The organism is Plantibacter auratus, from assembly GCF_050587365.1.
Taxonomy (GTDB): domain Bacteria; phylum Actinomycetota; class Actinomycetes; order Actinomycetales; family Microbacteriaceae; genus Plantibacter; species Plantibacter auratus.
Genome location: NZ_JBOBFV010000005.1, coordinates 172,842 through 229,474 on the forward strand (window position 1 = coordinate 172,842; position 56,633 = coordinate 229,474).

Here is a 56,633-nt window from a genome sequence, read left to right on the forward strand (position 1 = left end):
CCAGCAGCACGGCATGGTCGCGCTCGACGTCGACGGACGCGTCATCCGTCCGGCACTCCTCTGGAACGACACCCGGAGCGCGCAGGCCGCGTCTGACCTCATCACGGAGTTCGGCGCTGCGGAACTCGCCCAGCGGACCGGGTGCGTCCCCGTCGCCTCCTTCACGATCACGAAGCTGCGCTGGCTGCGCGACGCCGAACCCGGGAACGCCGCCGAGGTCGCCGCCGTCGCACTCCCCCACGACTGGCTGACGTGGCGTCTGCGCGGCTTCGGTCCGGCCGACGAGAGCCCGCTCGGCGCGGACCTCGCCGAGCTGACGACCGACCGCTCCGACGCCTCCGGCACCGGGTACTGGTCCCCCACCGACGGCGAGTACGACCGCGAGCTGCTCGTCGCAGCGCTCGGCCACGATGCGATCCTGCCGCGCGTGCTCGCGCCGGAGGAGTCCACAGGGACCGGTGTCGACGGCGGCCTCATCGGGCCGGACACCGTCATCGGGGCGGGCGCCGGCGACAACGCGGGAGCCGCCCTCGGGCTCGGCGCGACGGCCGGTGACGTCGTCGTGTCGATCGGCACGAGCGGGACGGTGTTCGCCGTGACGCCGGCCGTGGTCCGCGACAGCTCGGGCACCGTCGCCGGGTTCGCCTCGGCCGACGGCGCGTTCCTGCCGCTCATCGCGACACTCAACGCCGCCCGGATCCTCGACGCGGTGGCCGCGCTGCTGGGCGTCGACCACACGGAACTCGGTCGACTCGCGCTCGAGGCCCCGGCCGGGGCACGTGGACTCGTGCTCCAGCCGTACTTCGAGGGCGAGCGCACCCCGAATCGGCCGGACGCGACGGCGACCCTCTTCGGCATGACCCTGGAGTCGACGACGCGCGAGGGCCTCGCCCGAGCGGCGATCGAGGGGCTGCTCTGCGGACTCGCCGACGGCCTCGACGCGGTGCTCGCGCAGGGCGTCACGGCGGAGCGCGTGCTCCTCATCGGTGGTGCGGCGCAGAACCCGGCGGTGCAGGCGATCGCTCGCGAGGTCTTCGGCGTGCCGGTCGTCGTGCCGGCACCCGGGGAGTATGTGGCGGACGGCGCAGCCGTCCAGGCGGCCTGGGCGCTCAGCGGCACTCGCCCGGCGTGGGCTGCGGTGGGGGCCGGCGACGGCACCGACCATGCGGACGCTCTCGCTGCGGACGCGTCCGGGATCGCGCGGGAGCAGTACGCCGCCCGAGCCTGAGGCGGCACCGGTCGCCGGTCACTGAGCCTGTCGAAGTGCCACACACCGGAGCCTCCCGAGACGCAACGTCACCCCGGGGGCCCTTCGACAAGCTCAGGGAACGGGTATCCCCTCCCCGGTCACCGAGCACCACCCGGTCACTGAGCGAACATCCCCCGGTCACTGAGCCGAACCTCTCCCGGTCACTGAGCCTGTCGAAGTGCCACACGCAGAAGCCTCCCGAGACGCAACGTCACCCCGGGGGCCCTTCGACAAGCTCAGGGAACGGGTATCCCCTCCCCCGGTCACCGAGTAATCCTCCCCCGGTCACTGAGCGAACCCCTCCCGGTCACTGAGCCTGTCGAAGTGCCACCGCGGAATCTTCCGCGCGGCGGAGACGTTGGCCCCGGTATGCGATCGATCGTCTACTCCACCAACGGTGACCCGTCCGTCCTCCACCTCGTCGAGCGCGAGCTCCCCGAGCCCGGCCCCGGCGAGGTCCGCATCAAGCTCGCGTTCTCCGGCGTCAACCCGACCGACTGGAAGACCAGGCGCGGCGGCGGCCCCTCGGGTGGCATGCCCTTCCCCGAGGTCGTCCCGAACCTCGACGGCGCCGGCGTGATCGACGCGGTCGGCCCGGCCGCCGGCGACGCGGTGTCCACAACCACCTTCGCCGTCGGCGACCGCGTCTGGGTGTACCTCGCGGCGCACGAGAGCCCGCTGGGCACGGCCCAGGAGTTCACGGTGCAGCCCGTCTCCCGTGTGGTCCCCCTGCCCGACGCCGCGTCGTTCGAACTCGGTGCCAGCCTCGGTGTCCCCGCGATGACCGCGCACCGCGCCCTCACCGTCGCGCAGGACGGCCCGGCCCGGCTCTCCCCCGGTGCCCTCGACGGCCGGACGGTCCTCGTCCAGGGTGGTGCCGGCGCCGTCGGCAACGCCGCGATCCAGCTCGCCCGCTGGGCCGGCGCGACGGTCATCACCACCATCAGCAGCGACGAGAAGGCCCGCCTCGCGACTGCCGCGGGAGCACACCACGTCGTGAACTACCGCGAGGGCGACGCCGCCGCGGCGATCCGCGAGGTGGCACCCGACGGCGTCGACCTCGTCGTGGAGGTCGCGATCGCGCAGAACCTCCCCCTCGACCAGGCGGTCCTCGCCCCGCGCGGCACGGTCGTCAGCTACGCCAACAACGGCGGTGACCAGGTCACGCTCGACATCCGTCCGCACATGGGGCTCAACACGCGGCTCCAGTTCATGCTGCTCTACACGGTCGGCGACGCCGCGCTCCACGCCGCCGCTGAGGACATCACCACCGCGATCGAGGACGGCGCGCTCGCCGTCGGCGAAGACCACGGTCTGGCGCTGACGGTGTTCCCGCTCGCTGAGACGGCTGCGGCCCACGCCGCCGTCGAGGACGACACGGTCGGGAAGGTCCTCATCGACGTCACGGCATGACCGCCGGCGCGTCGACGTGACCTGATCAGGGGCGGTACCGGGTGGCCAGTGCCGCCCCTGCCGCACGCAGGTGGACGAGCGGTTCGGCCATCGCCGCCTCGACACCGCCGGCCAGCGCCGTGAGCGATGCCGCCGCGAGGAAGATCCCCTCGGTGGGCGCCTGGATCGCCCCGGCGACGAGCATGGTCCGGTCCGCCGCGAGCCCGGCGACCCAGGAGGCGACCTTGCCGTCGGCCGTCTGGTCGTCGAAGCGGCCCTCGCCCGTGATCACGATCGACGCCGTCGCGGCCGCTTCCGGGAGGGCGATCGCCTCGCCGACACCGCGCGCGCCCGAAGTGGCGGTGGCGCCCCACAGCAGGAGGCCGTAGCCCGCACCGCCCGCGGCACCGGCACCGGGTTCGGCCGCGGCGCGTTCCGCACGGTCCGTCCCGAAAACCTCCGCAGCGCGGCTCACGAACCGGGCCAGGTTGGTGTCGAGGACCGCGACGTCGGCGGTGGTCGCGCCCTTCTGCGGGCCGAAGACCGCAGCGGCACCGCGGTCGCCGAGCAGCGGGTTGGTCACGTCGCTGAGGATGACCGCGCCGTCCGGCGGCAGCGCGCGGAGTCCGGCGGTGTCGATGTCGCGGAGCGTCGCGAGTCCGGCGTTGCCGGGCGCCACCGGTCCACCGTCGGCGTCCACCAGCCGCGCTCCGAGCGCGGTGAGCAGCCCGGCTCCACCGTCCGTGCTGGAGCTTCCACCGATCGCGAGCAGGAGGCGTCGCGCACCGTGGTCCAGGGCGGCCGCGATGGCCTCACCGAAGCCGACGGTGTGCGCCGCGAACGGCTGCAGGGGGTCGAGCAGGGTCAGCCCGCTCGTCTGGGCGAGCTCCACGACCGCCGAACCGTCGGGCAGCTCGAGCCACTCGGCGTCCACCGGGTCGCCGACCGGGCCGGTGACTGTGATCGGGTGCCGACGCGCCCCGGGCACGGCGGCCGCGAAGGCGTCGAGCGTGCCCTCGCCGCCGTCGGCCATGGGGAGCGAGTGCAGGAGATCGTCGGGCCGAATGGTCCGCCACCCGTCGGCGATCGCCTCGGCGACCTCCGCGGCGGTCGCCGTGCCCTTGAACGAGTCCGGTGCGATCACGATGTGCCGGGTCATGTCTTCAGCCTCCCACGGTGGACGGGGTCGGGTGGGTCGAGGCCGTGCTCGTCGTCAGCACCTCGACACCGCCCGGCGTGACCACGACGGTGTCCTCGACCTTCACGCCGGGGGCGGTCGGGTTCCAGGCGAAGGCTTGCCAGAGCTGGACGACGTCGGTCGCCTCAGGCGTGGCGCGCGGATCGCGTCCCGCGTAGCCGGCCGCACCGCCCTGATGGTGCCTCGTCCACTCGTCGGCGTCGAAGCCCTGCTCGGCGTACGCCGCACTCCCCGTGCGGAGGATGTCGGCGAGCGAAGCACCTGGCACGGTGGCGTCGAGATAGGCGCGTTCGACGGCGCGGATGCGCTGCATGTCCGTGGCGAACGGCTCCGCCGGGGTGCCGCCCTCGTCGAACCACCGCGTGAGGTTCACGATGAGCCCGTCGCGGCGGCCGCAGGCGACGAGCATCGCCCGGGAACCGAGTCGCCCCTCGGTCGGCAGCGGGTGCCGGTGGGCGAGTCTGCCCTCCCCGGCGACGAGGAGGACGAGCGGGTCGATACCGGCTGCGACGAGGCGCCCGGCGAGGTCCGCAGCGACCGCGCGTTCCGTCCGGGCGGGGTCGAGCTCGTCGACGAGCGTCTCGAGCGCCGACGTCGTCTCCCGCCCGAGCGAACGGAAGCGCGCGAGTTCGGCCGGGAGGAGCGACGCACGTGCGGCGCGCAGCTCGGCGGCGACGTCCGCCTCCTGCAGCACCCCGTCCCCACTCGGCAGCACCGCGTCGATCGGCGTGTGCCACGGCACCGTCCGAACCCGGATGTCGGGCAGCTCCTCGGCCTGCAGCCGCTCCATCTCGTTGGAGGTCGCGACGAGCCATGCGTCGCCCGGCGAGACCACGACCGCGACGATCGGGTCGGCCGCGAGGCTCACGTGGACGCGCGAGCCGTCGAGGTACCAGCTGACCGCTGCGGCGGACCGCAGTACGATCGTGCCTGCTCCGCGGGCCTCCAGGAGCGACACGAGTCGGGCGTGCTTGCGACGGCGGTCGTCCTCGTCCGGCCCGGGCCGCTCGTGGTTCATCGCCGGGCCCAATCGGTCCCGAGCTCGGCGAAGGTGCTGCCGGTGGCGGCCGCTTCCGCGACGAGCTCCTCGATCCTCGGGATGACCGGGCGGCGCTCGTCGCCCGTCCCGTTCCACTCGACGAGATCAGCGGGGATGCGGTGCGGCGCTGGGGCCGACCGGACCGCGTCGAGGACGGCGGTGAAGGCGGACGCGTCGGCCAGGGAGCTGACGAGTGCGGCATCCTCACCAGCCCGGACCGCCTCGCGCGCGCGGAGGAGGTCGGGGAGCAGGTCGGTCCGGCCCGTCGTCCAGCGTCGCAGGGTGACGCCGTCGACGACCAGCTCGACCTCGTCGCGTGTGTAGTGGAACCGGATCGAGCCGAGCTCCCCGTGGACGGTGACCACCGGGTCGGTCGTCTCCGCTGCGCACAGGGTGAGCGCCGCGGTCATGATCGGGCCGCGCTGTGGGGTGATGCGGACGACGGAGGTGTCGTCGGCCTCGATGTCGTTCGCCCGGTACTGGTCGAGGTCGATGGTGGCGATCGCTGCGCGGTCGGTCGTGCCGCCGAGTCGGAGCATGGTCTGGACCGCGTGCGCGAAGGGGTTGGTGACGACGCCGTCCACGACGGGTGTGCCGTCGAGCGTGCGCCTGCCAGACCACGCGGCACGCGTCCAGTAGCCGACGGTGCGGACCCAGGTGCCTCTCGCCTCGAGTGCTGTCACGGCCCCGATCTCCCCGCCGGCGACGACGTCCGCGATCTCGCCGATCGCGTGCGATCCGAGGCTCTGGAACCCGACCTGCACGAGCCCGCCGGTCCGGGCGGCGGTGGCCTGCAGCCGATCGAGTTCGTCGTTCGAGGTCACCGGGGGCTTCTCGAGCAGGACGTCGGCGCCGTGCTCGAGCGCGGCGACGGCGAGGTCCAGGTGCGTGTGGATCGGGGTCGAGAGGATGACCACGTCCACCCGGCCGTCGGCGAAGCACTCCTCCAGCGAGTCGCGGAGCGGTGCATCCCCGGCTGCGCGGTCCTCCTCGGTGAAGGTCCGGTCGACGAGGCCGACGAGGCGGATCGCGCCGGTCGCCGCGAGCGCCCTGGCTGCCGCCACGTGACTGGCGCCATGGCCGTGGATCCCGACGACCACGACGGTCGGGGCGGTGGTGGCGGTGGCGTGGTCGGTGCTGGTCATGCGTCACTCCCTGTGCTGCGCGGTTCAGTACTGCGCGGTTCGGTGCTGCGTTCCTCGGCGGTGAGGAGCGCGCGGTGGATGGCGTCCGCCTGCTGCGCGTCCAGAGCGCCGTCGACGACGACCGCCTCCAGACCGGTGACGAGCGGGGTGTCGGCGGTGATGGTGGTGCGGCTGGTCGCGGCGAGCGAGACCCCGATACCCGGGTACTCGGCCGCGCGGACGAACCAGGGGAAGGCGTTCGCTGCGGGCTGTCGGAACAGGACCGTGGTGGGGCGTCGAGGCGGCGTCGGGGCGGGCCCGGTGGTGTCGCCAGTCTGTGTGTCAGCGCTCCCGTCGGCGTCGAGGACGAAGGCGACCCAGACCGCACGCGAGCCGTGCGCGGTCGACTCCCCCGGTCCGTCAGCGCTGAGGACGGACCGGTGGGCGTCCGCGGGCAACCGCCAGAACCATCCGCCGTACCCGGCACCTTCGCGGCCGTTGGTGGCCGGCGATCCGATCGTCACCGTCGATCCCGTCGTCCGGAAGACACTGGAGACGGCGACGCGGAGCGCCGACCTCCCGCTCCCGACGCCAGGCACGGCGAACTCCTCGACGACCGTGCGGCGCGACTCCCTCAGCTGCGTCGTCCCGTCGCGTCCGATCCAGTCGAGCCACTGACGCAGCACACCGGCGTCCACCTCGGTCTCGGTGACGCGCTGGACACCGTGGTTGTCGAGCATCGTCGACCCCTGCCCGGCGACGTAGGTGCGACCGCCCCAGTAGGAGACGCCGTCGACGTCGGCGACGGCCATCGAGAGTCCGACATGGTGGGGGTGGTCCTCGGGAGCGGATTCCGTGACGACGGTCCCGCCGAGCGACGTGACGGGGTGTGCGAACGGTCGCGGGGCGTCTGTCGGTTCGAGGCCGCTGCCGTCGTGGAGGACGAGGACCTCGCGGTCGCCGAGCCGGGCGGTCGGCTCCGGTGAAATGGGGTGGTCGGTTCCACGCCAGACGGGCGGACTCGCGGCCGGGCGGGCGGCGGCGCTCTCCCGGGCGACGAACCGGGGCCGGAAGACGAGCGGGTGTCCACCCTCCGCACCGCCGATCGTGTCGCGCAGTCTGGTCCACGCCTCGGCGCCGAGCTCGCGTCGCGGGACGGACACCGTGCTGAGCGCCGGCACCGCGAACGCCGCGAACGGGATGTCGTCGAAGCCGACCACACTGAGCGCCGAGGGGACGGACACACCGGCACCGCGGAGCGCCGAGACGAGCCCGAGGGCGACGAGGTCGTTGAAGGCGACCACGGCGGTCGCGTCGTGCTGCACCACCGTGTCGACGACCGTCGCGCCGTCCACCAGCGCTGATCCGGCCGTCACGATGTCGACGGAGAGGTCGTCGTGGTCCGAGCACGCGCGGGCGATGCCGACCCGTCGGAGGCGATCGCCCTGACTCGCGGTGGGACCCGCGAGGTACAGGATGCGCCGGTGCCCGAGAGCGTGCAGCTCGGCGAGCACCTGCTCCATGCCGCTGGCGTAGTCGATGGACACCGACGGCACGGGCGAGTGGGCGAGCTCGCGGTTGACGAGCACGACCGGGTGGAGTTCGGCGAGCAGCGCTCGAAGCTCCGGCTCGGCCAGACGGGGTGAGCAGAGGACGATCGCGTCGCAGCGACGACGGGCTTCGCGGGCCGCCGCCGCCTCGTCGGTCGGGTCCTCCTCGGTGTCGGTCACGAGGACGCGGTAGCCGTCGGCCGCCGCGGCCCGGGTGACCCCACGCAGGATCTCCTGGAACATCGGGTTCTCGAGGTCGGGCACGACGACCCCGACGGTGTTCGTGCGGCCGAGCGACAGGCCTCGGGCCAGCATGCTCGGGCGGTAGCCGAGGGCGTCCACCGCGGCGAGGACGCGGTCGGCGATCGCCGCGTCGACGGTCGCCTTCCCATTGAGCACCCGCGACACGGTGGCCTTCGAGACGCCCGCCTCCACGGCGACGTCCGAGATCGTCGGCGTCGGGCCAGCACTGGGGAACCGGTTGCTCATACGTCCTCGTTCAACTCGTCACGGGTGGTGCCGTTCTCAATCATCCTATAGGCTCGCTCCAAGAAACCGGTTTCCCGGTTTGCGTGGTCGACCCGGTCGACCCGGACGTGGTCAGAGAGGACACCGATGCGCATCATCGTCACCGGCGGTGCAGGACGACTCGGGCGGAGCGTCGCGAGCGCCCTCGCCCAAGCAGGCCACGAGGTCGTCTCCGTCGATCGGGCCGACCCCGGACTCCCCGGTGTCGAGGGCCGGACCGCAGACCTCCTCGACCACGATGCGACCCACGAGCTCTTCGCCACCCTGCGGCCCGAAGCCGTGGTGCACCTGGCGGCGATCGCCGTGCCGTTCAGCGCGCCGGAGCACGTCATCCTGGCGACCAACCAGACGCTCGCCTTCACCGCCCTCACCGCCGGGATCGCCGCCGGGGCGACCAGGCTGCTGGCCGCGAGCAGCCCGACCGTCATCGGCTACGGCGCCCCGCACGGGTGGACGCCCGAGGCGCTCCCCATCACCGAGGAGCACCGGGTCGCCCCGTGGAACGCCTACGCACTGTCGAAGGTCGCGATCGAGTCGACGGTCGCGATGCTCGCCCGAGCCCACGGCGACGCCGTCGTCACCGGTGCGTTCCGGCCGTGCTTCGTCGTCTCCCCGGAGGAGTGGGAGGGGGCACCGACGCAGCAGGGGCACACCATCGTCGACCGGCTCGCCGATCCCGCACTCGCGGCCGTCTCCCTCTACAACTACGTGGACGCGCGTGACGCCGGCCGGTTCGTCGCCGCCTGGATCGATCGTGCCGAAGCCCGACACTCCGGTGAGGTGTACTTCGTCGGCGCCGACGACGCCCTGGCCCTCGCACCCCTGTCCACCCTGCTGCCCGCGCAGGTCCCGAGCACCGCCGGATTCGCCGACGGACTCGTCGACCGAGCCGCCGCCTTCAGCAGCGCGAAGGCCACCGCCCACCTCGGGTGGCGCCCGGAGCACGACTGGCGATCCGCACTCAGCCCCGCCGAGGCTGCCCGGCTCACCGATCTGCTCGCCGCCGACACCGGCCAGCCGGCCACCACTCCTGTTCCAGCCCCAGCCCCACGATGACGAGGACCTCCACCATGCCAGCACCGCTCGCCTTCGACGGCGTCCTGTACTTCCCGATCACCCCGTTCGACGCCGCGGGCGAGGTCGACCTTGGGCTCCTCGGCACCCACCTCGAGTCGCGACTCGAACACCGGCCCGGTGGGGTGTTCCCCGCCTGCGGCACCGGCGAGCTGCACGCGATGTCGCCGTCGGAGGCCGCCCGCGTCGTCCGACGGACCGTCGAGGTCGTCGACGGCGCCGTCCCGGTCATCGGTGGCGCCGGAGGAGGCGTGGCGACCGCCAAGGAACTCGCGGTGGCCGCCGAAGAGGCGGGAGCCGACGCGATCCTGCTCATGCCGCCGTACCTCGTCTCCGGGCCGGCGGCCGGTCTGGAGGCGTACGTCGAGGACGTCCTCTCGGCGACGAGCCTCCCGGCGGTCGTCTACCACCGGAACAACGCCCGGTACACGACGGCGACGATGCGCCACCTCGCCCGCAACCCGCAGGTCGTCGGTTTCAAGGACGGCGTCGGCGACGTCGCGGCCGCCCAGGACATCGTGCTGGCGGTGCACGAGGAGGGACGCGATGACTTCGCCTTCTTCAACGGCCTCCTCACCGCCGAGCTCACGCAGGCCGCCTATCGCGGCATCGGCATCCCGCTCTACTCCTCGGCCGTCTTCGCCATGCTGCCGGAGCTCGCGACGTTGTTCTACCGCGCGTACACCGAGCACGACGAACCGCTCCGCGAACGCCTGCTGCGCGAGTTCTACCGTCCCCTGGTGGCCCTCCGCGACGAGACCCCCGGCTTCGCCGTGTCGCTCATCAAGGCCGGGGTGCGGCTCGGCGGTCTGCCAGTCGGTTCCGTGCGGTCGCCCTTCGTCGACCCGACGCCCGAGCAGACCGACCGCCTGGAGGCACTCCTCGCGACCGGCGCCGACCTCGTCGCCGAGCACGCGACGCTGGCCGCAAGGCGCTGACGATGCCCGGGATCGCCTCCATCACCACCTCGCTCGGCCGGTTCGCCATGCCGCGCCCGTGGGTGCCCGAAGCCCCGTGGCTGCATCTCATCCGCGTGGACGTCGTCGACGACGAGGGGGCGACCGGGTCGGGCTTCACGTGGACGCCGACCATCGGAGCCACGGCCGTCCGGGCGTTGCTCGACGACGACATCTCCGCCGCCGCCGTCGGATCGACGACCGACCCCGAAGCGCTGTGGCCCCGGTTGTGGGCGCATCTGCACGAGGCCGGTGGCGGCGGGATCACGACGATCGCGCTCGCCGGGCTCGACACCGCACTCTGGGACCTCCGTGGACGACGGGCCGGTCTCGGGCTCGCCGACCTCCTCGGCCGTCGACGCGACACGGTCCGAGCGTACGGCAGCGGGGTGAACCTCCACCTCGACGCCGCCTCGCTCGCCGCGCAGGTCGAGCGGTGGATCGCGGCGGGCTACGACGCCGTCAAGATCAAGGTCGGCAAGCCCGACCTCGCCGAGGACGTCGACCGCGTGACGATGGTGCGCGAACTGCTCGGACCGGACCGCCGGCTCATGATCGACGCGAACCAGCGCTGGGACGTCGACCAAGCGGTCTCCTCCCTGGAACGGCTCGGTGTCGTCGCCCCGGCCTGGATCGAGGAGCCGCTGCGCTCGGACGACACCGCGGGGTACGAACGGCTGCGTCAGGCGACCGACATCCCGATCGCTCTGGGCGAGAACGTGCACACGATCCACCGGTTCCGCGACCTCGTCGACCGTGGCGTCGCCGGCGTCCTGCAACCGAACGTGGTCCGCGTCGGTGGCATCACCCCCTTCCTCGCGATCGCCGCGCTCGTCGACGACGCCGGGCTGACGCTCGCGCCGCACCTGCTCCCCGACCTCTCCGGACAGCTCGCCCTCGCCCTCCCGCAGCGCACCGAGGTCGAGGACGTCGAGGACGCGGGCTTCGTCGCGATCGGCGCCATCGACCCGCCCGGGCCGGTCACCATCGCCGAGGGCCGGGTGCAGGTCGAGCAGCGATCCGGCCTCGGCTTCGTCATCCGCGACCGGGCCGCGGAGACCACTGCCGTCGCGCACTGACCCCGTCCGCCGCCCGGCCCGCCGGCCGACCAGACGCCCAAATCATCACCTGTCGCATCCGCATCCTCGAGGAGCCATCACCATGCACGACACCGACCACAGCACCGGCACGATCGACCACACCACCCCCGCCAGGGCGCGCACCGACGACCCGAACGGCGTCGGCGGCCGTATCGACGACACCGACGGCAACGACGGCAACGACGGCAACGACGGCAACGACAACGGTACCGACGGCCGCGGCAACGGCAACGGCAACGGAAGCAGCAGCAGCAGCAGCAGCAGCAGCAGCGTGGGGCCCGGCGGCGGCACCGTCACGCCCGCAGGTCACGCTGGCGACGCCGCGTCCGGCGCGGGACGTGCCGCCGTTCCGACCGTCGACGACGTCGGCGCGGCAGCAGCCGCGGCCTCCTCCGAGCTCGCATCCACGGTGCCCTCGACCCGGGCCGCCTGGCTCGAGGCCGTCGCCGACGCCCTCGACGCCCGGGTCGACGAGCTCGTCGCACTCGCCGACGAGGAGTCCCACCTCGGAACCACGCGCCTCACTGGCGAGGTCGCGCGGACGACGGGCCAGCTGCGACTGTTCGCAGCCGTCCTCCGCGACGGGGCCTTCCTCGAGGTCGTCATCGACCACGCTGACGCCTCCGCCACCCCGCCCAAGCCGGAGCTGCGACGGATGCTCCGGCCGACGGGACCGGTGGCGGTCTTCAGCGCGTCGAACTTCCCGTTCGCGTTCTCGGTCGCCGGCGGCGACACGGCGTCGGCGCTGGCGGCCGGATGTCCGGTCATCGTCAAAGCGCACTCCGCCCACCCGCGACTCTCCCGGCTGACCGCGGCGATCGTGGTCGAGGCGTTGCGCTCGGCCGGCGCCCCGGACGGCACGTTCGCGCTCGTCGAGGGTCGCGAGCAGGGCACCGCCCTCGTGCAGCACCCGGCGATCACCGCGGTCGGGTTCACCGGCTCACTCGCCGGCGGGCGCGCACTGTTCGATCTGGCGTCGCGGCGGCCGGCCCCGATCCCCTTCTACGGCGAGCTCGGCAGCACGAACCCGGTCGTCATCACCGCGGCCGCGCTGCAGGGCGAGGCGGCGGCGGAACTCGCGCGTGGGCTGGCGGCGTCGTTCACCCTCGGCGTGGGGCAGTTCTGCACGAACCCCGGCCTCGTCCTCGTACCGAGCGGCAGCGGGTTCGCCGAGCTCGTCGCGCAGGCCGCGGCGGACACCGTCGCCGGGCGCATGCTCACGCCGGGCATCGCCGAGGCGTATGCCGCGGGCACCGCTCGCGCCGCCGGCCATCCCGGGGTGCGGACGCTCCTCGGCGGCGAGACGGCGGCTGCGGATTCCGGCGTTCCGACCGTCCTCGCGACCACCGCCGCGACGGTGCTCGACGCGCCAGAAGTCCTGCTCGAGGAGATCTTCGGGCCGGCGACGCTCGTCATCGAGGTCGCCGACGATGCCGAGCTGCACGCGGTCCTGGCCGAGGTCGGTGGCGCGCTCACGGCGACCGTGCACGCGGCGCCCGGTGAGGACATCACTGGTCTCGTCTCACGGCTCGAGCCGATCGCCGGCCGGGTGCTCTTCGGTGGCTGGCCGACGGGTGTCGCGGTGGGCTGGGCGCAGCACCACGGCGGACCGTGGCCGGCGACGACCTCGCTCCACACCTCGGTGGGCGCGTCGGCGGTGCGCCGCTTCCAACGTCCGATCGTCTACCAGGACGCACCCGAGCGTGTGCTCCCCGAGGCCCTGCACGAGGCGAACCCACTCCGTCTCCCCCGCCGCGTCGACGGCGTCCTCGAACTCCCCGCCGCAGCCCGCGCCTGACCTCCGCCCTGTCCGTCCCCAACTCAGGACTCCCCCGGCGCGCCGCCGCAACCCAGCCCCGACACACCGGACATCTCCTGAATTGGGGACACTCCACCGCCCACGTTCACAACTCAGGACGCACCCGGCGCGCCACCCACCCAGCCCCGTCCCACACCCCAACACGCCGCAACAATCCTGAATTGCGAACACCGCGACCACCGTCCCCAACTCAGGACTCCCCCGGCGTGCCGCGCCAGCCCAGCATCGACACACCGGATGTCTCCTGAATTGGGGACACTCCACCGCCTACGTTCACAACTCAGGACGCACCCGGCGCGCCGTGCGCCACAGCACCCGCCCCGGGCCTGACACGCCACAACCGTCCTGAATTGCGAACACCGTGACCACAGTCCCCAACTCAGGACTTCCCCGGCATGCCGCCCCAGCCCAGCCCCGACACACCGGACATCTCCTGAGTTGGGGACGGGACCAGGGCGAGTCAGGCGAGGGCGGCGGCGAGCCAGGCACGCAGCTCGGCCTGCATCGGTGCCGACCAACTGTGCGGTTCGTCGTGGAACGTGCCCGTGTAGGCCGAGCGCTCGCCACCGGACCGGTACCGCTCCGTGAGGATCGTGTGCGCATCACGCATGCCGGCCGGTTCGAAGAGCTCGTCGTGCTCGGCGTACTGGACGAGGAGCGGCAAGCGGGGGCGCAGGGATGCGAGCTCCGGCCAGTCACCGACCCGCGACAGCCCCGGTGAGAGGAACGACCAAGAGTGCTGATCGGCGTGCCCGTCGAGCACACCTTCGAACGTCGACATCATCGCGACCACGCCGGCAGCGCGGATCCGGTCGTCCATGGCTGCGAGCAGAACGGCCCGGGCACCACCACCGGAGAGACCGAAGCACGCGACGGCTCCGGAACGGACCCCGGGCGCGGCCACCAGCTGGTCGAGCGCGATGAGGTCGTCGCGGAGGACGAGACCAGCGAGCGAGGTGCCCAGGACGCCCAGTTCCTTCGCGAGCTGCGGCTCGTTGGCCGCCGCGAGGAGCTCGGACCGCTGCCCGAGCGACACCGCCGCGACCTCCATCCCGCGTCGGATCGACTCAGCCCGACGGCCGGCGAGCTGCAGGTCGACGGTCCGATGGAAACGTTCGGCGACGGCCTCGTCCGGGATCCGCCGGGATCCCCACCCGAACGCATCGTGGACGAGCACGGTGAACCCGTCGCGCGCGAGGTCGGACGCGACGGCGCGGCCTCCGTAGTAGCGGTCGCGGAACGCCTGCAACTCCTCGCGCGTGACGGCCGAGGTGGCAGGGACACCATCGGGTCCGTCAGCGAGTTTCTCCCGCCCGACGCGTGTGAACCCACCGTGGTCGTGCAGCGCCACCGCACCCGGGAGCACGCCCGTCTCGCCGGCCGGCCGTAGGAGCCACGCCGACGTCGACGCGCCGAACCCGGTCGACCAGCGGAGTTCGACCCCGTCGACGCCGTCGCGGGTCCAGCTGCCGAGCTCCTCGGGCGGCTCGGTCTGCGCCGGTCGCGGGAGGACACCGAGGACCTCGGCGAGGCGCGTGCGCATGGCGCCGAGCGACCGGTCTGCGGTACTGACGCCCCGGATCGACTCGCGGAACCGGGCGGCGAGCGCCCGCAGATCGGGGTCGCGCGCAGGTGAAGGTGTGACCGGTCGGGACCGCACCCCGACGGGCTCGGTGACCGGGACATGGTCCACGACCGGGACGTGGCTAGCGACCGGGACGCCGACCGGTACGGGACCGTCCCGCAAGGCAGCATCGAGGGCCGGAACTGACCCTGTCCGGGACCGCACCTCGACAGGCTCGGTGACCGGAACAGGCTCGGCGACCGGGACGGGCTCAGCGACCGGAACAGTCTCACCGGCCGGGACGGACTCGGTGATCTGGGCGGGCTCGGTCACCGGCTCAGCGGCCGGGGTCGACCCGACGTCCGAGTCAGCGCCGGTGCCGGCCTCCGGACCGCTGCTCACGGCGCGATCGTCGCGACCGGACGCCCGGTCAGCAGCGACTCGTTCCCCGCGATGCCGACCGAGATCGCCCGGACGCCGTCGTCGTAGCCGGCAGGCCGTCCCAGTTCGTCCTCGGTGACGCGGTCGAACAGGTGCCGCAGCAGGAACGCGTCGCCGCCGCCGTGTCCGCCGACGCCCTCGGGGATCTCGATCTCGCGGGCCTCCTCCCAGTGGCGTTGTAGCACGAGGCGTTCCCCGCGCGAGCGCACCGGCGCGACGGACGCAGCGCCGTCCGCGGTCTCGCCGTCGCCGCTCAGGCTCGGGTCGAGGACGACGCGCCCGTCGGCCCCCACGAGCACGGCGGCGCGCTCCACGACCTCGAGCTCGACCCTGCCCTCCGTCCCGTTGATGGCGACGCGATACCCCTCCCACGGCGCGTGGGCGTTCAGGGAGTAGCTGAGCGAGGCGCCACCGTCGTACTCGACGAGGACGGACAGGTTGTCCTCGATGTCGATCCCGGGCGAGAAGACGTCGCGGTCGCGTAGGTACCCGTCGTGCTGCTCGGCCCGCAGGTAGAGCGACTCGAGCCGCGGGTCGTCACGGAGGTCGAGGGCGAACGGGTCGTTCGAGCGCCCGCGAGCCGCCGCCTCGGCGTCGTCCGGCACCGATCCACGCCCGGGACGCCCCGCGAGCCCGCGCTCGGCCGCGTTGGCGTCACCGTAGAAGCGGAGTCCTCCGGTGGCGTAGACGGAGGCCGGCCGAGCCCCGATCCACCAGTTGACGAGGTCGAAGTGATGCGACGCCTTGTGGATGAGGAGCCCGCCGGAGTGCTCCTTCTCGCGGTGCCAGCGACGGAAGTAGTCGGCGCCGTGCACGGTGTCGAGCACCCACTCGAAGTGCACGCTCGTCACCCGTCCGATCCCACCGTCCTGCACGATGCGGCGCAGCTCCGAGTTCCGCGGGCTGTAGCGGTAGTTGAAGGTCGTCACGACGTTCCGGCCGCTCTCGGCGACGGCCGCTGCAATGCGCTCGACGCCCTCACGGTCGATGGTGAGCGGCTTCTCGACGACGACGTCGGCACCGGCGAGGAGCGCGCGTGAGACGATCTCGGCGTGCGTGAAGTCGGGGGTCGTCACGATCACCCGGTCGACGCGTTGCTCGGCGATGAGCCGCTCGACGTCGTCCGGGCCGTATCGAGCCGGCAGCGCGACACCCTGCTCGGCGAGGACCGCCTCGTAGTGGTCGAGCCGGCCGGGGTTGCTGTCGCTCCAGGCGACGAGCTCGGCGACGTCGGCGTGCGGGCCGACGATGGCGTCGAGGTACATCTGCGAGCGGTGTCCGGTGCCGATGAGGGCGTAGCGTTCGCGGGTCGTGGTCATGCGTGTGGGTCCTTCCGGGTCGGTGCGGCGGGCGCTGTGGTCGGCGCGCTGTCGTGGTGATCGCGGCCCGAATGCGACCGTTCGAGCGCGTCTCGACCTGATGCGGCGAGCGCCGCGGCCCGGCCGTCACCGGCTGCACCGTCGGCTATGACGACGGCGTAGCGGAACGCGAGGGTCTCGTCGGCTCCGAAGGACAGTTCCTCGCTGAAGAACGGGGCCGGACAGAGGCCGGCGAACTCCTCGGTGCGCGCGAACCACTGCGGTGGGTGCGCGGGGTTCCGCTCGTCGTCGACGATGACGATGCTCGACGCCGCGGCCGTTCCGTCGTGGAGGCCGGTGAACCCCATCCACGCGTGGCGGGTGCCGCGGAGCTCCTCACCGCCGCTCCCGTCGGGGGTGTGCAGGGTGCCGCCGGTGAAGGATCGCGGGCCGCGCCAGAAGAGCCCTCCGTAGCCGGCGTTCTCCCGCCCCTTCGTCGTGGGCGATCCGATCGACAGGTCCCGGCCGGAGACGTTGCGCATCCGGGTCTCGAAGGTCAGCGTCCAGTCGCCGGCGGCCGGTCGCACGGTGAGCGCGCGCTCCTCGTCGACGAGGTGCCGACCGTCCTCCGTGATCCACCTGAGCGTGTGCGCGAACCGCACCTCGCCCGGGTCGGCACGGGCGTCCGTGACCGCGACGTGCTCGGAGCGACCGTTGTTCGCGAGTTGTTCGTAGGCGGTCCCGGTGAAGGTCGGGCCGCCCCAGAAGTTGTCGTCGCCGACGTGCGGGAGGGCCCAGGCGATCCCGGTGTGCCAGACGTGGTCGTGCGGTCTGGCCAGGGTGACGAGTGCTCCGCCGGCGGTCCGCACCGGGTGGAGATACGGCTTCGGCGACTCGCGCTGGACCGTGTCCGGACGGTAGGTGTACCGCAGGATGTCGATCCCGTCGAGGTGCACGGTGATGGCCGAACCGACCTCGTGCGTCAGCGCGAGACCGGTCGGACGGGGGCGGTGGTCGGTGGTCACGGGATCCCCTCGGATGAAGCGGTGGTGGAGCTGCCGATCGACAGGCTCAGGGACCGAAGCGGTTCCCTGAGCCTGTCGAAGGGCTGTGGCCGGATCAGCCGGCTGCGACGGCGGCCTTGAGGTCCTTGATGAACCCCTCGGCGGCCTGGTCGGGCGTGTTCTTCCCGAAGAGGACCTGCTCGGTGTACTGCTTGACGAGCGCCTCGATCGCGCTGCCACCGGCAGGCGTGACGGTCGGCGGCTCACCGATGTCGTCGGCGAGCCCGTCGAGGAACTCGACGACCGCCTGGTCGGTCTCGGCCAGCTTCGGCGTGATGTATTCGCGGATCTTCGTGTTGGCCGGGACGCCGCGCTCGGTGAGGAGCGAGTCGGCCGCGGTCTCGCTGTTGGCGAGGAAGTCGATGAACAGCGCCGCCTCGGCGGGGTGCTCGGTCCGGGCGGACGCCGACCAGTACATCGACGGCTTGTAGTAGGCGGAACCATCGGCGCCGCCGTCCACCGTCGGCACCCGCAGGAGCTCGAGCGGCGACCCGCTCGCCTCGGTCAGGGCCGTCAGCTGGCTGTTCCACCAGGGGGCGAACGCGGCCGAGTTGGTCGCGGTGAAGGACTCGGCGAGCCCACCGGCCTGCTTCTCGATGATCGCGGAGGGCGACGGCGTCGCTCCCGCGTTCACGAGGTCGAGGAGGTAGGTCCACCAGGAGGACAGGGTCTCCGGCTTGATGGACACCTCGCCCTTGTCGTTGTACAGCTCGTCGCCGTGCTGACGGGCCCAGTTGTTCAGGCCGCCGTCCTCGAAGCCGAAGGGCTGGAAGCCGTAGATCGATCCGCCACCGGCTGCCGAGACCTGCTCGCTCAGCTCGGTGAAGTCGTCCCACGTCCAGGTCTCGTCGTCGGGCATCTCGATGCCGGCTGAGGCGAGGAGGTCGGGGTTCACGACGAAGGAGTAGCTCGTGATGCCCGAGGGGACGCCGTAGAGCGAGTCGTTGACCGTGCCGGACGTCAGCGTCTCCTTGGGGAAGTCGCCGAGGTCGAGCTGGTCGGTGACCGTGTTCAGGTCGAGGAGCGCGCCCCGGTCGCCGTAGGTGGCGATGTACTTCTCGTCCATCTGGATGATGTCGGGGGTGTCGTTCGCCGCCGTCTCGGTGGCGAGCTTGTCCCAGTAGCCGGCCCAGTCCGTGAACTGCGGCTCGATGGTGATGTTCGGATACTCCTTCTCGAAGGCCGCGATGACCTCCTGGGTGGCCGCCGTACGGGCGTCGTTGCCCCACCAGGTGAAGCGGAGGGTGACGGGCTCGTCGGACAGTTCGGTGGCGGCGTCGCCCCCGGCGCTGCAGCCGGCGAGGAGGAGGGCCGCGACGGCTCCCGTCGCGATGAAGCCGGCGGCTCTGCCGTGCTTGCTGATGCTCATGCTGTTCCCTTTCGAATCGATCGATCCGGATCCGGAGCTGCTGGATCCGGTGGTGCTGGGTCTGGTGCTGGTGGTCTGGTGCGGGTGCTTCGGTGGTGCTGGTCGGTGGGTCGGGCCTCACTTGCCGCCGGTCGTCGCGATGCCCTTCAACAGGAACCGCTGACCGAACAGGAAGACGAGGAAGATCGGCAGGAGCGAGACGACACTCATCGCGAACATCGGCCCCCACGAGGTGGAGGATTGCGCGTCCATGAACGCCCGGAGGGCGAGCGGCACCGTGTACATCTCCGGTTTCGTCAGGTAGAGGAGCTGGCTGAAGAAGTCGTTCCAGGTCCAGATGAAGGTGAAGATGGCGGTCGTCGCGAGCGCCGGCACCATGAGCGGCAGGATGATGACTCCGAAGATGCGGGCGTGACCGCAACCGTCGATGCGTGCCGCCTCGTCGAGTTCCTTCGGGATGCCGCGGATGAACTGCACCATGAGGAAGACGAAGAACGCGTCGGTCGCGAGGATCTTCGGCAGGATCAGCGGCAGGTACGTGTTCACGAAGCCGAGCTGGGAGAACATGATGTACTGCGGCACGATGATGACGTGGATCGGCAGCATGAGCGTCATGAGCATCGCCGCGAACCACCAGCGCTTGCCGCTGAACTTCAGTCGGGCGAAGGCGTAAGCGGCCATCGAGCAGGACACGAGGTTGCCGACGATGCAGCCGAGGACGATGAGCACGGAGTTCAGCAGGAACACGTGGAACGGCTCGGAGAGGGTGTTCCAGCCCTCGCTGTAGTTGCTCACCTCGAAGCTGTCGAGGACGATGCCGGGGTTCCGGAAGATCTCCTCCGTCGGGCGGAGCGAGGAGACGACGAGCCAGATCACCGGGTAGAGCATGATGAAGCCGACGAGGATCAGGCCGATGTGCTTCAGGACCGACTTCCAGGGCGACCACCCACGAGCCCGGCGGTACTGGCGTTCGGCCTCCTTGGCCTCGCGACTGCGGTTCTTGCTGTCCGTCGTGATGGACCGTGTGGTCAGCGTGTCAGTCATCGTAGTTCACCCAGTATTTCGAGGCCCAGAAGTTGATCGCGGTGAAGACTCCGATGATGAGGAGCAGGAACCAGGCCATGGCCGAGGCGTAGCCCATGTCGAAGTTCGAGAAGCCGCGGTTGTAGAGGTACAGCGTGTAGAACAGCGTCGAGTCGGCCGGGCCGCCCGTTCCGCCCGACACGATGAAGGCCTGCGTGAAGGCCTGGAACGCGTGGATGATCTGCAGCACGAGGTTGAAGAAGATGATCGGGGTGAGCAGCGGCAGGGTGATCTTGGTGAAGCGCTGCCACTTCGTCGCGCCGTCCATCTGCGCCGCCTCGTGGTACATGACGGGGATCTGGCGGAGACCGGCGAGGAAGATCACCATCGGTGCACCGAAGGTCCACACGTTGAGCGTGATGAGCGTGGAGAGGGCGGTCGACGGGTCGGCGATCCAGCTGCGTCCCTCGATCCCGAAGATCGCGATGAACTGGTTCACGAGGCCTTCGCCGCCGAACACCTGCTTCCACAGCACCGCGATGGCGACGGAGGAGCCGAGGAGCGACGGCAGGTAGTACACGGACCGGTAGATCGCGAGGCCGCGGAGACCGCGGTCGAGCAGGGCGGCCAGGGCCAGTGCCGCGGCGAGCTGGAGCGGCACCGACACGAAGACGTACACGAATGTGACACCGAGCGAGTTGTGGAGCCGCTCATCGCCCATCATGCGGATGAAGTTGTCGAGGCCGATGAACTTCGGCGCCTGCAGCAGGTTGTACTTCGTGAAGGACAGCGCGAGCGAGGCGACCATCGGACCGACGGTGATGACGGCGAGTCCGATGAGCCACGGGAGGAGGAACAGGTAGGCGGCCTTGTTGTCGCGGCGGTTGTCCTTCTTGATGAAGGCCTTCTCGGCCGCCGTCTGCGGGCGCTTGCCGGCGCTGAGCTTGCGGAGCTCGCCGAGCGCGCTCACCGAACACCCCTCGCGAGTGTCGTCCTGGGCGCTCCTGGAGTTGCACGGACCACGTCGGACCTCCTTGTCGATCGTCGTTGATGACTTCCCGGAAAGCGTTTCCCGGCTGAGCTGCATCAAGTTCTATCACGGCCCCGTCGGACGATGCAACGATTCAATCCGCATCCGTGTCCGATCTGTGATCACCTGCGACCGAATCGGTTCGAACGCTTGCCTTGACCGCGCGCGCCGTTCTACAGTGACCCGGTAAACGCTTTCCGGATGGCCCGCGGCCGCCGGGACCGGAACACGAACCAGAGGAAGAGCCACCGTGTCAGAGCAGACCATCGGGATCATCGTCAACGGCGCCACCGGGCGCATGGGCTACCGGCAGCACCTCGTGCGCTCGCTGCTGGCCATCCAGGAGCAGGGCGGTGTGCAACTGTCCGACGGCACCCGACGCCAGATCGAGTTGATCCTCGTCGGCCGCAACCAGGCGACCCTCGACGAGCTCGCCACGCGTCATGGCATCGAGCACACCTCGACCGACCTCGACGCGGTCCTCGCCGACCCCCGCTGGGACATCTACGCCGACTTCCTCGTCACGAAGGCCCGCGCCACCGCGCTGCGCAAGGCGATCGCGGCCGGCAAGACCATCTACACCGAGAAGCCGACGGCGGAGACCTTCGAGGAGGCGCTGGAACTCGCACGCTTCGCCGCCGAGGCGGGCGTGAAGAACGGCGTCGTGCACGACAAGCTCTACCTGCCGGGGCTGCGCAAGCTCAAGCGCCTGATCGACTCGGGCTTCTTCGGTCGGATCCTCTCCGTCCGTGGCGAGTTCGGCTACTGGGTGTTCGAGGGCGACTGGCAGCCGGCGCAGCGCCCGAGCTGGAACTACCGGGCCGAGGACGGCGGCGGCATCGTCGTCGACATGTTCCCGCACTGGAGCTACGTGCTCGAGAACCTCTTCGGTCGGGTCGAGTCGGTGTACGCGAAGGCGACGACGCACATCCCCGAGCGCTTCGACGAACGGGGCGAGGCCTACGCGGCCACCGCCGACGACGCCGCCTACGGGGTCTTCGAGCTCGAGGGCGGCGTCATCGCCCAGCTCAACTCCAGCTGGACGGTGCGCGTCGACCGCGACGAGCTCGTGCAGTTCCAGGTCGACGGCACGCATGGCTCCGCCGTCGCCGGCCTCTTCGGCTGCAAGGTGCAGCCGCGGAACGTCACCCCGAAGCCGGTGTGGAACCCCGACCTCGCCGACGACCACGACTACGCGGGCGACTGGCAGGACGTGCCGACGAACGACGTGTTCGAGAACGGGTTCAAGACGCAGTGGGAGGAGTTCCTCCTCCACGTCGTCGAGGACGGCCCCTACGAGTACGACCTGCTCGCCGGCGCGCGCGGCGTCCTGCTCGCGGAGCTCGGCCTCGAGAGCTCGCGCACCGGTCGCCGCCTCGACCTGCCCGAGGTGACGCTCGGAAGCGCGGGCGACACCGCCGGCGCGGACGAGGAGCTGGCGTCGCTCGAGGCCTCGGTCGCACGATGACGTCCGTCCCGCTGCTCTCGACCGACGGCACGGTCACCGCGCAGGAGCTCCGCGAGCCCGTCGTGGCCGAGCGCCCGACCACTCCCCTGACGAGCCGCAGCGCCTACGCCGCGGCGCACGTCGTCCCGACGGCCTGGGGCGACAACGTGCCGGGCGCGCCCGCCGAGCTCGACTGGGACGCGACGCTCGCCTACCGCCACCACGTGTGGTCGTACGGCCTCGGCGTCGCGGACGCGATGGACACCGCCCAGCGGAACATGGGGCTCGACACCGCCGCCACGCGCGAGCTGATCACCCGGAGCGCCGCCGAGGCCGCCTCCGTCGGCGGCGCGCTCGTCGTCGGCGTCAACACCGACCACCTCGCCGACGAGACCGTCTCGCTCGACGCGGTCGCCGACGCCTACCTCGAACAACTCGCGTTCGCCGAGGACGCGGGCGCCGGGACCGTGCTCATGGCCAGCCGACACCTGGCGAGGGCCGCGCAGTCCGCCGACGACTACCGTCGCGTCTACGACCGGGTCCTGTCGGCCGCGCAGTCGCCCGTGGTCCTGCACTGGCTCGGCACGGCGTTCGACCCGAGCCTGGAGGGCTACTTCGGCTCCAGCGACGTCGCCGAGGCCTCGGATACCCTGCTGCGCATCATGACCGACCACGTCGACCACGTCGCCGGGGTCAAGATGAGCCTCCTCGACGCCGACGCGGAGATCGCCGTCCGACGTCGCCTCCCGGCCGGCACGACGATGTTCACCGGGGACGACTTCAACTACGTCGACCTCATCGCCGGAGACACGGTCGGACACTCCGACGCCCTGCTCGGTGCGTTCACCGCGATCGCTCCGGCCGCGTCCGCCGCGATCCAGGCGCTCGACGCCGGCGACCCGGCCGCCTACGAGCGGATCCTCCGACCGACCGAGGCCCTGTCGCGGCAGATCTTCGCCGCGCCGACCTACTACTACAAGACGGGCATCGCCTTCCTCAGCTGGTTGAACGACCACCAGCCGGCGTTCTCGATGGTCGGCGGCTTGCACGCTGCCCGGAGCCTGCCGCACCTGTCGGAGATCGTGCGCCTCGCCGACGCGGCCGGCGCACTCGAGCACCCGGAGCTCGCCGCCGAACGCTGGACGGGCCTGCTGCGCACGGCCGGTGTCGTCGGCACGCTGACCACTGCGGGAGGAGCCCGATGAGCACCACCACCCGAACCCCGGTCCCCGAGCCTGTCGAGGGGCGCACCATCCCGCACCCGCGACTCTCGGTCAACCAGGCCACGATCAAGTACGCCACCCTCCCGGAGGCGGTCACAGCCGTCACCGCGGCCGGTGTCACGAGCTTCGGCGCCTGGCGCGAGCCGGTTCAGGAGTACGGCGTCGCAGCCTCGGCGAGCCTCCTCACGGACAGCGGCCTGCGTGTCTCGAGCCTCTGCCGTGGTGGTTTCTTCACCATGCCCGAGGGGCCGACTCGCCGGACGTCGATCGACGACAACCGGACCGCGATCGACGAGGCCGCCGCCCTGGGCGCCCCGGCCCTCGTCCTCGTGGTCGGCGGCCTCCCGGCCGGATCCCGTGATCTCATCGGCGCCCGCGAACTCGTCCGAGACGCGATCGGTGAACTCACCGACCACGCGCTCGAGTCCGGCGTGCAGCTCGCCATCGAGCCGTTGCATCCGATGTACGCCTCGGACCGCGCGGTCGTCTCGACGCTCGGTCAGGCCCTCGACATCGCCGAGCAGTTCGCTCCGGAGGCCGTCGGAGTGGTCGTCGACACCTTCCACATCTGGTGGGACCCGCAGGTGCTCGAGCAGATCGCCCGCGCGGGCGCGACCGGTCGGATCTCCAGCTACCAGGCGTGCGACTGGGCGACGCCGCTCGCCGCGGACGTCCTCCTCTCCCGGCACTATCCGGGTGACGGCGTCGTCGACTTCGGCTCGCTCACCCGTGCCGTCGAGGCGGCGGGGTACACGGGCGACATCGAGGTCGAGCTCTTCAACCAGGACATCTGGGACAGCCCGTTCCAGCAGGTGGTCGATCGCACCGTCGACGCGTTCCGGGCGACGGTCGTCCCGCACCTCGACCACGACGACGACGCGATCCACCACCCCTGATCGCCGCGGCCGCCCTGTGGCAGAGTGTGTCTCAGCAGCCGCCAGTACGAAGGAGCGCCATGTCGGTCGACGAGCACCGGGCGACGCCGGTCCCACCGACGCTGCACGACGTCGCCCGCGAAGCGGGGGTCTCCCTCGCCACCGCGTCGCGCGCGCTCAACGGGAGCACCCGGACGGTCAACGAGACGTTCCGTCGGCGGGTCCTCGACGCCGCGCTCCGCCTGAACTACACGCCGAACCTGTCGGCCCAGGCGGTCGCGAAGGGCCTGTCGTCGACGATCTCGCTGCTCGTGAGCGACATCGCCGACCCGTACTTCTCGTCCATCGCGGCCGGGGCCATCCGCGCGGCCGACGAGCAGCGCATCGCCACGACCATGGCCGTCACGCACCGCGACCACGAGCGCGAACTCGAACTCGTGCGGGTGCTCCGCGGGCAGCGGCCACGCGCCATCATCCTGACGGGCAGTCGCTGGGACGGGGTCGCGTCGGAGCACCGGCTGTCGGATGAGCTCGCGGCCTACGAGTCGACGGGCGGACGCGTCGTCCTCGTCTCGCAGCGGACGCTCCCGTTCGCCACGGTGCAGCTCGGCAACGCGACCGGTGCCCGCGAGCTGGCCCGGGAACTCGTCGGTGCCGGGTACCGACGGTTCGCCGTCATCGCCGGCGACGACCGCCTGCTCACCTCCCGCGAGCGCGTGAGCGGGTTCGCGGAGGGTTTGGCCGAGCACGGCATCGCGATCCATCCATCGCGGATCGTCCGGGCCGAGTTCACCCGCGACGGCGGGCGCCAGGGCGCCGCCGAGCTCCTGCAGCTGGGACTCGACGACGTCGACCTGGTCTTCGCCGTCAACGACGTGATGGCGATCGGGGCGATGTCGGCGTTCCGCGCGGCCGGACTCCGCCTTCCCGAGGACCTCGCGGTCGCCGGCTACGACGACATCGCGACCTCCCGCGACGTCACCCCGGCGCTCACCACGGTCGCCGTGCCGCTCGAGGCGGTCGGTGAGCACGCCGTGCGGCTGGCGCTTGACCCGGCGACGGACACCACGACGACGGAGCCCGTCGGCGCGACCGTCCTCCTCCGCGAGAGCACGCCCGCGCGCGCCTGACCCGCCAGTCCGTCCCCTCCCCCGGGTCGTTCACCCGTGCACAACTCCTGCTGCTCGCCCCGATCGGGGCGTGCAGCGTCCGACGCGGTGGTCCTGGGGCCATGCAGCAGGAGTTGCGGACAGCAGCACGCCCTGAGCCTGGTGTCCTCGGACGGGGACGCGTTCACCTCCACACAGCCGAGGTGCGCACTCGTTCCCGCGCACAACTCCTGCTGAGGGCGGCAAGGCGGCCTGACACGGTGCCGGCAGCCGGGTTCCGGTGCCGTCCAGCAGGAGTTGTGAACGCGAGACAGCTGCTACTCGGCGACGTGCTCCTGGAACCACGGCGTGTAGGCGGCGACCTTGGTGCGGTGGCCGGCGCCGGCGACGAGTCGCTTGACGTGCTCGCGGACATTGACCGTCGCGACACCGATCACGGTGACGCGGTCGAACGGCACGGCGTCGGCGACGAGCACCTCGGCGCGTCGGAGGGCCGCGGGGTCCTCGTCGGTCGCGAAGCGCTGCACCATGCGGTCGGCGGTCATCGCGTTCGCGCCGATGCTCGTGAGCACGTGGGAGGCGTCACCGTCGGCGACCACGACCCGCGCGCGGGAGGGCCGGCCGGTGTCGGCGTCGAACTCGCCCGGGTGCACGGCTGCGCCGTCGATCGTGGTGACGAGCACGACGTAGTCGTTGACCGACGACGCGAACGCCTCGGCGGACAGACGGACGTCGTGCTCACCCGCGCGGATGCCCGCCCAGAGGTCGGCGTCCGGGGTCAGGAAGAACGGGACGAAGTCGGCCGGCGTGAGGTCGTCGGTGCCGGCGAGGACCATCGTGCGACGCGCTTCGCGGTGGCTCGCGGCGGCGATGTCGACGACCGGCCCGTCGGGGAGCGCCGGTGACGCCACCGGCAGGATGCTGCCGGTCTCGAGGATGCGCTCGAGGTTGCGGATGTGGGTGACGTGGTACAGCCGCTGCTCGCCGACGCGCACGACGGGCAGGGCGGCCGCCGCCTTCGTCACCGTCTTCGTGGTGGCCGCGGTCCGCACGCGGGTCGGGGCCGGCTCGCGGAGCGAGGGAGCGACCGTCGACCGACGGACCTTGGGAGCGGGTGGTTCAGCGACCGGCACCTCGCGGGGCGGCGGCGGGAAGCAGGTCGCGCAGAGTCCGTTGTCGAAACCGTGTTTGCATTCGTCGCTCAAGAGAGTCCTTCTGCAGTCCGGCTCCGAGACACGAGGAGCGGGTCACTGGGGGGACGAGCCGAGACGTACGCATCAAGGGTACGCGGCTTCGGCACCCCTCGTGCACGCGGGCGCCTGAGTGAGGTCGGTTCCGCGCGTGGCTGCTGCGCCGGATCGAGCGATGAGGGCCCGACCCGGGTGCGCACGGTGTGACGGAGCCGACGCCGCCTGGACACTGCAGCGATGCGTGGGCGACGCTACCCCCCACGCACCGCAGCACTACCCAGGCGACGGCGTCTCGGCTCACCCGGTCGCGCCTGGCTCCGCTGGTCGGCTCACCCGACGCGCGACGACGACCGCCACGACACCGGCGACCAGGGCGATCGCGAAGCATCCGGCGAACGCGACCCCGCCGGGAGCGATCCAGCCCAGCCCGGCGAACACACGGGAGCCGTCGAGTGCCGTGAACGCCAGCCCGGTCGCCGCGAGGGCGAGAGCACCGCCGATCGCGTCGCCGATCGACATCGCCGCGCTGTTGAACCCCTGGGAGCGCTCGTCGGAGTAGGCGAGCGTCATGACGCTGAGGCGCGGGAACATGAGGCCCATGCCGCCGCCGCTCACCACCCAGGCGACGATCGGCACCACCGGCGGCAGGCCGACGAGGGCGGCGGACAGGGCGATCGCGACGGCGACCGTGACGAGTGACGACCCGATCTGCACGGCGTTCGCATTCGACAGCCGGTCCCCGAGGCGCCCCTGCAACCAGGACGACAGCGACCACGCGATCGCCCCACCGGTGAGCGCGAGTCCGGCGAGCGCCGGCGTGAGCCCGTGCTCGCGGGTCAGCAGGTACGGCACGTACACCTCGGCGCCGAAGAACGCGGCGGAGGTCAGTCCGCGCACCAGGATGACCGTCGGGAGCCCGCGGCGTGCGGTGAGCGTGCCGAGCGGAATCAGGGGGCGGAGGGCGAGGATCGCGACCACGGCACCGACGACCGGGAGCGCCCAGGCGGTCCATCCCGAGAACTCCGTCGAGAGGTTGACCGCGAGGACCGCCGCCGCGACGAGCACCGCCCACCCGAGTCGACGCAGCTCCGCGCCCGTGCGCGCGACGGTGGCCACCTCGCCGCTCTCCTTCGCTGACTCCTCCTCGGCGGCCTGCCGCTCCGCGCGTTCGGTTGCGGAGGCGCGCAGCATCCGGAGGGCCGGCAGGAGGAGGAGCGTCGCGACGACCACGAGGCCGACGACCCCGAGGAAGACCCAGTGCCAGCTGAACCGCTCGGCGACCACCCCGGCGAGGAACGGCCCGATCAGGGAGGGGACGACCCAGGCGGCCGCGAACCCGGCGAAGATCCGCGGGTGCAGGGCCGGTGGGTAGATGCGGGCGACGAGGACGTACAGGGCGACGGTCATCGCTCCCGAACCGAGGCTCTGGACGAGGCGTCCGGCGACGACGGCCCACATGGTGGTCGCGGTTCCGGCCAGGAGGAGACCGATGAGGAACAGGACGACTGACGCGAGCAGCGGCTGGACCGGACCGATGCGGTCGGCGACCGAGCCCGCCGCGACCATGCCGATGACACTGACCGCGAGCGGGCCGGCGAAAGCGAGCGCGTAGAGCTGCTCGCCGCCGAGTTCCCCGGTCACGAGCGGCATGATCGTCGTGACGGCGAGGGACTCGAAGGCGCCGAGGAACACGAGCGCGCACGCACCGATGGTGACGAGGACGAACCGGCGGCTGAAGATTCCACGGTCGCGGGGCGTCGGGTCGGCTCCGGTCACGGGCTCGGGGGTCGTCGCTGTGGTCACGATCCGAGCCTAGAACCTCAACGTGACTTGAGGTCAAGCGCTGACGAACCCCTGCCCGTTCACCATTCAGGACGTGCCCGGCGCGCCGTCGTCGATCGACGGGTTCGGCGCAGGACGCGCCGCAGCCTTCCTAAATTGTGAACGAGCCGGGACCGCCCGCTAGTGCTTGGCGCTCGCCTTCAGGACCTTCGCGAGCGCGCGGTCGAGGTCGGCGATGAGGTCGGCGACGTCCTCGATGCCGACCGACAGCCGGACGACGTTCTCGGGGACCGCCAGCTCCGTGCCCTTCACCGAGGCGTGCGTCATCTGCGCCGGCAGGCCGATGAGCGACTCGACGCCGCCGAGCGACTCGGCGAGCGCGAAGAGTTTCGTCTTCTCGACGAGGCGCGTGGCTGCAGCCGGGCCACCGACGAGCGCGAGCGACAGCATGCCGCCGAACCCGGACATCTGGCGGGCGGCGAGCTCGTGACCGGGGTGGCTCTCGAGGCCCGGGTAGTAGACGCGCTCGACGGCGGCGTGGCCGTCGAGGAACTCCGCGATCGCCTGCGCGTTCGCGCTGTGCTGGCGCATGCGCACCGCGAGGGTCTTGATGCCGCGGGTCGTGAGCCACGCGTCGAGCGGGGCCGAGACCGCGCCGGCGGCGAACTGCACGAAGCCGAGCTGCTCGGCGAGCTCGTCGTCGTTCATGATGACGGCGCCACCGAGGACGTCGGAGTGACCGCCGAGGTACTTGGTCGTCGAGTGCACGACGATGTCGGCCCCGAGCGAGAGCGGCTGCTGCAGCGCCGGCGAGGCGAAGGTGTTGTCCACGACGGAGAGCACCTCGTGGCGGTGCGCGAGGGCCGCGAGTGCCGCGATGTCGCTGATCTTCATGAGCGGGTTGCTCGGCGTCTCGACCCACAGCAGCTTCGTGCGGCCCGGGATGATCGCCGCTTCGACGGCCGCGAGGTCGCCGAGGTCCACGACCGTGTGCTCGATGCCCCAGGCGCCGTGCACCCGGTTGATCAGCCGGTAGGTGCCACCGTAGACGTCGTTGCCGATGACGATGTGGTCGCCGGGGCGGAGCGCCGTGCGGATGAGCGCGTCCTCGGCGGCGAGGCCGGAGGCGAAGGAGAAGCCGTGCTTCGCACCCTCGAGGGCGGCGAGCTGCGTCTCGAGCGCCGTGCGGGTCGGGTTGGCGGAGCGGCTGTACTCGTAGCCGCCGCGGAGCCCGCCGACGCCGTCCTGGACGAAGGTCGAGGTCTGGTAGATCGGCGGGATGATCGCCCCGGTGGTGGGGTCGAACTCCTGTCCGGCGTGGATGCTGCGGGTGGCGAAGCCGTGGTCGTGCTTGCTCATGGGTGACTCTTTCGGTTCAGAATTCAGGGAGGTGTCGGAGTGGGCGACCGGTCGGACTGGCCCGGTCACCGGGGTCGGGCGTGGTCGGGACATCGCCCGGACTCCGCCCACACGACCTGCATGCCGCCCACGCTCAACCCGCCAGGTAGGTGAGGAGGTCGTGCCGCGTGATGACGCCGATCGGCTTGCCGCCGTCGGTGACGAGGAACGCCGGGGCGGACCCGAGCGCCGCGCGCGCCGCCGGGATGGACTCACCGAGACCGATGAGCGGCAGCGGGTCGCCGACGAACGCGCTCGCGGCGTCGTTCATCTTGGCCGCGCCGCTGAAGACGGCGTCCATGAGGCTGGCCTCGTCGATCGCACCGACGACCTCGCCCATCACCACGGGCGGCTCGGCGCTCAGCACCGGGAGCTGCGAGACGCCGTACTCGGTCATGATGTCGACGACGTCGCGGACGGTGTCGCTCGGGTGCACGTGCACGAGGTCCGGCATCTCCGAGCCCTTGCCACGGAGGATGTCGCCCACCGTGCGGTCGTCGGCGACCTCGCTGAAGCCGTAGGACTGCAGCCAGGAGTCGTTGAAGATCTTGCCGAGGTAGCCGCGCCCGCCGTCGGGCAGGAGGACGACGACCACGGCCGACGCCGGGAGGTCGCGCGCCGCGACGAGAGCGGCCTGGACCGCCATGCCGCTGGAGCCGCCCACGAGCAGTCCCTCCTCACGGGCGAGGCGACGCGTCATCGCGAACGACTCGGCGTCGGTGACGGCGATGATCTCGTCGGGGATGGAGGGGTCGTATGCGGTCGGCCAGAAGTCCTCGCCGACACCCTCGACGAGGTACGGGCGACCGGTGCCGCCCGAGTAGACCGAGCCCTCCGGGTCTGCGCCGATGATGCGCACGCCGCCCTCGGAGACCTCCTTGAGGTACTTGCCCGTCCCGGAGATGGTGCCTCCGGTGCCGACGCCCGCGACGAAGTGGGTGATCTCGCCCTCGGTGTCGCGCCAGATCTCGGGACCGGTCGACTCGTAGTGGCTGCGCGGCCCGTTCGGGTTCGCGTACTGGTTGGGCTTGAACGCGCCCGGGATCTCGGCGGTGAGGCGGTCGGACACGCTGTAGTACGAGTCGGGGCTGTCGGGAGCGACAGAGGTGGGCGTGACGACGATCTCCGCACCGTAGGCGGTGAGCACGTTCCGCTTGTCCTCGCCGACCTTGTCGGGCAGGACGAACACGCAGCGGTACCCGCGCTGCTGGGCGACGAGGGCGAGGCCGACGCCGGTGTTGCCGGAGGTGGGCTCGACGATCGTGCCGCCCGGCTTGAGGTCGCCCGACGCCTCGGCGGCGTCGATGATGCGCGTCGCGATGCGGTCCTTCGAGGAGCCGCCCGGGTTGAGGTACTCGACCTTGACGAGCACGGTGGCCGCGATGCCCTCGGTGACCCGGTTGAGCTTGACGAGGGGCGTGTTCCCGATGAGATCGAGGACGGAGTCTGCGTAGTTCATGTCTGCAATCTGTTCCTGTGGTGCGTCACCGCACGACTCTCGCGTGCGTCACCGGATGGCTGGGGCGGCTGAGGCGGCATCCCGGGCAGGGACGGTTCAGCGGGGACAGCAGGAACACGACAGGCGGGGACGCATGCTGACCACCCTACCCGGCGAGTGCAGGGAGCGCAGCCGGATGACGGGGCCGATCCGACGTCAGTGGATCGCGACGAGTCGCTGCCGCGGACCGAGTGCCGAGACAGCCGAGGACACCAGCCGGACCGCGAGGGTCAGCACCATGAGGACACCGATGACCGTGAGCACGACCGCGGCGAGCAGCAGCACCGCGACGAGCGCCGGGAGCCGGCGCAACGCGAGCTCGACCGGGCGACGACGGGGTGTCCCGTCCGCCCCGGGCGCGTCCAGGTGGCCTTCGCCCGCCATGGCCGCTGCAACGAGTTCGAGTGTGGCGCGCGCGCCGGATCCGAGCCGTGCGGTCGAGGTGCGCAGCGCCTGGGACATCACGTGGCCCTTCTCGTCGGATGGATCGGTGTTCGCGGGTGCGAGGACTCGACCGTAGCAGTCGGGTGCCCTGTTCGGGGGTGCCGGTGCCCATTCTGCCAGGCGGGCGTGAACGCGCGGTGGCCTGCCGGCGGCCGCATGATGGACGCGCACCGCGCTCCCTAGACTGGAGGCATGACCGTCTCCGGCCTCTCCGCCGTCTCCCAGGACTACCTCAAGACGATCTGGACGACTTCAGAGTGGGCCGACGAGTCGGCCACCGTCAAACTGCTCGCGGATCGCATGGGCGTCCGTCCCGCGACCGCCTCCGACGCCGTGAAGCGACTCGCCGCCCAGGGACTCGTCGTGCACGAGCCCTACGGCAGCATCGAGCTCACCCCCGCCGGGCAGGCGCACGCGGTCGCGATGGTGCGGCGGCACCGGCTCATCGAGACCTTCCTCGTCGAGATGCTCGGCTACGGCTGGGACGAGGTCCACGACGAGGCGGAGATCCTCGAGCACGCGGCGAGCGACACGATGATCGAGCGCATCGACGCCGCGCTCGGCCACCCGATCCGCGATCCGCACGGCGACCCGATCCCCTCTGCCGACGGCACGCCGCACCGCCCGGACGCGGTCCGGTTGAACGAGGCTCCCTCGGACAGCCCACTGACGGTGTGCCGCATCTCGGACGCCGACCCGGAGACCCTCCGCCATCTGAGCACCCTCGGCATCGTCCTCGACACCGAACTCAGCGTGGACGACCACCGGGCGTTCGCGGGCGAACTGGAACTCCGGCTCACCGCCACCGGCACCCGCCTCACGCTCGGTCGCCTCGCCGCCGACGCCGTCTGGGTGACGGTCGTCGCCTGATCGCCGGCATCTCCGTTCGCCGATGTTCCGGCGAGCGAACCGCCGGGCTGATCACCCGAAGAACGTCAGCACGATGAGCGCGACGTTCAGCGTGACGATGAGCGCGACCACGATCCAGGCGAACACGCGGGTGGCGAGCCGGTCGACGTGGACACCCATGATCCGCCGGTCGCCCGTGTAGCGCACGAGCGGGATGAGCGCGAAGGGGATGCCGAGGCTGAGGAACACCTGGCTGAGCACGAGCGCGGTGGTCGGGTCGATGCCCGCAGCCAGGATGACGAGCGCCGGGATCAGGGTGATCACGCGTCGGGCGAGCAACGGGATGCGCACCTTGAGGAGCCCGCCCATGATCGCCGCTCCCGCGTAGGCGCCCACCGAGGTCGAGGCGAGCCCCGAGGCCAGCAGGCCGATGGCGAAGATCACGCCGATGACCGGCCCGAGCGCAGCGGTGATCGCCGCGTGCGCGCCCTCGATCGAGTCAGTCCCCTCGACGCCGCCGAGCGACGCGGCCGCGAGCAGCAGCATCGCGATGTTCACCGCTCCGGCGAGGACGAGTGCCGCCGCGACGTCCCAGCGGGTCGCCACGATGAGCCGACGGATGGCACCGTCGCTCGTCTGGGCGCCGTGCCGGTCCCGACTCAGGGAGGAGTGGAGGTAGATCGCGTGCGGCATGACCGTCGCACCGAGCATGCTCGCGGCGAGCAGGACCGTCGCCGTGCCCTCGAACCGCGGCACCAGCCCACCGGCCGCGGCGCCCCAGTCGACGGGACTGACGAACAGACCGGCGAGGAAGCCGACGGCGATGACGGCGAGGAGCGTCAGGATCGCGAACTCGAAATGCCGCTGGCCGTACCAGTTCTGCACGGCGAGGAGCACGATCGAGAAGACCCCGACGATGACGCCGCCGAGCACGAGCGGGATCCCGAACAGCAGGTACAGCGCCACGGCGCCGCCGATCACTTCGGCGAGGTCGGTCGCGGCGGCGACGAGCTCCGCCTGCACCCAGTAGAGCCGACGCGGCCCGGTGCGCAGTCGCGAGCCGAGCAGCTCGGGCAGGCTCTGCCCGGTGACGAGGCCGAGCTTGGCGGAGAGGTACTGGACGAGCACGGCCATCGCGTTCGCGGCGACGAGCACCCAGACGAGCAGGTAGCCGTACTGGGCTCCCGCCGTGAGGTTCGCCGCGACGTTCCCGGGATCGACGTAGGCGATCGCCGCCACGAAGGCGGGCCCGAGGAGGAACAGGAGTCGTGGTCCGCGGGGCGCGCGGGTCGTCGGAGCGGCGAGGTCACTGGTCACGTCGGCCATGTTAGCAAGACCGAGCTACATTTGTTAGACGAGGCTAACTCTTGGATTCACCGGCTGTCTGCTTGGATGAGCCTGAGAATCGACTGCGCATCGTCAGGCGCCGGAACGGCCCCCGGAAGCACATCTGGTTCGATAGTTACGCATACAACTTTTCGAGAGGCCTCCGTGACCCCTGCAGCAGATCGCCCCAAGAACACCCCCGTCCCGCCCGCCGTCAAGCAGCAGAGCGTGAAGCAGGAGCGCGAAGCCCAGCGTCAGGCCAAGGTCGCGGCGTTCAAGCAGGCGCAGAAGCGGAAGAACCGCAACCGCCGCATCGGCATCTGGGCCGGTGTCGTGGGCGGTGTGGCCGTCATCGCGGTCCTCATCACGAGCGTCGTCCTCACCCTGCCGAAGAACGCCAGCTACCCCGGCGGTGGCACCGGCACCGGCCAGGACATCGCGGGCGTGGAGCTGTTCCAGAACACCTCGGAGCACGTCGAGGGCACGGTCGACTACCCGCAGAACCCGCCGGCCGGTGGCCCGCACAACCAGTACTGGCTGAACTGCGGCATCTACACCGAGGAGCAGACCAACGAGAACGCGGTCCACTCCCTCGAGCACGGCGCGATCTGGGTCACCTACGACCCGTCGCTCAGCGACGCGGAGCTCACGAAGCTCAAGGAGCTGCTCCCCACCACGTACGTCGTCCTGTCGCCGAAGTCCGACCTCCCCTCGCCGATCGTGCTGAGCGGCTGGAATTCCCAGCTGCAGGTCAACAACGCGAGTGACGCGCGCATCGCCGACTTCTTCGAGGAGTTCTGGAAGAGCAACAACGTCCCGGAACCCGGCGCGGCCTGCACCGGCGCGATCGACGGTCCCGGCAAGGTCTGATCCGTTGACCCCGGCGAGCACACCCGACGCACCGGCGACCGGTGAACCGGCCGACGGCGGCGTGACCGACGAGGAACTCGCCGCCTGGGAGGCGCAAGGCTCCCCCGACGGCTCCAGCCGGACGCGCATCGTCATCGCCGCGATGGCCGTCATCGCGATCATGGTCGCCGCGGCGATCGGCTTCTCGGTCGGTCGACTCAGCACGCTCGCCGACCCGACACCCACCACGACGAGCGCCGAGGCGGGCTTCTCGCGCGACATGCAGGTGCACCACAACCAGGGCGTGGAGCTCGCCATGATCATCCGCGACCGGACGGACGCGGTCGACGTTCGCACCCTCGCATACGACATCGCGACCACCCAGGCGCAGCAGTCGGGCCAGCTGTACGACTGGCTCGTCCAGTGGAACCTGCCGCAGGGTTCACGGCAGCCGGACATGACGTGGATGACGCTCCCCACGCTCACGGGTGCGAGCGGCCATGCGCACGGCGGCGACACGGCGACGCCGGGGTCCACCCACACCCCGGGCGACCCGATGCCGGGCCTCGCCACCCCCGCCCAGATCGACCAGCTGACGGCGGCGTCCGGTCTCCAGGCCGAGCGGGTCTTCCTCACGCTGATGATCGCCCACCACCAGGGCGCGGTCGAGATGGCCGAGGCGCTACAGCCGCGGACCACGAACGCGACCGCGCTGGCCTTCACGCGCGCGGTCATCGCGAGCCAGCAGGCGGAGATCGAGCTCATGACCCGCATGCTCGACGACCGGGGCGGGCCGGTCGACCTCGCAGGCTGAACCCTCCCGTCGACCGCCCGGGCGACGCGCGGGCTCCGACAAGGGGCTAGCCAGAACCCCGGCCGACGGCGAAGAATGATCCCGACGCCCGAACGGGCCCGATGAACAGGAGCGACGAATGGCACTCGACGACATCACCAAGAAGGCTCAGGAATTCCTGAAGGACAACAAGGTCAAGGACGCGCTGAAGAGCGAACAGGCCGAGGACATCAGCGACAAGCTCCTCGGCAGCGTGGCCGACGCGGCCAAGAAGGTCACCGGCGGCAAGTTCGACGAGCAGATCGACGGCGCCCGCGACGCGGCGGACAAGGCCGTCGGCAACGAGTAGTCCCCCGGCTCGAAACGCGAGACGGCCGGGTCCCGATGGGCGCCCGGCCGTTCGTGTCTGCGCCGGTCAGCGCTCGATCGTCATTCCGGGTCGATCAGTGCCCGTCGACGCCGGCGTCGACGGGGTTGCTCCGGAACCGGTCGAGCGCGATGGCCACCAGTTCGGGAGCGGACAGGTGCGTGTCCTGCATGAGGTCCGAGAGGACTTCTGATGCGCGTCCGCTGAGCGTCAGTTGCACGGTCGCGGAGCGGTCTTCATCGACACCGCTCAGCGCACGACGACGTTCACCCAGGCTGAGGATGGCCGACCGCAGATAGGTGCGGCTCGCGACGGTGTCGATCTCCCAGCGGCCGGCGCGCCGGTTCGCGACGACATTGCCACGACGGATGTTGGTCATGAGGGACGCTCGGCTCACATGGAGCCTCGCGGCGAGTTCCGCCGTCCGGACCGGACGGGGGAGGTCGTCGATGAAGTCCTCGACGAGCGCCTCCCGGAGGAGCTCCCAGGCGACGTCCGGTGGGAGCGGCGCATCGGGCATGCTGCCGCCGTCCTGCAGCGGACCCACCCACGCGGTCGTGGGGGCGTCGCGTTCGGTCATCGTCATCGCCCCTCCAAGGTTCCGGCGCTCGAACCTCAAGCATGCTCGGTGCCCGTGGAAAGCGCGTCCCCCAATGCGGGTTGCCCGCGTTCGCGGGGTGCCGGCCCGAAACGACGCACCCCGTCCACCAGGGCGGACGGGGCGCGGGCGACGCTCGGACGACTCAGCTGCGGTTCGCGACCGGTCGGGACCCCGCCGGGCGGGTCCCCTCGAACAGGATCCGGTAGCTGAATCCGGCGATCAGCGCGCCGATGATCGGGAACACGATGAACACCCAGACCTGCGCGAGCCAGTCGGCCCCGCCGAAGATGGCGGTCGCGATGGAGCGCGCCGGGTTGATCGAACCGTTGTCGATCGGGATCGCGATCAACAGGAACAGCGTGAGCGTGCCGCCGATGGCGATCGGCGCGAAGCCCGCGGCGGCCCGCGTGTGCGTGACGCCGAGGATGACGTAGAGGAAGAGTGCGGTGATGACGACCTCGATCACGATCGCCGAGACGAGTCCGAATCCGCCGGGCGAGAGCTCGCCGAACCCGTTCGAGACGAAGCCGCCCGCGACGGCCTTGTCGAGGAATCCTGCCGGGCCGCCGGCCGCGAGGCCGAACACCGCGAGCGCACCGAGGAACGCTCCGACGAGCTGCGCGAGGATGAACGTCCACGTCGCACGCCAGGGGAACCGACCGGCGGCGGCCAGCCCGAGCGTCACCGCCGGGTTGAAGTGCCCGCCGGAGATAGGGCCGAACGCGTAGGCGGCGATGGTCACCGAGAGGCCGAGGGCGATCGCCACCCCGAGGAAACCGACGCCGAGGGGGTTGGAGGTCTCCTCGCCGAAGAACGCGGAGAAGGTCGCCGTCCCGACGAGACCGAAGACCAGCAGGAAGGTACCCGCGACCTCGGCGAGCAGCTGCGACGCGGTCGTCGGTTCGACCGAGGGTGGGACTTCCGGAGAGGACATCTGGACTCTTCTCGCTCGTGGTGACGACGTGGACGCGGTCGGCTGGCGGCCACCGCGTCACCAGCAGACTATTGCCAGGCGTCCCACCGGCGACAGCCCACGGTCCGCATGTCGCCGTCCGTCAGTGCACCTCCAGGTCGTGGAGCGGGACCTGGAGCCGGAAGATGTGCTCGATCGCGAGTTCCGCCCCGACGGCGTCACCGGCGGCGAGGGCGGATCGGAGGTGCGGGTACCCGACGCGCAGATCCGACCAGTCCACCGTCGCCGCGGAGCGCGTGGCCGAGACACGGTAGATCAGGGCGCCGATCACGTCCTTCGTCGCGGAGACGAGGACCGGGTTCTCGCAGTGCTTCAGGAACCGGTCCACGAGCCCCCAGACGCAGCGTCCGTGCGCATCCGCGTCCTCCGCCGTCACCGTGGTCATCGTGTGCTCGACGAAAGCGAGGAGCTCAGCCCGCTGCCCCGCGGTCAAGGTCGGGACGGTGACCCGGACGACGCCGCTGACGAGCGCACCGAGGGTCTGCAGCACGGCTGTCCGGTCCTCGGCGCGTGGCTGCGCGACCCGGGTGTGCCGCTGCGGTGCCGTCTCGACCAGTCCGACGCGTTCGAGTTCCCGGAGTGCCGCGTCGATCGCCTCGCTCGGAGCGTCGAGCCATTCTCGGAGTTCCTCCTCGATGAGCAGCTCGCCCGAGGCGAGTGTCCCGTCGTAGATCGCCGTGCGGATCCGTTCCGTCACGGACTCGCCGGCGGGAGACGACCGCGACCCGGACGGTCCATCGGGGTTCGGCATCGGTTCCTCGTTCGGCTGGGGACGGCTGCTGGCTACCGGCCGATCGTACCGCGGACGATCCCCGCCTCGGCGAGCGCCGCCTGCGCCTGGCGATGCTTGTTGTCGATGGAGGCGCCGATCTCCTGGGCCAGGCGGGGTTTGCTCCGCACGAGCTGGTCGATAGTGGACAGCGGCATCCGCAGGACCAGGGTCGTGCCGTCGGCGATCGCGGCGGCCATGGCGACCTCCCTCGTCAGCGCCGTCTGGCCGATGAAGTCGCCGACGCCGAGCCGTTGGAAGGTGATGAGCCCGTCCGCCGTCGGCACGGCGAGATGGACGCCACCCTCGACGAGGAACCGCATCGCGCCGGGGATCGTGCCCGCCTGCTGGATGGTCTCCCCCGGCCCGTACCGCTCGAGTGTGCACGTCCGGGCGAGCTCGTCGTAGTCCTCCTCCCGCGCGTGGAGGGTCGGCGCCAATTCGGCGATGGCACTCCGCAAGCGCTCCGGCGTCGCGATCGGGTCGGAGCCGTCGCCGTCGAGCGCGAGACCGCGGCGCCGCGAGGCGTACCAGAGCCAGGCGCGGAACAGGGCGACCGCGGCGTCGGCGGTGGAGGGCCCGGACACGGGCAGGGTGACGGAGAACCGCGCGGCACCGAGGTAGGACGCGGACACCACGTCCCCCGGCTCGAGCATCGGCAGGCCCGATCCGACCTCGCGGAGCAGCCGGAGCACGTCGTCCGGCGGGTCGTCGGTCGAGAAGGTCACCTCGACGCTCGCGGTGTACGCACCGACCGGTTGGCTGAGGTTCGTGAACGACGCCCCCGCGAGCGAGGAGTTCGGCACGATCTGGATGCCGTTGCCGGTGTCGAGGTGGACCGCACGCCAGTTCACCTCGACCACGCGACCGCGGACGCTTCCGGTGTCGAGCCAGTCGCCGAGCCGGAACGGCTGCTCGAACAGCAGGAGCAGTCCCGAGATGACCCCGCCGACCGCGTTCTGCAGGGCGAGGCCGATCACGATCGACGTCACGCCGAGCGCGGTGACCAGCCCGCCGATGTCGGCGTCCCACACCCAGGAGAACAGGATCGCGAGGCTGATGAGGATGAGGGCCAGCCGCGCCAGGTCGACGAAGATCGACGGGATCCGGTCACGCCACGAGCCCTCCTCGGCGTTCGCGAACAGGGCGACGTTGAACGCGGAGAGGATGAGGAGGATCACGAGGAACCCGAGAAGGGTGCCGACGATCCGCACCCAGGTGCTGTCGTCCGCCCGCGCCGTGGCGAACACGAGGAGCGCGAACACCGCGCCGACCGGCACCACGTAGTTGCGCAGCAGACGGATCGGTTTCGCCGCCGCGTGCTTCCGCCGGTTGAGCGCACCGAGCACCTCGGTCAGGACGATGAGCAGCACGGGGACGCCGACGGCCAGCGCCACGGCCCAGGGGAACCACGCCTCCTGCCACACCTGCGTCATGACTTCGGCCCCGAGACGACCTGCCAGACGGCCTGCGGACCGCCGCGCGTCTCCACGGTGCCGGCGGCCTCGAAGGCGACGGTGTCCTGCATGCGGTCACGGACGCGCTGACTGACGAAGATGCCGGCCGTCCCGGAGACCGACTGCACCTGGTTGGCGAGACTGACCGCGTCACCCCACATGTCGTAGGCGAGGCTCGTCCGGCCGACGAGGCCGCTCGTCACGACACCCGCGTCCACGCCGACCCGCAGGGTGAGGTTCGCCTGGTGCTGCGCATTGAAGCGTTCGACGATCGTGCGCATCTCGAGCGCGAAGTCGAGGGTCCGACGCACGTTGTCGACACGTGGGACGATCAGCCCGCAGCTCGCGAGATACCCCTCCCGCAGCGTCCGCACCTGCTCGATCCCGAGCCGCTCGGCCGCCTCGTCGAAGCTGCGGACCAGCGCGTTGAGCATCGACAGCTCCCGCTCCGGATCGAGGCCGCGGGTCAGGTCGTCGAACCCCACGAGGTCGGCGAAGATGACGGACACGTCCTGGTGGACCTCGGAGATCGTCTCCTCACCGTCCTTGTAGCGCTTGGCGACCGACGCCGGCATGAGGGTGAGCAGCAGCTTCTCGTTCTCCGCTCGCTGCTCCTCGATGAGCTCCTGCTTGAGTCTCAGGCTGCGGCTCATGTCGTTGAAGGCCGTGCCCAGGTCACCGAACTCGTCGCGTCGGGTGTTCGGCACCTCGACGCTGTAGTCGCCACCGGCCACCCGCCGCACCGCGCCGACGAGTGCCCGCACCGGCCGGGCGAACACCTGCGCCAGGAGCAGGGAGAGCAACGACACCACGACCACGATGGCGAGCACCGAGATGACGAGGTTGCGGGTGAAGTCGGTCACCGGCGCGAAGGCCTCGGCGGCGTCGACCCGGGCGACGAGCACCCACTGGAGCCCGTCGATGTCGACCGGGGTGTACGCCGTGAGGTTCTCCTCACCGAGGTAGCCGCGCCCGATGGTGGTGCCGGTCTCGCCCGCGAGCGCACGCTCGACCGAGACGGTGCGGGTCGGTTGGATCTGGATCGTCCCCGCGACGGCAACGGCACGCGCGGCGGTCTCCGGCGGTGTGCCGGCGGCGACCGCGGCCCGCTCGTACGCCTTCGGATCCTCGATCAGCAGGCGGGAGGTCGAGCGCATGAGTTGATCGGGCCCGGCGAGGTACGTCTCTCCGGTCTCCCCCAGGCCGTCCTGCTCCCACTGGCCGGAGCCGGTCATGATGTCGTTGATCGCCTCGATCGGGACCTGCAGCGCCATCACCCCGTCGATCCGACCGTTCTCGCCGACCGGTGAGAAGATCCACTGGGTCGGGACGTTGAGCGACGGCTGGTAGCGCTCGAAGTCGGTGATGCCCACGTAGTCGATCGCGTTCGACCGGAGCGCCGCGGTGAAGCCGTCCTCGAGCACCCCGCCCTTGTAGGGGCCGGTGAGGACGTTCGTGCCGAGGTCCGGACCCTTGTAGGCGCTGTAGACGACGTCGCCCTCGTCGTCGATGAGCAGGGCGTCCTCGTAGCCGAAGCGGTCGATGATCTCGCGGAAGTAGTCGTGGTACTGCGCGTGCACGGACGACCAGGCGCTCCCGTCGCCGGCGTCGTCGACGGTGATGGCGGTGTCGTAGTCGAGGTCGCCCGGCGTGTACACCGACTGCAGGTAGGTCTCGGCCGGGTTCGTCGGGATGAACGCAGCCGGGTCCGCCTCGTCTCCGGTGCGTTCGGCGAGCTCCGGCGCGAAGGTGTCCTCGTAGAACGACGTCACCGTCGACGCGCGCGCCGGGTCCACCGGCTGCTCCTCCAACTCGTGGAAGGCGTCGTGGAAGCCGTTCATCGCGTCGACCACCGTGGTGCCGCGGGTGTAGACGACGAGGGAGTCGCGCGTCTGGTCGTAGTAGTTCGTGATCTCTCGGGCGCGGGACTCCCGGACCTCGGTCAGCCGCTCGAAGGACGCCTGGCGCAGCGAGTCACTGCCGGACAGATAGCCGACGATCCCGGTGACGATCGACGCCCCTACGCTGACGAGCAGCAGCATGACGAGCAGCTTCGACTGGATGCTGAAGCCGGGGCGACCGAACCGTCCGCGGCCGAGCCCTCGGGACCTGGCGGCCGAGGAGGGTGCCGGTGGAATCGGTGGGTCTGTCGGGCCCGTCGGCGCGGCGCCGTCTGGCGAGGGTCCGGATGGTGCGTCCACAGCTGCGGTCATCGACGAGTCCCCTACTCGATCCGGCGGTGCACGGTCACCCCCTCCTTCGGGGGTCACGATGGCGCTCACTCTAGCCACCCGTGCCACGCGCCCACAATGGGTGGGCCGCGATTCTTCGCCGGCCGGACTGCGCCGCCAGGCCTACTCACGTCAGCGCGTCGTCGACGTGCCTGACGCGACGCGACGTCCCGCTCAGACGGTGACGGCCTGCTGGGCGTAGAGGGTCGCGTACACGCCGCCGGCGGCGAGCAGTTCCTGGTGGGTGCCGCGCTCCACGATGCGCCCGCGATCGAGCACGAAGATGACGTCGGCGTGCACGATGGTCGACAGGCGGTGCGCGATCGACACCGTGGTGCGTCCGCGGGTCGCATCATCGAGGGCGACCTGGACGACCCGTTCGGAGATCGTGTCGAGGGCGCTCGTCGCCTCGTCGAGGATGAGCACCTCCGGATCCTTCAAGAGCACGCGCGCGATGGCGATGCGCTGCTTCTCGCCGCCGGACAAGCGGTAGCCGCGCTCCCCGACGAGCGTGTCGTAGCCGTCCTCGAAGCGAGCGATCGTCTCGTGGATGTTCGCCGCGCGGCAGGCGGTCTCGAGCTCCTCGAGGGTCGCGTCGGGCTTCGCGTAGCGGAGGTTCTCGGCGATCGTCGCGTGGAAGAGGTAGGTCTCCTGACTGACGATGCCGATGCGGGAGACCAAGGACTCCTGCGTGACGTCGCGGACGTCTGCGCCCGCCACCATGACCCGTCCGTCCGAGACCTCCTGGAAGCGCGGGATGAGGTAGGAGATGGTCGTCTTGCCTGCTCCCGACGGTCCGACGAACGCGGCGAACTGTCCGGGTTCGATCGTGAAGGAGACGCCGTCGAGCGTGGGGGTCGAGTCGTCCTGGGCGTCGGCGTAGCGGAAGGTGACGTCGTCGAAGCGGATCTGCGGTGCGACGCTCGGGAGCGGTGCGGCGCCGGGGCGGTCGGCGATCGCGGGCTTGAGGTCGAGGTACTCGAAGATCCGCGCGAAGAGGGCGCCGGAGGTCTGCAGGTCGAGAGCGACGCGCATGACGCCCATGAGCGGGAACAGCAGGCGGGCCTGGATGGTGGTGAAGGCCACGATCGAGCCGGCGGTGACGTCCACCGCCCCACCGGTGATGAGCCAGCCGGCCACCAGGTAGACGATCGCGGGGATGGACGACAGGAAGATGTTCACCATCGCGAAGAACCACTGGCCGCTCATCGCCTGGCTGACCTGGAGGCGGATCTGGGTGCGGTTCTCGGCACTGTAGCGCTCGACCTCGGTGTCCTGGCGGTTGAAGCTCTTCGCGAGGAGCACGCCGGAGACGCTCAGGGCCTCCTGGGTGATCGCGGTCATCTCCGACAGCGACTCCTGCGTCTTCGTCGCGATCCGTGCCCGGACCTGACCGACGCGGCGCTGCGCGATCACGAGGATCGGCATGAGGATGAGGGCGACGATCGTCAGTTGCCAGTTGAGGATGAGCATCGCGACGAGCGCCGAGATGACCGTCACGGTGTTGCCGAGCACGCTCGAGACGGTGTTGGTGAGGACGTTCGCGACGCCGCCGACGTCGTTCTGGAGGCGCGACTGGATGATGCCCGTCTTCGTGCGGGTGAAGAAGCTCAGTTCCATCGCCTGCAATTGCGAGAACAGCTTGATGCGCAGGGCACCCATGACACTGTTGCCGACGGTCGCCGTGAGGTAGGTCTGCCAGACGCCGAGCAGGGCGGCGATGATGAACAGCGCCACCATCACGCCGACGATCTCCGCGAGGGCGACGAGGTTCGGGCGGCCACCGTCGGTCGGGAACAGGCCGACGTCGAACGCCTGCTTGACCAGCAGCGGAGGGAGCACCGCGAGGGCGGCACCGATGACGACGAGCACCATCGTGAGGATGATCTTCGCGCGGAAGGGCACGAACAGTGCGACGATGCGCTTGCCGAGGTTCGGGATCCTCGGTGCCTCGGCGTTGAGCGCCTTCTGCGCCGCCATGTCGCCACCGCTGACACGGCTGCCCGCTCGAGGCCCGCCGCCCCCGGGTGCACCGCCGCGTGGCCCGCCCCGTCCGCCGTGCATGCTCATCCCGCCACCCTATCCCCGCCCACCGTCCTCCCCGCCCTTGTCCCCGTCCCCGTCTGCTTCCCGCTCCGTGTCCTTTCTCAGGAGTCCGCCGGCGCGTCGCCTCGCCCGCCCTCCGACCCGCCGCAACTGTCCTGAGAAAGGGTCACCGCCGCGAGTCCGCTCCCCAGGTCCACTGCGGGGCGGATCATCCCCAAATCAGCAGCGTGGCTCGGCGGTCCGCGACACCGGGTGGACGATCGACCGATGACAGGAGGAACCTACGCCTTCCGCCCGGCGTACGGTGTCGCCACGGTGCACCAGCTTCGGGCTCGCGGTCATTCCAAACGGTCGCTCCGACTCGCGGTCGAGATGGCCGAGCTGATCAGGGTGAAACGAGGCTGGTACGCGGACCCCGGTGCGCCCCCGGAGATCGTCCAAGCCGTTCGGGTCGGCGGGAGACTCGCGTGCATCTCGGCGGCCGCCTGGTTCGGCTGGGCCACACCGGAAGACCAGCGCATACACGTCGCTGTCCCGTCGAACGCGGGGCGCCTCCGCGATGCTGGCGACCGCCGGTGCCATCCGCCCGCGCAGGACCGGGACGACGCGGTCCTGCACTGGGACGACGATCAACCAGTGGTCCCTCGGGGCGATTCGATCGCGCCGCTCCTCGTGGTGAGCCGCGAGTCGGCCGTTCGTCAGATCGTCACCTGCCAGCACCCTGACGTCGCCGGCGCGATCTTGGACTCCGTCCTGCGCCGAGAACCCCACCGCGGGCGGGCGCTCCACGCGTGGCTGGACGAGCTCCCGCACGCACGCAGGCGCAGACTCCCTCGGCTGGAGTCGGGATGCGAGAGTTTCCTCGAGAGCATCGGTCGCATCCGGCTCGAACGCGCTGGGATCGTCGGTCGACATCAGGTCGAGATCCCGGGCGTCGGACGCGTCGACGAGCTGATCGACGATTGGTTGGTGGTGGAGTGGGATGGACGTGCGTTCCACGACACCCCGGACGCCCATGAACAGGATCGCTGGCGCGACGCCCAGTTGGCGATCCTCGGCTATCGCTCTCTCCGCTTCACGTATCGCATGGTGATGGACGACTGGTACGCGGTCATCGGAGCGGTCCGCGCAGCGCTCGCGCGGGGCCGCCCAAGGCCCCGCTGAGCGGATCCGATCACCCTCGCACCTGCCAGCCTGCACTCCGTCCCTTTCTCAGGACTCCCCCGGCACGCCGGGTGTACTCGGGCACGACGCACCACAACTCTCCTGAGAAAGGACCATCCCCGTCATTCGTCCGCCGGAATTCGCCTCCGTCCCTTTCTCAGGACTCCCCCGGCACGCCGGGTGTACTCGGGCACGACGCACCACAACTCTCCTGAGAAAGGACCATCCCCGTCATTCGTCCGCCGGAATTCGCCTTCGTCCCTTTCTCAGGACTCCCCCGGCACGCCGGGCGCACGCCGACACGACGCACCGCAACTCTCCTGAGAAAGGGCCATCGGGACCAGGAGAACGAACGGCCGGCAGACGCACGGACGCCCCGGGAGCGTGAGCTCCCGAGGCGTTCGCGCACCGACGACGCTGTCGATCGGAGGATCGAACCGCGGCGTCGGGTCAGCCCTTCGTCGAACCGGCCAGGAGCCCGCGGACGAAGTACCGCTGCAGCGCGAAGAACACGACGAGCGGGACGAGGATCGAAATGAACGCGCCGGCCGTGAGCAGGTGCCACTCGTTGCCACGCGTACCGGTGATCTCCGCCAGCAGCTTCGTGATCGGTGCGACCTCGCCGTCCGCGAAGATGAGCGCGACCAGGAGGTCGTTCCACACCCACAGGAACTGGAAGATCGCGAACGACGCGATGGCGGGCATCGTCAGCGGCAGCACGATCCGGAAGAAGATCTGACCGTGACCCGCGCCGTCGACGCGTGCCGCCTCGATGACCTCACCGGGGATCTCCGCGACGAAGTTGTGCAGCAGGAAGATCGCCAGCGGCAGCGCGAACATGGTGTGCGCGATCCACACCTGGGCGAAGGTGCCGCTCGCGTCCAGTCCCTCGCCGACCTGCAGACCGAAGATGTTCAGGCCACGGGAGAACGTCGACAGCAGCGGGACGAGCGCCATCTGGATCGGCACCACCTGCAGCGCGAACACGAGGATGAACAGGAAGTTCTTGCCGCGGAAGTCGATCCACGCGAACGCGTACGCCGCGAGGCTCGCCACCACCAGCGGGATCAGGGTCGCCGGGACCGCGATGGCGATCGAGTTGACCCACGAGCCCGCGAGGTTCAGCGTCGAGTTGCCGGCCTGCAGCACCTGCACGTAGTTGTCGATGGTGACCTGGAAGTCGGAGAAGATCGTCCACCAACCGGTGGTCTTCACCTGCTGCTCAGGCCGGAACGAGGAGACGAAGAGACCGAAGGTCGGGATCGTCCACAGCACGGCGATGACGACGGCCGCGATGGTCGCGCCACGGCTCGTGAGCCGCTTCTTCGTCCGTCGGCTCGCAGCCTCGATGCCGCGCTCACCCTTCGCGAGCTGGTCCTTGGTGGACTCGTCGATCGGTAGTTCGATCGGCTGCACAGCACTCATCGGATCTCCCTCTGCTTCTTGATCTGCCGTGCGTTGTAGATGACGATCGGCAGCACGAGGATGAACAGGATCACGGCGAACGCCGCACTCCGGCCGTTCTCGAAGTTCTTGAACTGGGTGTACATCTCGTTCGCGATGACCGAGGTGCCGTTGTTGCCGGCGGTCATGGTGCGGACGATGTCGAAGACCTTCAGCGACGCGATGGAGATCGTCGTGACGACGACGACCAGCGAGGAGCGGATGCCAGGGACGATGACGTTGGTGAAGCGCTGCCAGCCGTTCGTGCCGTCGAGCTCGGCGGCCTCGATCTGCTCGGTGGGGACACCCTTGATCGCGGCGGACAGGACGACCATCGCGAACCCGGTCTGCACCCAGATGAGCACGACGATGAGGAACAGCGTGTTCCACGGCTCGTTCTGCAACCACTGCACCGGGGTGCCGCCGAACCACACGACGATCTGGTTGAGCAGACCGATCTGGGTCGCGCCGGCCTCACGGTAGGCGTAGATGAAGCGCCAGATGATGGATGCGCCGACGAAGGAGATCGCCATCGGCATGAAGACGAGGATCTTGAAGTACTTCTCACCGCGGGACTTGTCGATGAACACCGCATAGGCGAGGCCGAAGGCCGTCGACAGCGCCGGGACGAGGAGCACCCAGATGATCGTGTTGATCACGGTGCGGATCGCGCTCGGCTGCGTGAACAGCCAGATGAAGTTGTTCAGCCCGACGAAGTTCTTGCCGGACGCCGACATGAACGCGGCGATCGTCGTGTTGATCGACGGCAGGATCAGGCCGATCAGCAGCAGCAGGAAGGCCGGTGCGAGGAAGCCGACGAGCTGGACGAGGTACCCGACGCCCTTCTTGGACCGGTAGTCGAGGAGGAAGAGCACGCCACCCAGGACGGCTGCGACAGCCGCGGCCCACAGGAACGAGCCGAAGAAGAGGACGACGATGACGGGCACCAGGACGCAGAACGCCAGACGGATGACCGTGTAGAGGGTGCCCTTGCGTGGCGCGATGTCCACGAAGAAGAGGAGGAGGGCCACCACCGCGCCGAAGGCGATGACGACGATCGGGATCTGGGCGAGCGGTGGGAGTCCGCCCAACCAGTTGAGGAAACCTGACATAGCTGGCCTTTCGAGTACGGCGTTGGACCCTGAGTGAACCCTAGGGGGTTCCACTGCCGAGGCGGAAGCGCCGGAGGGTGATCACCCTCCGGCGCTTCCGCTCATGAGCAGCAGTTCCGGATATCGATTACTCGCTGGAGGGCCAGCCGGCTTCGATGTCCTTGAGGACCTGGTCGGTCTCGTCGCCGTTGATCCAGTTCACGAGGCCCTTCCAGAAGGTTCCGGCGCCGACGGCACCGGGCATCAGGTCGGAGGCGTCGAAGCGGAACGTGGTCTTCTCGTCCTGCAGGATCTCGATCGCCTGGCTGAGGATCGGGGTCGAGGCGTTCGCCGGGTCCAGGCCGTTGTTGGCCGAGATGACGCCGCCGAGCTTGACCCGCTTGTTCGCCCACTCAGGGCTCGAGAGGTACTCCTGGACCTTGACGGTGCTCTCGTCGTCGCTGAACGCGCCGACGATCTCGCCACCACCGGTGACAGCGGTCTCGCCCTCCTTGATGCCGGGGGTCACGAAGGCCCACACGTCACCGTCGGGTGCGACGGTCGCGCCGGCGTCCTCGAGGAAGCCGGAGAAGAACGATGCCTGGTGGTGCAGTGCGCAGGCGCCGGAGGCGAGCGCCGGAGCGACGTCACCGAACTCGGTCGAGTTGATCGACGACACGTCGCCGAAGCTCGCGTTCACGTACTCCGGGTTCTTGAGGATCTCGCCGACCGAGTCGAACGCTTCCTTGATCTTCGGGTCGGTGAACTTGACCTTGTTGGCCACCCAGTCGTCGTAGACGTCCGGGCCCTGCTGACGCAGGACGAGGTCTTCGATCCAGTCGGTGCCGGGCCAGCCCGAGGCGTCGCCGGAGCCGAAGCCGGCGCACCAGGGAGCTGCACCCGTCTTCTCCTGGATCGTCTTGGTCAGCGTGAGCAGCTCGTCCCAGGTCTTCGGGACCTCGACGCCCCATTCCTTGAACTTGGCCGGCTGGTACCAGACGAGGCCCTTGACGCTCGCCATGAGCGGCGCGCCGTAGACGGTGTCGTTGACGGTGCCGTAGGCGGCCCAGTCCTTCGACCAGTACTTCTCGATGTTCGCCTTGACGCTGTCGGGCGCGGGCTTCAGGTAGTCGCGCTTGGCGAGGTCGGCCAGGAGGCCGGGCTGCGGGAAGATCGCGAGGTCGGGCGGGTTACCGCCCTGGGCGCGGATACCGATCTGCGACTCGAACTCCTTGGAGGACTCGTACTTGATCGTGATGCCGCTGTCCTTCTCGAAGTCGGCCCAGCTCTCCTCGAGCAGCTTCGCCTCGGTGTCGGCGATCGTCCCGTAGATGGTGACGGTCTTGTCGTCGTCGCCACCGCCGCTGCTGCCCGATCCGCCTGAACAAGCGGTGAGCGCGACGCCCGCGACGGCCAGGACGGCCAGCGGCAGGGCCGTCCGGCGGGTCCGAATGAAACTCATCTGTGTCCTCCTCATTGAGTGCTGCAGGTTCGAACGTCTCCAGGGTCGAGCCGTTCCGATGATGCACTGGTGCGGAATCGGCCCGGATGCGGAACCGTTTCCATGCGTCAAAGTACTTCACCCGGCGACAGGATGCAAGCACGAGAACATAACGAAATAGACAGTGAGAGCGCTCCCACCGAAATCGTGCGGCCGGGCGGTCCATTCGTGTTCCAGATGTTATGGATCAGTTCCAGTCTGCAGTTCCAGGTCTGTTCCAGATTCGCTATGGTGGTGCTACCCAACGGAGGGAGTCGGCATGAGTGGTGCCATCAGCGATGTCGCGGCCCTCGCCGGCGTCTCGAAAGCGACGGCCTCGCGAGCGCTCACCGGGCGTGGATACGTGTCGGCCGAGACCCGGGAACGGGTCGTGCAGGCCGCGGCCACGATCGGGTACGTCGCCTCGCCCATCGCCGCGAGCCTGTCCACCGGACGCACGTTGGCCATCGGCGTCCTCACCTCGTTCCTCAACCGCTGGTACTTCGGGGAGGTCCTCGAGGGCGCCGAGGGGGCACTCCGTGCGCGGGGCTACGACCTGACGCTCCACCATCTGCCGCCCGACTCCCCGGAACGCGACCGCATCTTCGACTCGTACCTCACGAACAAGCGCTTCGACGGCATGATCTCGATCGGGATCGAGGCCTCGCAGGACGAGATCGCGCGCCTGCTCGCCAACCCCCGTCCACTCGTGTCGATCGGCGGCAACATCCGCGGGGCCCACTCCATCAACATCGACGACCAGGCGCTCGGCCGCGAGGCGACGGAGCACCTCATGACGCTCGGGCACACGCGCATCGCCCACATCACCGGTCACGACGCCGAACTGCAGACAGACACCGTGCACGGCAGGCGCCTGGCCGGCTACCTCGCGGCGATGGAGGATGCAGGGCTCACCTCGGCCGTGCACGTCCTGCCCGCGGTCCACTCGTTGCCGGGCGGGTACGAGGCCGCGGCGCAGTTGCTGCGGGACGCGAGGATCCGCCCGACGGCGGTGTTCGCCTCGACGGACGAGGTGGCGATCGGCATCATCATCGCCGCACGACGCCTCGGGATCACCGTTCCGGCGGAGCTGTCGGTCATCGGGATCGACGGGCACTCCTACGCGGAGATGTTCGCGCTCACCACCTTCGAGCAGGAGCCCCGCGCGCAGGGGCGGCATGCCGTCGAGATCCTCCTCCAAGACCTGGAGGACGAGCAACGCACACAGGCCCCGGACTCCGGGGAGCCGGGCAGCACCGTCTCCGAGGTGCGCTGGCCGACCCGTCTGGTGATCCGACAGACCACGACGCGCCCCGAGTCAGCCGAGTAGACACCCGGCTGCGCCCCCAGCGCGGTGCGCGGACGCGAGCGCGCCCCACTGACGTGAGCGCGGGCCCCCGGAGGGGAGCGCTCGCGTCAGTGGGGCGCGGTGACCGGTCGGATCAGCTCGCGTCGGCTGCGGTGATCGCGATGGCCTCGTCGAGTTCGCTCTCCACCGGACCGTCGACGCGGGCGAGGTGCTTGCGTCCGAGGACGACGATGAGGACCGCGACGATGAGCGAGCCGGCGGCCACGTAGTACGGTGCGGCAGGCGAGAGGAGCTTCGCGATCTCCGCGGCGGCCGGCGGCGCGATGGCCCCACCGAGGAACCGTACGGACGAGTACGCCGAGGATGCGACGTTGCTCGGCAGGTCCGTCGCCTCCATGACCGACTCGGTCAGCACCGTGTTCATGACGCCGAGCAGGAGTCCGCCGACGACGATGCAGACGATGAGGCCGGTGGTGGACTGCACGAGGAGTCCGGCCGCGACGAGGTCCAGCGCCAGCAACGGCAGGACCAGCTTGATCACGGACGTGCGACGCATCCGAGCCGTGAGCAGCGGTGCGACGAACACGCTCGTGATCGCGAGCGCGACACCCCACCCGAAGAAGGTGAACCCGAGACCCATCGCATCGAGGCCGAGCGGGAACGGCGAGTAGGCGAGCAGGGTGAAGAAGCCGATGTTGTAGAACAGGGCGGCTGCCGCGAGGATGCCCAGCGACGGGATGGCCAGTGCCTTGAACGGCGCGGACAGCTTGAGCGGCGCGGGCTTCGGCCCCTCGGTCTTCAGCAGGGTCACGATCGCGATGAACCCGACGGCCATGAGGGTCGCGGTGCCGAAGAACGGCCACTTCCAGCCGATGCCGCCGAGGAGACCACCGAGGAGTGGGCCGATCGCGATGCCGAGCCCGAGTGCGGCCTCGTACAGGATGATCGCGTTGGCGCGACCGCCCGCTGCGGCTCCGACGATGGTGGCGAGTGCCGTCGAGATGAAGAGCGCGTTGCCGAGGCCCCAGCCGGCGCGGAATCCGATGACGGCACCGACGGAATCGGACAGGCCCGCGAGAAGCGCGAACAGGACGACGAGTGCGAGTCCGATGAGGAGCGTGCGCTTGGCACCGATCCGGCTCGACAGCCAGCTCGTGAAGAGCATGGCCACGCCGGTGACGAGCAGGTAGCTCGTGAAGAGCATCTCGGCCTGCGTCGGCGTCGCCTGGAGGTCTTCGGCGATCGCGGGGAGGATCGGGTCGACGAGGCCGATGCCCATGAAGGCGATGACACTCGCGAAGGCGACCGCCCAGACGGCCTTCGGCTGGTGCAGGATGCCACCGAGACCGGCGCTGTGGCCGGTGCCGTGGCCGTGGCTCGACGCCGTGGGCGTGGGCACGGAGGACGTGCGTGCGCTGGTGTCGGCGCTCATGCCGTCAGCTCCGAGGCGACCTCGACGGCCACGCGGGCCTGGATGATCTCGACGGTCCTGGCGATCGCGGCTAGGTCGTCGTCCTCGAGGTCGGTGAAGGCCGGCTCCAGGGCGTCGGTGAGCTCGTCGCGCCAGGCGAGGAGGGCGGCCGCCCCCTTCGGGGCGATGGCGATGAGCCACGCGCGGTGGTCGTCGACGTCGGCGATCCGCTTGATCCAGTCACGCTCGTCGAGGCTCTGCACGAGCTTCGTCATCGTGGGTTGGGACACCCGGCTCTGGCGGGCCAGTTCGCCGACCCGGACGGGGCCGACCGTGGTGAGCACGGAGAGCGTGCGCCAGACGGCGGGCGATTCGGAGGATCCGGTGGCCTGGGCGGCAAGGCGGGTGAGCCGGTGCGATGCCGTGATGAGGTCGCCGAGGATGGTGTGCAGGGGTGAATGCGTACGGTTCTCGGTCATGATCCATCCAGTATACATAGCTAGGCTATGCATTCGCACACTCAGTCCGGTGATCACCATTCAGGAGGCTCCCGGCGCGTCGGCACCGGGAGCCTCCCGCAGGGCGGGACTCGCCCAGGCGGACCTGAAGTGTGAACCGGTCAGCGCATCCAGGTGGTGAAGGAGTGGCTGACCCGCGGATCGGGCGGGTGGGCGTCGGTCGCCCGTTCCGACTCGGTGAAGGCGGATGCGAGCTGGGCTCGGATCCAGGTGATGGTTGCACGCCAGCGTGCGTGGGTGTTCATGGTGGTGGGTTCTCCCGATTCGGGCACCGCACCGACGGCCCACGCTCGCACGGAGCGGGACGACGACGCGGATACCTGCGTGAACCGTCGACGAACGTCGTCGACGGGTGCAGAGCATCCGCGTCCGTGTGGAGTGACGCGACGAATCGCAGGCCCTCCGGTTAACTGACGGAGGGCACCGCTCCCGAACGAATCGGGGGCGATGCCCTCCGATCACGGATGTCTCTGCCGAGTGCGTGCAGCACTCGTCTCAAGAAGATCCGCGATCGTCAGCGGCGACCGACCGGAGTCGGTCGCCAGCCCAGTGGTTGTCCCCCGCAGGGGACCGACTACTTGAGCGTGACGGTGGCGCCGGCAGCCTCGAGGGCTTCCTTCGCCTTGTCAGCGGCTTCCTTGTTGGCGCCTTCGAGGACGGCAGCCGGAGCGCCGTCGACGAGAGCCTTGGCCTCGCCGAGGCCGAGCGAGGTGAGCTCGCGGACCGTCTTGATGACCTGGATCTTCTTGTCGCCAGCAGCCTCGAGGATGACGTCGAAGTCGGTCTTCTCTTCGACCTCTTCAACAGCAGCGCCAGCAGCAGCCGGGCCGGCGACGGCGACGGGAGCAGCAGCGGTGACCTCGAAGGTCTCCTCGAACAGCTTGACGAACTCGCTGAGCTCGATGAGCGTGAGCTCCTTGAACGCGTTGATCAGTTCTTCGTTTGACAGCTTTGCCATGATTGTTCTCCTTGTTTCATGCCCTGCAACCGCATCACGCGGCGGACAGGTACGGGGTTGATTGTTCGCGGAACCGAATTACTCGGCCGCGGACTCCTGCTTCTCGCGCAGCGCCTCGACCGTGCGAACGGCCTTCGAGAGCGGTGCGTTGAAGAGGTAGGCAGCTCCGAACAGCGAGGCCTTGACGGCGCCGGCAAGCTTTGCCAGCAGCACTTCACGGGACTCGAGGTCGGCGAGCTTGCCGACTTCTTCAGCGGTCAGCGGGTTACCGTCGAAGTAACCGCCCTTGACCACGAGGAGAGGGTTTGCCTTGGCGAAGTCACGAAGAGCCTTCGCGACGGTGACCGGGTCACCGTGCACGAATGCGATCGCGGACGGACCGGCGAGCTCGTCGTCGAACGACGAGATGCCGGCGTTGTTCGCCGCGATCTTGGTCAGCGTGTTCTTCACCACGGCGTAGGTTGCGTCCGCACTGATGCTCTTGCGCAGGTTCTTGAGCTGAGCAACAGTGAGGCCGCGGTACTCGGTCAGCAGAACGGCAGTCGAGCTCTGGAACTTCTCCGTGAGTTCGGCAACCGAGGCTTCCTTGTTCGCCATGGCCACTCCTTTTCGAATCTTGAATGCATGCAGCGGAGGCCGCACACACCAACCGCCGGGCCGGCGAAGGGTTCGGGCATGAAAAAAGCTCCGGCGCAAGCGCACGGAGCTGGGGAGAGGCGAGCCTCGATCAGATCTTCATACACCTGCGCTGGACGTCTCGTCATGAGAACCTTCGACTGTCTCGTTTGCACGCGACAGTGACCGGCGGTCTTTGGTTTCGACAACCATAACACACCCCCGGCCCCGTTCCGACAGGCGTGCACCGGGCGCTCACGACCGCCCGTCCGGATGTCCGAGGCGACCGGCACCATGGAGCCATGATCCAGACGCTCGCCATCTCCGGCTACCGTTCCATCCGAGACACCGTGCTGCCGCTGCACGGCCTCGACGTCGTGACCGGCGCGAACGGCACCGGCAAGTCCAACCTCTACCGGGCACTCCGACTCCTCGCGAGTGCGGGCGACGGCGATGTCGTCGGATCCCTCGCGCGCGACGGCGGGCTCTCCTCGACGCTCTGGGCCGGCCCCGAGCACGTGAGTCGAGCCATGGTCGACGGTTCCGTCCCGGTCCAGGGCACGCGCCGCACGGGTCCGATCAGCCTGCGACTCGGGTTCGCGACGGACACGCTGGGGTATCTCGTCGACCTCGGGATCCCGCAGCCGTCCACGACGCTGTTCGGCCGCGACCCCGAGATCAAGCGGGAGCAGATCTTCGCCGGCGCACTGGCCAAACCGAGCAGCCTGCTCGTCGACCGGCACGGTCCGGCGGTCCGGGTCCGCGACGGGTCGTGGCGTCCGATCGGTCGAACGCTCGGCACCTCGGAGAGCATCCTCACCGAGTTCTCGGACGCCGACGCGACGCCCGAGGTCCTCCGCGTGCGCGGCCAGGTGCGCGGCTGGCGGTTCTACGACCAGTTCCGGACCGACCGCGAGGCCCCGGCGCGTGCGCCGCAGGTCGGGACGAGGACGCCGGTCCTCGGGCACGACGGCGCGGACCTCGCCGCCGCGGTGCAGACGATCATCGAGTCCGGCGGCCGGGACCGGCTCGACGCCGCCGTCGACGACGCGTTCCCCGGCAGCGTGCTGCGCGTGCGCGCCGACGACGGGGTGTTCCGACTGGAGCTCGAACAGCCCGGGATGCTCCGTCCACTCTCGGCCGGCGAGCTGTCCGACGGCACGCTCCGCTACCTGCTGCTCGTCGCGGCGCTCCTCACTCCGCGCCCGCCCGAGCTCATGGTGCTGAACGAACCCGAGACGAGTTTGCACGGCGACCTCCTCCCCCAGCTGGCTCGGCTCATCACCGCGGCGAGCGCCGACACACAGCTCGTGGTCGTCTCCCACGCCCGCCCACTCATCGAGGCCATGCTCGGGGCCGGCGAGGTGCATGAGCACCAGCTGGTGAAGCGACTCGGCGAGACGACCGTCGAGGATCAGGGCCTGCTGTCGACGCCGCCGTGGGCCTGGCCGTCGCGATGAGTGTCCGGCTCCGGTGACCGCCGGCTAGGCGCGGTCGGCCTGCTTGCCCAGGTAGCGGTCCGCACCGTAGCTGAGGATGAAGAACCCGATCAGCTGGAACAGGACGAGTCCGAAGATCCGGAACACCGTGCTCTTGTCGAACTGCTTGCCGATGTGCCATCCGACGATCCACCCGAACACGATGTTCACGAGCGGGATGAAGTAGAGGATGGTCGCCGCACCCGTGAAGCCGGCGAGCTTCACGACGACGTACCAGTTGTAGATCGGGATGATCGCGGTCCAGCCGGAGCGGCCAGACTTCTCGAACATCCCCCAGACGGAGGCGACGAACAGGGCGTAGCCGATGATGCCGCCGAAGACGTTGGCGGGGGCGTTCATGAACTCGATGGCGGCACGACCGTTGTCGTCAGCGGCGAGCAGGATGGTGTCGATCACGGTGGTGGCGCTCCTTGTCGTCATCGCGGTCGACCGACCGCCTCATCCGACGAATGTAGCGCGCGGGTCGCACCCCGGACCAGCGGGTGTCCCGCAGACGCTCAGACGGCCCGGGCGGTGCGGGCGGCCTGCACGAACGAACGGATGAGCTCCGGCGACTTCACCCCGCGCGAGGACTCGACCCCGCTGGACACGTCGACCCCCCAGGGCCGGAGTTCCGCGACGAGGCCCTGGACGTTCTCCGGCGTGAGACCGCCGGCGAGGATCCACGTGCGGGTGGGTGGGTTCGCCATCAGGGCGATCGTGTCGAAGGTCTTCCCGGCTCCCGGGTCAGGTGCATCGAGGAGCAACAGCTCCTCGGCGTAGGCGGCGCGCTCGGCGGCGTTCTCGGAGGCGTAGTGCACCGCCGAGGTCGCCCGGAGCGTCCGCCATCCCATCGCCTGCAGCTCCTGGAACGCCTCGGGTGGTTCGTCACCGTGGAGCTGGACGGCCTGCACCCCGGCAGCACCGGCGATCCGCGAGACCTCCTCGACCGACTGGCGCCGGAAGACGCCGACCGTCAGCACCGACTCGGGGACGTCGGCGAGCAGCGAGGCGACGCGTTCGGGCTCGATGGTCCGGGGCGACCCCGGCGCGAAGACGAATCCGATCGCGTCGACTCCGGCGTCCACCGCCGCAGCGACGTCGGACGCCTCGGACAGACC

At 70.3% G+C, this 56,633-nt stretch carries 49 protein-coding genes (2 of these 49 cut by a window edge); 17 read left to right on the top strand and 32 right to left on the bottom strand.

Annotated elements, in window-relative coordinates; genetic code table 11:
• Window positions 1-1,228, top strand: partial view of a xylulokinase gene (xylB, locus tag ACQ3HE_RS17765; RefSeq protein WP_426737783.1) — the 3' portion only. 206 nt of this gene lie to the left of the window's left edge; 1,228 of the gene's 1,434 nt are visible here — the last part of the coding sequence; the start codon falls outside the window, past its left edge; its stop codon occupies window positions 1,226-1,228.
• A gap of 390 nt (window positions 1,229-1,618) precedes the next feature.
• Window positions 1,619-2,662: an NADPH:quinone reductase gene (locus tag ACQ3HE_RS17770; RefSeq protein WP_430893661.1), complete on the top strand. Its 1,044-nt coding sequence runs from the start codon at window positions 1,619-1,621 to the stop codon at window positions 2,660-2,662.
• A 25-nt stretch (window positions 2,663-2,687) separates the two neighbouring features.
• Here the strand turns inward: ACQ3HE_RS17770 and ACQ3HE_RS17775 are convergent, their stop codons facing one another.
• Genes ACQ3HE_RS17775 through ACQ3HE_RS17790 form a run of 4 tightly spaced genes read right to left on the bottom strand, consistent with a single transcriptional unit; the run spans window position 2,688 to window position 8,041 of the window.
• Window positions 2,688-3,800, bottom strand: a complete 1,113-nt coding sequence (locus ACQ3HE_RS17775; protein WP_159879863.1) for a glycerate kinase — start codon at window positions 3,798-3,800, stop codon at window positions 2,688-2,690.
• 4 nt (window positions 3,801-3,804) lie between these two features.
• On the bottom strand, window positions 3,805-4,857 hold the full coding sequence (locus ACQ3HE_RS17780; protein ID WP_430893662.1) for a M24 family metallopeptidase: 1,053 nt from the start codon (window positions 4,855-4,857) through the stop codon (window positions 3,805-3,807).
• A complete protein-coding gene (locus ACQ3HE_RS17785; RefSeq protein ID WP_430893663.1) occupies window positions 4,854-6,023 on the bottom strand; it encodes a Gfo/Idh/MocA family protein in 1,170 nt (389 codons plus the stop codon). The genes ACQ3HE_RS17780 and ACQ3HE_RS17785 overlap by 4 nt, the downstream gene beginning before the upstream one ends.
• Complete coding sequence (locus ACQ3HE_RS17790) at window positions 6,020-8,041, bottom strand: DUF6807 family protein (protein WP_430893664.1); 2,022 nt, start codon at window positions 8,039-8,041, stop codon at window positions 6,020-6,022. Before ACQ3HE_RS17790 ends, ACQ3HE_RS17785 begins: the two co-directional genes overlap by 4 nt.
• 126 nt (window positions 8,042-8,167) lie before the next feature.
• Between ACQ3HE_RS17790 and ACQ3HE_RS17795 the strand changes: the two genes are divergently transcribed.
• From ACQ3HE_RS17795 to ACQ3HE_RS17810, 4 genes are all read left to right on the top strand, one after another.
• Window positions 8,168-9,136 (top strand): NAD-dependent epimerase/dehydratase family protein, encoded by a 969-nt coding sequence (locus ACQ3HE_RS17795; protein WP_430893665.1) that lies wholly within the window; start codon window positions 8,168-8,170, stop codon window positions 9,134-9,136.
• A 14-nt stretch (window positions 9,137-9,150) separates the two neighbouring features.
• Window positions 9,151-10,092, top strand: coding sequence for a 5-dehydro-4-deoxyglucarate dehydratase (locus ACQ3HE_RS17800; protein WP_430893666.1), 942 nt, complete (start codon window positions 9,151-9,153; stop codon window positions 10,090-10,092).
• Window positions 10,093-10,094: 2 nt separating this feature from the next.
• A complete protein-coding gene (locus ACQ3HE_RS17805; RefSeq protein WP_430893667.1) occupies window positions 10,095-11,189 on the top strand; it encodes a mandelate racemase/muconate lactonizing enzyme family protein in 1,095 nt (364 codons plus the stop codon).
• An 82-nt stretch (window positions 11,190-11,271) separates the two neighbouring features.
• Window positions 11,272-13,008 carry an aldehyde dehydrogenase (NADP(+)) gene (locus ACQ3HE_RS17810; RefSeq protein WP_430893668.1) on the top strand — a complete coding sequence of 579 codons (1,737 nt, stop codon included), beginning with the start codon at window positions 11,272-11,274 and terminating at the stop codon, window positions 13,006-13,008.
• Window positions 13,009-13,489: 481 nt separating this feature from the next.
• On the opposite strand, the gene ACQ3HE_RS17815 is transcribed toward ACQ3HE_RS17810, so the two are convergent.
• The 6 genes from ACQ3HE_RS17815 to ACQ3HE_RS17840 all read right to left on the bottom strand — a co-directional run bounded on the left by ACQ3HE_RS17815 (window position 13,490) and on the right by ACQ3HE_RS17840 (window position 20,758).
• Entirely contained in the window at window positions 13,490-14,995 is a 1,506-nt protein-coding gene (locus tag ACQ3HE_RS17815) for a dienelactone hydrolase family protein (RefSeq protein ID WP_430893669.1), read from the bottom strand.
• Entirely contained in the window at window positions 14,992-16,353 is a 1,362-nt protein-coding gene (locus ACQ3HE_RS17820; RefSeq protein ID WP_430893670.1) for a Gfo/Idh/MocA family protein, read from the bottom strand. Before ACQ3HE_RS17820 ends, ACQ3HE_RS17815 begins: the two co-directional genes overlap by 4 nt.
• Entirely contained in the window at window positions 16,350-17,357 is a 1,008-nt protein-coding gene (locus ACQ3HE_RS17825; RefSeq protein WP_430893671.1) for a DUF6807 domain-containing protein, read from the bottom strand. Before ACQ3HE_RS17825 ends, ACQ3HE_RS17820 begins: the two co-directional genes overlap by 4 nt.
• A gap of 94 nt (window positions 17,358-17,451) precedes the next feature.
• The gene (locus tag ACQ3HE_RS17830; RefSeq protein ID WP_124767322.1) at window positions 17,452-18,765 is read right to left on the bottom strand and encodes an ABC transporter substrate-binding protein; all 1,314 of its coding nucleotides are present in this window, start codon (window positions 18,763-18,765) and stop codon (window positions 17,452-17,454) included.
• A gap of 117 nt (window positions 18,766-18,882) precedes the next feature.
• Complete coding sequence (locus tag ACQ3HE_RS17835) at window positions 18,883-19,809, bottom strand: carbohydrate ABC transporter permease (RefSeq protein ID WP_079706749.1); 927 nt, start codon at window positions 19,807-19,809, stop codon at window positions 18,883-18,885.
• A complete protein-coding gene (locus ACQ3HE_RS17840; protein ID WP_079706748.1) occupies window positions 19,802-20,758 on the bottom strand; it encodes a carbohydrate ABC transporter permease in 957 nt (318 codons plus the stop codon). Before ACQ3HE_RS17840 ends, ACQ3HE_RS17835 begins: the two co-directional genes overlap by 8 nt.
• A gap of 358 nt (window positions 20,759-21,116) precedes the next feature.
• Between ACQ3HE_RS17840 and ACQ3HE_RS17845 the strand changes: the two genes are divergently transcribed.
• Genes ACQ3HE_RS17845 through ACQ3HE_RS17860 form a run of 4 tightly spaced genes read left to right on the top strand, consistent with a single transcriptional unit; the run spans window position 21,117 to window position 25,493 of the window.
• Window positions 21,117-22,286 (top strand): Gfo/Idh/MocA family protein, encoded by a 1,170-nt coding sequence (locus ACQ3HE_RS17845; RefSeq protein WP_430893806.1) that lies wholly within the window; start codon window positions 21,117-21,119, stop codon window positions 22,284-22,286.
• Complete coding sequence (locus tag ACQ3HE_RS17850; protein ID WP_430893672.1) at window positions 22,283-23,470, top strand: dihydrodipicolinate synthase family protein; 1,188 nt, start codon at window positions 22,283-22,285, stop codon at window positions 23,468-23,470. Before ACQ3HE_RS17845 ends, ACQ3HE_RS17850 begins: the two co-directional genes overlap by 4 nt.
• Entirely contained in the window at window positions 23,467-24,384 is a 918-nt protein-coding gene (locus ACQ3HE_RS17855; RefSeq protein WP_430893673.1) for a sugar phosphate isomerase/epimerase family protein, read from the top strand. Before ACQ3HE_RS17850 ends, ACQ3HE_RS17855 begins: the two co-directional genes overlap by 4 nt.
• Before the next feature lie 59 nt (window positions 24,385-24,443).
• Window positions 24,444-25,493 (top strand): LacI family DNA-binding transcriptional regulator, encoded by a 1,050-nt coding sequence (locus ACQ3HE_RS17860; RefSeq protein ID WP_430893674.1) that lies wholly within the window; start codon window positions 24,444-24,446, stop codon window positions 25,491-25,493.
• 296 nt (window positions 25,494-25,789) lie between these two features.
• Here the strand turns inward: ACQ3HE_RS17860 and ACQ3HE_RS17865 are convergent, their stop codons facing one another.
• The 5 genes from ACQ3HE_RS17865 to ACQ3HE_RS17885 all read right to left on the bottom strand — a co-directional run bounded on the left by ACQ3HE_RS17865 (window position 25,790) and on the right by ACQ3HE_RS17885 (window position 31,805).
• Window positions 25,790-26,677, bottom strand: coding sequence for a DarT ssDNA thymidine ADP-ribosyltransferase family protein (locus tag ACQ3HE_RS17865; RefSeq protein ID WP_085512710.1), 888 nt, complete (start codon window positions 26,675-26,677; stop codon window positions 25,790-25,792).
• A 282-nt stretch (window positions 26,678-26,959) separates the two neighbouring features.
• The gene (locus tag ACQ3HE_RS17870) at window positions 26,960-28,465 is read right to left on the bottom strand and encodes an MFS transporter (RefSeq protein ID WP_430893675.1); all 1,506 of its coding nucleotides are present in this window, start codon (window positions 28,463-28,465) and stop codon (window positions 26,960-26,962) included.
• 159 nt (window positions 28,466-28,624) lie between these two features.
• Window positions 28,625-29,803 carry a cystathionine gamma-synthase gene (locus tag ACQ3HE_RS17875; RefSeq protein ID WP_137243873.1) on the bottom strand — a complete coding sequence of 393 codons (1,179 nt, stop codon included), beginning with the start codon at window positions 29,801-29,803 and terminating at the stop codon, window positions 28,625-28,627.
• A 133-nt stretch (window positions 29,804-29,936) separates the two neighbouring features.
• Window positions 29,937-31,301: a cystathionine beta-synthase gene (locus ACQ3HE_RS17880; protein WP_064295706.1), complete on the bottom strand. Its 1,365-nt coding sequence runs from the start codon at window positions 31,299-31,301 to the stop codon at window positions 29,937-29,939.
• A gap of 195 nt (window positions 31,302-31,496) precedes the next feature.
• Complete coding sequence (locus ACQ3HE_RS17885) at window positions 31,497-31,805, bottom strand: hypothetical protein (protein ID WP_430893676.1); 309 nt, start codon at window positions 31,803-31,805, stop codon at window positions 31,497-31,499.
• Between the two features lie 171 nt (window positions 31,806-31,976).
• Here ACQ3HE_RS17885 and ACQ3HE_RS17890 point away from each other — a divergent pair, with 171 nt between their 5' ends.
• The gene (locus ACQ3HE_RS17890; protein ID WP_079706739.1) at window positions 31,977-32,654 is read left to right on the top strand and encodes a metal-dependent transcriptional regulator; all 678 of its coding nucleotides are present in this window, start codon (window positions 31,977-31,979) and stop codon (window positions 32,652-32,654) included.
• 51 nt (window positions 32,655-32,705) lie between these two features.
• Here ACQ3HE_RS17890 and ACQ3HE_RS17895 read toward each other — a convergent pair whose 3' ends face one another.
• Window positions 32,706-33,959: an Nramp family divalent metal transporter gene (locus ACQ3HE_RS17895; protein ID WP_430893677.1), complete on the bottom strand. Its 1,254-nt coding sequence runs from the start codon at window positions 33,957-33,959 to the stop codon at window positions 32,706-32,708.
• 165 nt (window positions 33,960-34,124) lie between these two features.
• On the opposite strand from ACQ3HE_RS17895, the gene ACQ3HE_RS17900 reads away from it, so the two are divergent.
• The 3 genes from ACQ3HE_RS17900 (at window position 34,125) to ACQ3HE_RS17910 (ending at window position 35,950) form a co-directional block, all read left to right on the top strand.
• A complete protein-coding gene (locus ACQ3HE_RS17900; protein ID WP_124767330.1) occupies window positions 34,125-34,829 on the top strand; it encodes a thioredoxin-like domain-containing protein in 705 nt (234 codons plus the stop codon).
• Window positions 34,830-34,833: 4 nt separating this feature from the next.
• Window positions 34,834-35,622, top strand: a complete 789-nt coding sequence (locus ACQ3HE_RS17905; protein ID WP_236555538.1) for a DUF305 domain-containing protein — start codon at window positions 34,834-34,836, stop codon at window positions 35,620-35,622.
• A 118-nt stretch (window positions 35,623-35,740) separates the two neighbouring features.
• On the top strand, window positions 35,741-35,950 hold the full coding sequence (locus ACQ3HE_RS17910; RefSeq protein ID WP_079706736.1) for an antitoxin: 210 nt from the start codon (window positions 35,741-35,743) through the stop codon (window positions 35,948-35,950).
• Between the two features lie 94 nt (window positions 35,951-36,044).
• Here ACQ3HE_RS17910 and ACQ3HE_RS17915 read toward each other — a convergent pair whose 3' ends face one another.
• The 6 genes from ACQ3HE_RS17915 to ACQ3HE_RS17940 form a co-directional block, all read right to left on the bottom strand.
• Window positions 36,045-36,548 carry a hypothetical protein gene (locus ACQ3HE_RS17915; protein WP_137243877.1) on the bottom strand — a complete coding sequence of 168 codons (504 nt, stop codon included), beginning with the start codon at window positions 36,546-36,548 and terminating at the stop codon, window positions 36,045-36,047.
• 163 nt (window positions 36,549-36,711) lie between these two features.
• On the bottom strand, window positions 36,712-37,503 hold the full coding sequence (locus ACQ3HE_RS17920; RefSeq protein ID WP_430893678.1) for an aquaporin: 792 nt from the start codon (window positions 37,501-37,503) through the stop codon (window positions 36,712-36,714).
• Between the two features lie 121 nt (window positions 37,504-37,624).
• Complete coding sequence (locus ACQ3HE_RS17925; protein ID WP_430893679.1) at window positions 37,625-38,293, bottom strand: GntR family transcriptional regulator; 669 nt, start codon at window positions 38,291-38,293, stop codon at window positions 37,625-37,627.
• A 32-nt stretch (window positions 38,294-38,325) separates the two neighbouring features.
• Window positions 38,326-39,747, bottom strand: coding sequence for a mechanosensitive ion channel domain-containing protein (locus ACQ3HE_RS17930; RefSeq protein WP_430893680.1), 1,422 nt, complete (start codon window positions 39,745-39,747; stop codon window positions 38,326-38,328).
• Window positions 39,744-41,981, bottom strand: a complete 2,238-nt coding sequence (locus ACQ3HE_RS17935; RefSeq protein ID WP_430893681.1) for an adenylate/guanylate cyclase domain-containing protein — start codon at window positions 41,979-41,981, stop codon at window positions 39,744-39,746. The genes ACQ3HE_RS17930 and ACQ3HE_RS17935 overlap by 4 nt, the downstream gene beginning before the upstream one ends.
• Window positions 41,982-42,173: 192 nt before the next feature.
• Window positions 42,174-44,063 (bottom strand): ABC transporter ATP-binding protein, encoded by a 1,890-nt coding sequence (locus ACQ3HE_RS17940; protein ID WP_430893808.1) that lies wholly within the window; start codon window positions 44,061-44,063, stop codon window positions 42,174-42,176.
• A 249-nt stretch (window positions 44,064-44,312) separates the two neighbouring features.
• Here ACQ3HE_RS17940 and ACQ3HE_RS17945 point away from each other — a divergent pair, with 249 nt between their 5' ends.
• On the top strand, window positions 44,313-45,209 hold the full coding sequence (locus ACQ3HE_RS17945; protein ID WP_159879890.1) for a DUF559 domain-containing protein: 897 nt from the start codon (window positions 44,313-44,315) through the stop codon (window positions 45,207-45,209).
• A gap of 450 nt (window positions 45,210-45,659) precedes the next feature.
• Here ACQ3HE_RS17945 and ACQ3HE_RS17950 read toward each other — a convergent pair whose 3' ends face one another.
• The 3 genes from ACQ3HE_RS17950 to ACQ3HE_RS17960 form a co-directional block, all read right to left on the bottom strand.
• The gene (locus ACQ3HE_RS17950; protein ID WP_079706730.1) at window positions 45,660-46,634 is read right to left on the bottom strand and encodes a carbohydrate ABC transporter permease; all 975 of its coding nucleotides are present in this window, start codon (window positions 46,632-46,634) and stop codon (window positions 45,660-45,662) included.
• Window positions 46,631-47,764: a carbohydrate ABC transporter permease gene (locus ACQ3HE_RS17955; protein WP_079706729.1), complete on the bottom strand. Its 1,134-nt coding sequence runs from the start codon at window positions 47,762-47,764 to the stop codon at window positions 46,631-46,633. Before ACQ3HE_RS17955 ends, ACQ3HE_RS17950 begins: the two co-directional genes overlap by 4 nt.
• 127 nt (window positions 47,765-47,891) lie before the next feature.
• Window positions 47,892-49,205 (bottom strand): ABC transporter substrate-binding protein, encoded by a 1,314-nt coding sequence (locus tag ACQ3HE_RS17960; protein WP_079706728.1) that lies wholly within the window; start codon window positions 49,203-49,205, stop codon window positions 47,892-47,894.
• 298 nt (window positions 49,206-49,503) lie between these two features.
• On the opposite strand from ACQ3HE_RS17960, the gene ACQ3HE_RS17965 reads away from it, so the two are divergent.
• Window positions 49,504-50,553, top strand: coding sequence for a LacI family DNA-binding transcriptional regulator (locus tag ACQ3HE_RS17965; protein WP_124767336.1), 1,050 nt, complete (start codon window positions 49,504-49,506; stop codon window positions 50,551-50,553).
• 112 nt (window positions 50,554-50,665) lie between these two features.
• Here the strand turns inward: ACQ3HE_RS17965 and ACQ3HE_RS17970 are convergent, their stop codons facing one another.
• From ACQ3HE_RS17970 to rplJ, 5 genes are all read right to left on the bottom strand, one after another.
• Complete coding sequence (locus tag ACQ3HE_RS17970) at window positions 50,666-51,964, bottom strand: MFS transporter (protein ID WP_430893682.1); 1,299 nt, start codon at window positions 51,962-51,964, stop codon at window positions 50,666-50,668.
• Complete coding sequence (locus ACQ3HE_RS17975) at window positions 51,961-52,422, bottom strand: MarR family winged helix-turn-helix transcriptional regulator (protein ID WP_430893683.1); 462 nt, start codon at window positions 52,420-52,422, stop codon at window positions 51,961-51,963. The genes ACQ3HE_RS17970 and ACQ3HE_RS17975 overlap by 4 nt, the downstream gene beginning before the upstream one ends.
• Window positions 52,423-52,562: 140 nt before the next feature.
• Window positions 52,563-52,706 carry a hypothetical protein gene (locus ACQ3HE_RS17980; protein ID WP_430893684.1) on the bottom strand — a complete coding sequence of 48 codons (144 nt, stop codon included), beginning with the start codon at window positions 52,704-52,706 and terminating at the stop codon, window positions 52,563-52,565.
• A 329-nt stretch (window positions 52,707-53,035) separates the two neighbouring features.
• Window positions 53,036-53,419 carry a 50S ribosomal protein L7/L12 gene (rplL, locus tag ACQ3HE_RS17985; RefSeq protein WP_056014124.1) on the bottom strand — a complete coding sequence of 128 codons (384 nt, stop codon included), beginning with the start codon at window positions 53,417-53,419 and terminating at the stop codon, window positions 53,036-53,038.
• 78 nt (window positions 53,420-53,497) lie between these two features.
• Window positions 53,498-54,016: a 50S ribosomal protein L10 gene (gene rplJ / locus ACQ3HE_RS17990; protein WP_079706724.1), complete on the bottom strand. Its 519-nt coding sequence runs from the start codon at window positions 54,014-54,016 to the stop codon at window positions 53,498-53,500.
• Between the two features lie 320 nt (window positions 54,017-54,336).
• On the opposite strand from rplJ, the gene ACQ3HE_RS17995 reads away from it, so the two are divergent.
• Window positions 54,337-55,494, top strand: a complete 1,158-nt coding sequence (locus ACQ3HE_RS17995; protein ID WP_430893685.1) for an AAA family ATPase — start codon at window positions 54,337-54,339, stop codon at window positions 55,492-55,494.
• Window positions 55,495-55,518: 24 nt separating this feature from the next.
• Here ACQ3HE_RS17995 and ACQ3HE_RS18000 read toward each other — a convergent pair whose 3' ends face one another.
• Entirely contained in the window at window positions 55,519-55,929 is a 411-nt protein-coding gene (locus tag ACQ3HE_RS18000) for a DUF5684 domain-containing protein (RefSeq protein WP_430893686.1), read from the bottom strand.
• A 101-nt stretch (window positions 55,930-56,030) separates the two neighbouring features.
• Window positions 56,031-56,633, bottom strand: partial view of a phosphoribosylanthranilate isomerase gene (locus ACQ3HE_RS18005; protein WP_430893687.1) — the 3' portion only. It continues 18 nt past the right edge of the window; only the last 603 of its 621 coding nucleotides appear in the window; the start codon falls outside the window, past its right edge; its stop codon occupies window positions 56,031-56,033.

Bases quoted from the DNA above. Each gene is read 5' to 3' on its own strand.
- ACQ3HE_RS17920 (WP_430893678.1), bottom strand. From the start codon at position 37,503: ATGTCCTCTCCGGAAGTCCCACCCTCGGTCGAACCGACGACCGCGTCG.
- ACQ3HE_RS17925 (WP_430893679.1), bottom strand. From the start codon at position 38,293: ATGCCGAACCCCGATGGACCGTCCGGGTCGCGGTCGTCTCCCGCCGGC.
- ACQ3HE_RS17875 (WP_137243873.1), bottom strand. From the start codon at position 29,803: ATGAGCAAGCACGACCACGGCTTCGCCACCCGCAGCATCCACGCCGGA.
- ACQ3HE_RS17795 (WP_430893665.1), top strand. From the start codon at position 8,168: ATGCGCATCATCGTCACCGGCGGTGCAGGACGACTCGGGCGGAGCGTC.
- ACQ3HE_RS17805 (WP_430893667.1), top strand. From the start codon at position 10,095: ATGCCCGGGATCGCCTCCATCACCACCTCGCTCGGCCGGTTCGCCATG.
- ACQ3HE_RS17880 (WP_064295706.1), bottom strand. From the start codon at position 31,301: ATGAACTACGCAGACTCCGTCCTCGATCTCATCGGGAACACGCCCCTC.
- ACQ3HE_RS17810 (WP_430893668.1), top strand. From the start codon at position 11,272: ATGCACGACACCGACCACAGCACCGGCACGATCGACCACACCACCCCC.
- ACQ3HE_RS17800 (WP_430893666.1), top strand. From the start codon at position 9,151: ATGCCAGCACCGCTCGCCTTCGACGGCGTCCTGTACTTCCCGATCACC.
- ACQ3HE_RS17980 (WP_430893684.1), bottom strand. From the start codon at position 52,706: ATGAACACCCACGCACGCTGGCGTGCAACCATCACCTGGATCCGAGCC.
- ACQ3HE_RS17835 (WP_079706749.1), bottom strand. From the start codon at position 19,809: ATGACTGACACGCTGACCACACGGTCCATCACGACGGACAGCAAGAAC.
- ACQ3HE_RS17855 (WP_430893673.1), top strand. From the start codon at position 23,467: ATGAGCACCACCACCCGAACCCCGGTCCCCGAGCCTGTCGAGGGGCGC.
- ACQ3HE_RS17975 (WP_430893683.1), bottom strand. From the start codon at position 52,422: ATGACCGAGAACCGTACGCATTCACCCCTGCACACCATCCTCGGCGAC.
- ACQ3HE_RS17775 (WP_159879863.1), bottom strand. From the start codon at position 3,800: ATGACCCGGCACATCGTGATCGCACCGGACTCGTTCAAGGGCACGGCG.
- ACQ3HE_RS17915 (WP_137243877.1), bottom strand. From the start codon at position 36,548: ATGACCGAACGCGACGCCCCCACGACCGCGTGGGTGGGTCCGCTGCAG.
- ACQ3HE_RS17940 (WP_430893808.1), bottom strand. From the start codon at position 44,063: ATGCACGGCGGACGGGGCGGGCCACGCGGCGGTGCACCCGGGGGCGGC.
- ACQ3HE_RS17845 (WP_430893806.1), top strand. From the start codon at position 21,117: ATGGGCTACCGGCAGCACCTCGTGCGCTCGCTGCTGGCCATCCAGGAG.
- ACQ3HE_RS17780 (WP_430893662.1), bottom strand. From the start codon at position 4,857: ATGAACCACGAGCGGCCCGGGCCGGACGAGGACGACCGCCGTCGCAAG.
- ACQ3HE_RS17830 (WP_124767322.1), bottom strand. From the start codon at position 18,765: ATGAGCATCAGCAAGCACGGCAGAGCCGCCGGCTTCATCGCGACGGGA.
- ACQ3HE_RS17770 (WP_430893661.1), top strand. From the start codon at position 1,619: ATGCGATCGATCGTCTACTCCACCAACGGTGACCCGTCCGTCCTCCAC.
- ACQ3HE_RS17995 (WP_430893685.1), top strand. From the start codon at position 54,337: ATGATCCAGACGCTCGCCATCTCCGGCTACCGTTCCATCCGAGACACC.
- ACQ3HE_RS17955 (WP_079706729.1), bottom strand. From the start codon at position 47,764: ATGTCAGGTTTCCTCAACTGGTTGGGCGGACTCCCACCGCTCGCCCAG.
- ACQ3HE_RS17850 (WP_430893672.1), top strand. From the start codon at position 22,283: ATGACGTCCGTCCCGCTGCTCTCGACCGACGGCACGGTCACCGCGCAG.
- rplL (WP_056014124.1), bottom strand. From the start codon at position 53,419: ATGGCAAAGCTGTCAAACGAAGAACTGATCAACGCGTTCAAGGAGCTC.
- ACQ3HE_RS17930 (WP_430893680.1), bottom strand. From the start codon at position 39,747: ATGACGCAGGTGTGGCAGGAGGCGTGGTTCCCCTGGGCCGTGGCGCTG.
- rplJ (WP_079706724.1), bottom strand. From the start codon at position 54,016: ATGGCGAACAAGGAAGCCTCGGTTGCCGAACTCACGGAGAAGTTCCAG.
- ACQ3HE_RS17970 (WP_430893682.1), bottom strand. From the start codon at position 51,964: ATGAGCGCCGACACCAGCGCACGCACGTCCTCCGTGCCCACGCCCACG.
- ACQ3HE_RS17785 (WP_430893663.1), bottom strand. From the start codon at position 6,023: ATGACCAGCACCGACCACGCCACCGCCACCACCGCCCCGACCGTCGTG.
- ACQ3HE_RS17860 (WP_430893674.1), top strand. From the start codon at position 24,444: ATGTCGGTCGACGAGCACCGGGCGACGCCGGTCCCACCGACGCTGCAC.
- ACQ3HE_RS17960 (WP_079706728.1), bottom strand. From the start codon at position 49,205: ATGAGTTTCATTCGGACCCGCCGGACGGCCCTGCCGCTGGCCGTCCTG.
- ACQ3HE_RS17945 (WP_159879890.1), top strand. From the start codon at position 44,313: ATGACAGGAGGAACCTACGCCTTCCGCCCGGCGTACGGTGTCGCCACG.
- ACQ3HE_RS17790 (WP_430893664.1), bottom strand. From the start codon at position 8,041: ATGAGCAACCGGTTCCCCAGTGCTGGCCCGACGCCGACGATCTCGGAC.
- ACQ3HE_RS17895 (WP_430893677.1), bottom strand. From the start codon at position 33,959: ATGGCCGACGTGACCAGTGACCTCGCCGCTCCGACGACCCGCGCGCCC.
- ACQ3HE_RS17965 (WP_124767336.1), top strand. From the start codon at position 49,504: ATGAGTGGTGCCATCAGCGATGTCGCGGCCCTCGCCGGCGTCTCGAAA.
- ACQ3HE_RS17935 (WP_430893681.1), bottom strand. From the start codon at position 41,981: ATGACCGCAGCTGTGGACGCACCATCCGGACCCTCGCCAGACGGCGCC.
- ACQ3HE_RS17950 (WP_079706730.1), bottom strand. From the start codon at position 46,634: ATGAGTGCTGTGCAGCCGATCGAACTACCGATCGACGAGTCCACCAAG.
- ACQ3HE_RS17910 (WP_079706736.1), top strand. From the start codon at position 35,741: ATGGCACTCGACGACATCACCAAGAAGGCTCAGGAATTCCTGAAGGAC.
- ACQ3HE_RS17890 (WP_079706739.1), top strand. From the start codon at position 31,977: ATGACCGTCTCCGGCCTCTCCGCCGTCTCCCAGGACTACCTCAAGACG.
- ACQ3HE_RS17820 (WP_430893670.1), bottom strand. From the start codon at position 16,353: ATGACCACGACCCGCGAACGCTACGCCCTCATCGGCACCGGACACCGC.